Source organism: Agrobacterium tumefaciens (genome assembly GCF_005221325.1).
In the GTDB taxonomy this organism is placed as follows: domain Bacteria; phylum Pseudomonadota; class Alphaproteobacteria; order Rhizobiales; family Rhizobiaceae; genus Agrobacterium.
In genome coordinates this window covers 57,672-114,868 of the sequence record NZ_CP039893.1, presented here as the reverse complement: position 1 = coordinate 114,868, position 57,197 = coordinate 57,672, and the positions used below count along the sequence as shown (strand labels likewise).

At 56.1% G+C, this 57,197-nt stretch carries 52 protein-coding genes and 6 pseudogenes (2 of these 58 cut by a window edge); 11 read left to right on the top strand and 47 right to left on the bottom strand.

Annotated features, from left to right (window positions below; translation table 11 throughout):
- From CFBP5499_RS29340 to CFBP5499_RS29320, 5 genes and pseudogenes are all read right to left on the bottom strand, one after another.
- Window positions 1-262 carry the 5' portion of a ProQ/FINO family protein gene (locus tag CFBP5499_RS29340; RefSeq protein ID WP_233284305.1) on the bottom strand. The gene continues 134 nt to the left of window position 1, outside the view, so the window shows 262 of its 396 coding nt (coding positions 1-262); it begins with the start codon at window positions 260-262; the stop codon falls past the left edge of the window.
- A 165-nt stretch (window positions 263-427) separates the two neighbouring features.
- Complete coding sequence (locus tag CFBP5499_RS29335; protein WP_080830696.1) at window positions 428-1,027, bottom strand: hypothetical protein; 600 nt, start codon at window positions 1,025-1,027, stop codon at window positions 428-430.
- A 385-nt stretch (window positions 1,028-1,412) separates the two neighbouring features.
- Entirely contained in the window at window positions 1,413-1,724 is a 312-nt protein-coding gene (locus tag CFBP5499_RS29330) for a hypothetical protein (protein WP_080830697.1), read from the bottom strand.
- A 20-nt stretch (window positions 1,725-1,744) separates the two neighbouring features.
- Window positions 1,745-2,050: pseudogene (locus tag CFBP5499_RS29325) on the bottom strand (hypothetical protein); the annotation flags it as partial.
- A gap of 96 nt (window positions 2,051-2,146) precedes the next feature.
- The gene (locus tag CFBP5499_RS29320; RefSeq protein ID WP_080830698.1) at window positions 2,147-3,910 is read right to left on the bottom strand and encodes a ParB/RepB/Spo0J family partition protein; all 1,764 of its coding nucleotides are present in this window, start codon (window positions 3,908-3,910) and stop codon (window positions 2,147-2,149) included.
- A gap of 187 nt (window positions 3,911-4,097) precedes the next feature.
- Here CFBP5499_RS29320 and CFBP5499_RS30300 point away from each other — a divergent pair, with 187 nt between their 5' ends.
- Both CFBP5499_RS30300 and CFBP5499_RS29315 read left to right on the top strand, forming a co-directional pair.
- Window positions 4,098-4,286: a hypothetical protein gene (locus CFBP5499_RS30300; protein WP_130932614.1), complete on the top strand. Its 189-nt coding sequence runs from the start codon at window positions 4,098-4,100 to the stop codon at window positions 4,284-4,286.
- Window positions 4,287-4,308: 22 nt separating this feature from the next.
- The gene (locus CFBP5499_RS29315) at window positions 4,309-4,812 is read left to right on the top strand and encodes a LysR substrate-binding domain-containing protein (protein WP_233284297.1); all 504 of its coding nucleotides are present in this window, start codon (window positions 4,309-4,311) and stop codon (window positions 4,810-4,812) included.
- On the opposite strand, the gene CFBP5499_RS29310 is transcribed toward CFBP5499_RS29315, so the two are convergent.
- From CFBP5499_RS29310 to CFBP5499_RS29290, 5 genes are all read right to left on the bottom strand, one after another.
- Entirely contained in the window at window positions 4,747-5,490 is a 744-nt protein-coding gene (locus CFBP5499_RS29310; protein ID WP_233284296.1) for a transglutaminase-like domain-containing protein, read from the bottom strand. The genes CFBP5499_RS29315 and CFBP5499_RS29310 overlap by 66 nt on opposite strands.
- Before the next feature lie 268 nt (window positions 5,491-5,758).
- A complete protein-coding gene (locus tag CFBP5499_RS29305) occupies window positions 5,759-6,373 on the bottom strand; it encodes an exonuclease (RefSeq protein WP_080830700.1) in 615 nt (204 codons plus the stop codon).
- 45 nt (window positions 6,374-6,418) lie between these two features.
- Window positions 6,419-7,459, bottom strand: a complete 1,041-nt coding sequence (locus CFBP5499_RS29300; RefSeq protein ID WP_158523320.1) for an NAD-dependent epimerase/dehydratase family protein — start codon at window positions 7,457-7,459, stop codon at window positions 6,419-6,421.
- A gap of 267 nt (window positions 7,460-7,726) precedes the next feature.
- Complete coding sequence (locus tag CFBP5499_RS29295; RefSeq protein ID WP_080830790.1) at window positions 7,727-8,602, bottom strand: DMT family transporter; 876 nt, start codon at window positions 8,600-8,602, stop codon at window positions 7,727-7,729.
- A 227-nt stretch (window positions 8,603-8,829) separates the two neighbouring features.
- Window positions 8,830-9,117, bottom strand: coding sequence for a hypothetical protein (locus CFBP5499_RS29290; protein WP_371507045.1), 288 nt, complete (start codon window positions 9,115-9,117; stop codon window positions 8,830-8,832).
- Between the two features lie 202 nt (window positions 9,118-9,319).
- On the opposite strand from CFBP5499_RS29290, the gene CFBP5499_RS29285 reads away from it, so the two are divergent.
- Window positions 9,320-9,754, top strand: a complete 435-nt coding sequence (locus CFBP5499_RS29285) for a hypothetical protein (protein ID WP_130932615.1) — start codon at window positions 9,320-9,322, stop codon at window positions 9,752-9,754.
- Between the two features lie 348 nt (window positions 9,755-10,102).
- Here CFBP5499_RS29285 and CFBP5499_RS29280 read toward each other — a convergent pair whose 3' ends face one another.
- From CFBP5499_RS29280 to CFBP5499_RS30295, 9 genes and pseudogenes are all read right to left on the bottom strand, one after another.
- On the bottom strand, window positions 10,103-10,669 hold the full coding sequence (locus CFBP5499_RS29280; RefSeq protein ID WP_233284295.1) for a GNAT family N-acetyltransferase: 567 nt from the start codon (window positions 10,667-10,669) through the stop codon (window positions 10,103-10,105).
- 125 nt (window positions 10,670-10,794) lie between these two features.
- A complete protein-coding gene (locus CFBP5499_RS29275) occupies window positions 10,795-11,097 on the bottom strand; it encodes a cold-shock protein (RefSeq protein WP_080830704.1) in 303 nt (100 codons plus the stop codon).
- 13 nt (window positions 11,098-11,110) lie between these two features.
- Window positions 11,111-11,542 carry a hypothetical protein gene (locus CFBP5499_RS29270; protein ID WP_080830705.1) on the bottom strand — a complete coding sequence of 144 codons (432 nt, stop codon included), beginning with the start codon at window positions 11,540-11,542 and terminating at the stop codon, window positions 11,111-11,113.
- 3 nt (window positions 11,543-11,545) lie between these two features.
- Window positions 11,546-11,848: an integration host factor subunit beta gene (locus CFBP5499_RS29265; RefSeq protein WP_080830706.1), complete on the bottom strand. Its 303-nt coding sequence runs from the start codon at window positions 11,846-11,848 to the stop codon at window positions 11,546-11,548.
- 132 nt (window positions 11,849-11,980) lie between these two features.
- A pseudogene (locus CFBP5499_RS29260) lies at window positions 11,981-17,070 on the bottom strand (lactate dehydrogenase).
- A 101-nt stretch (window positions 17,071-17,171) separates the two neighbouring features.
- Window positions 17,172-17,572 (bottom strand): annotated as a pseudogene (locus tag CFBP5499_RS29255) (DUF3085 domain-containing protein).
- Window positions 17,573-17,585: 13 nt separating this feature from the next.
- A complete protein-coding gene (locus tag CFBP5499_RS29250) occupies window positions 17,586-18,194 on the bottom strand; it encodes a DUF1419 domain-containing protein (RefSeq protein WP_080830707.1) in 609 nt (202 codons plus the stop codon).
- Window positions 18,195-18,336: 142 nt separating this feature from the next.
- A complete protein-coding gene (locus CFBP5499_RS29245) occupies window positions 18,337-19,302 on the bottom strand; it encodes a DUF3991 and toprim domain-containing protein (RefSeq protein ID WP_080830708.1) in 966 nt (321 codons plus the stop codon).
- Between the two features lie 218 nt (window positions 19,303-19,520).
- The gene (locus CFBP5499_RS30295; RefSeq protein ID WP_172690353.1) at window positions 19,521-19,697 is read right to left on the bottom strand and encodes a hypothetical protein; all 177 of its coding nucleotides are present in this window, start codon (window positions 19,695-19,697) and stop codon (window positions 19,521-19,523) included.
- Window positions 19,698-19,972: 275 nt separating this feature from the next.
- On the opposite strand from CFBP5499_RS30295, the pseudogene CFBP5499_RS30960 reads away from it, so the two are divergent.
- A pseudogene (locus CFBP5499_RS30960) lies at window positions 19,973-20,071 on the top strand (helix-turn-helix domain-containing protein); the annotation flags it as partial.
- Window positions 20,072-20,288: 217 nt separating this feature from the next.
- Here CFBP5499_RS30960 and CFBP5499_RS29230 read toward each other — a convergent pair.
- The 5 genes from CFBP5499_RS29230 to CFBP5499_RS29210 all read right to left on the bottom strand — a co-directional run bounded on the left by CFBP5499_RS29230 (window position 20,289) and on the right by CFBP5499_RS29210 (window position 25,990).
- Window positions 20,289-21,386 carry an MFS transporter gene (locus tag CFBP5499_RS29230; RefSeq protein WP_158523321.1) on the bottom strand — a complete coding sequence of 366 codons (1,098 nt, stop codon included), beginning with the start codon at window positions 21,384-21,386 and terminating at the stop codon, window positions 20,289-20,291.
- A 62-nt stretch (window positions 21,387-21,448) separates the two neighbouring features.
- Window positions 21,449-22,963, bottom strand: a complete 1,515-nt coding sequence (locus tag CFBP5499_RS29225) for a hypothetical protein (RefSeq protein WP_080830711.1) — start codon at window positions 22,961-22,963, stop codon at window positions 21,449-21,451.
- A 210-nt stretch (window positions 22,964-23,173) separates the two neighbouring features.
- On the bottom strand, window positions 23,174-24,163 hold the full coding sequence (locus tag CFBP5499_RS29220; RefSeq protein ID WP_080830712.1) for a phosphatidylglycerol lysyltransferase domain-containing protein: 990 nt from the start codon (window positions 24,161-24,163) through the stop codon (window positions 23,174-23,176).
- A 438-nt stretch (window positions 24,164-24,601) separates the two neighbouring features.
- Window positions 24,602-25,198, bottom strand: a complete 597-nt coding sequence (locus CFBP5499_RS29215; protein WP_080830713.1) for a phosphoribosyltransferase family protein — start codon at window positions 25,196-25,198, stop codon at window positions 24,602-24,604.
- Window positions 25,199-25,990 carry a hypothetical protein gene (locus CFBP5499_RS29210; protein WP_080830714.1) on the bottom strand — a complete coding sequence of 264 codons (792 nt, stop codon included), beginning with the start codon at window positions 25,988-25,990 and terminating at the stop codon, window positions 25,199-25,201.
- A gap of 345 nt (window positions 25,991-26,335) precedes the next feature.
- Here CFBP5499_RS29210 and purE point away from each other — a divergent pair, with 345 nt between their 5' ends.
- From purE to CFBP5499_RS29190, 3 genes and pseudogenes are all read left to right on the top strand, one after another.
- Complete coding sequence (gene purE, locus CFBP5499_RS29205) at window positions 26,336-26,830, top strand: 5-(carboxyamino)imidazole ribonucleotide mutase (RefSeq protein ID WP_137066583.1); 495 nt, start codon at window positions 26,336-26,338, stop codon at window positions 26,828-26,830.
- A 659-nt stretch (window positions 26,831-27,489) separates the two neighbouring features.
- Window positions 27,490-28,238 (top strand): annotated as a pseudogene (gene xth, locus CFBP5499_RS30730) (exodeoxyribonuclease III).
- 44 nt (window positions 28,239-28,282) lie between these two features.
- Window positions 28,283-28,528 (top strand): hypothetical protein, encoded by a 246-nt coding sequence (locus tag CFBP5499_RS29190; RefSeq protein ID WP_080830716.1) that lies wholly within the window; start codon window positions 28,283-28,285, stop codon window positions 28,526-28,528.
- 721 nt (window positions 28,529-29,249) lie between these two features.
- On the opposite strand, the gene CFBP5499_RS29180 is transcribed toward CFBP5499_RS29190, so the two are convergent.
- The 6 genes and pseudogenes from CFBP5499_RS29180 to CFBP5499_RS29155 form a co-directional block, all read right to left on the bottom strand.
- On the bottom strand, window positions 29,250-30,203 hold the full coding sequence (locus CFBP5499_RS29180) for an HD-GYP domain-containing protein (RefSeq protein WP_080830717.1): 954 nt from the start codon (window positions 30,201-30,203) through the stop codon (window positions 29,250-29,252).
- 71 nt (window positions 30,204-30,274) lie between these two features.
- A complete protein-coding gene (locus CFBP5499_RS29175) occupies window positions 30,275-31,252 on the bottom strand; it encodes an aldo/keto reductase (RefSeq protein ID WP_080830718.1) in 978 nt (325 codons plus the stop codon).
- Window positions 31,253-31,282: 30 nt separating this feature from the next.
- On the bottom strand, window positions 31,283-32,134 hold the full coding sequence (locus CFBP5499_RS29170) for an alpha/beta fold hydrolase (RefSeq protein WP_080830719.1): 852 nt from the start codon (window positions 32,132-32,134) through the stop codon (window positions 31,283-31,285).
- A 28-nt stretch (window positions 32,135-32,162) separates the two neighbouring features.
- Entirely contained in the window at window positions 32,163-33,164 is a 1,002-nt protein-coding gene (locus CFBP5499_RS29165; protein WP_080830720.1) for an NADP-dependent oxidoreductase, read from the bottom strand.
- A gap of 17 nt (window positions 33,165-33,181) precedes the next feature.
- A complete protein-coding gene (locus CFBP5499_RS29160) occupies window positions 33,182-34,276 on the bottom strand; it encodes an alkene reductase (RefSeq protein WP_080830721.1) in 1,095 nt (364 codons plus the stop codon).
- A gap of 54 nt (window positions 34,277-34,330) precedes the next feature.
- A pseudogene (locus tag CFBP5499_RS29155) lies at window positions 34,331-34,956 on the bottom strand (SDR family NAD(P)-dependent oxidoreductase).
- A gap of 109 nt (window positions 34,957-35,065) precedes the next feature.
- Here CFBP5499_RS29155 and CFBP5499_RS29150 point away from each other — a divergent pair.
- A complete protein-coding gene (locus CFBP5499_RS29150) occupies window positions 35,066-35,659 on the top strand; it encodes a TetR/AcrR family transcriptional regulator (RefSeq protein WP_080830791.1) in 594 nt (197 codons plus the stop codon).
- The gene (locus CFBP5499_RS29145; protein WP_012478094.1) at window positions 35,646-36,107 is read left to right on the top strand and encodes a PaaI family thioesterase; all 462 of its coding nucleotides are present in this window, start codon (window positions 35,646-35,648) and stop codon (window positions 36,105-36,107) included. The genes CFBP5499_RS29150 and CFBP5499_RS29145 overlap by 14 nt, the downstream gene beginning before the upstream one ends.
- Before the next feature lie 488 nt (window positions 36,108-36,595).
- On the opposite strand, the gene CFBP5499_RS29140 is transcribed toward CFBP5499_RS29145, so the two are convergent.
- The 8 genes from CFBP5499_RS29140 to virD1 form a co-directional block, all read right to left on the bottom strand.
- The gene (locus CFBP5499_RS29140) at window positions 36,596-36,931 is read right to left on the bottom strand and encodes a TIM barrel protein (protein WP_244557737.1); all 336 of its coding nucleotides are present in this window, start codon (window positions 36,929-36,931) and stop codon (window positions 36,596-36,598) included.
- A complete protein-coding gene (locus CFBP5499_RS29135; protein ID WP_080830722.1) occupies window positions 36,865-38,883 on the bottom strand; it encodes a virA/G regulated protein in 2,019 nt (672 codons plus the stop codon). Before CFBP5499_RS29135 ends, CFBP5499_RS29140 begins: the two co-directional genes overlap by 67 nt.
- Window positions 38,884-38,949: 66 nt before the next feature.
- On the bottom strand, window positions 38,950-40,599 hold the full coding sequence (locus CFBP5499_RS29130; RefSeq protein ID WP_080830723.1) for a type IV secretion system single-stranded DNA binding effector VirE2: 1,650 nt from the start codon (window positions 40,597-40,599) through the stop codon (window positions 38,950-38,952).
- Window positions 40,600-40,603: 4 nt separating this feature from the next.
- On the bottom strand, window positions 40,604-40,801 hold the full coding sequence (gene virE1, locus CFBP5499_RS29125) for a type IV secretion system effector chaperone VirE1 (protein WP_080830724.1): 198 nt from the start codon (window positions 40,799-40,801) through the stop codon (window positions 40,604-40,606).
- A 449-nt stretch (window positions 40,802-41,250) separates the two neighbouring features.
- Window positions 41,251-43,758, bottom strand: a complete 2,508-nt coding sequence (locus tag CFBP5499_RS29120; RefSeq protein ID WP_137066581.1) for a virA/G regulated protein — start codon at window positions 43,756-43,758, stop codon at window positions 41,251-41,253.
- A 100-nt stretch (window positions 43,759-43,858) separates the two neighbouring features.
- Window positions 43,859-45,817 carry a type IV secretion system ATPase VirD4 gene (virD4, locus tag CFBP5499_RS29115; protein ID WP_080830792.1) on the bottom strand — a complete coding sequence of 653 codons (1,959 nt, stop codon included), beginning with the start codon at window positions 45,815-45,817 and terminating at the stop codon, window positions 43,859-43,861.
- A 654-nt stretch (window positions 45,818-46,471) separates the two neighbouring features.
- A complete protein-coding gene (locus CFBP5499_RS29110; RefSeq protein WP_336470692.1) occupies window positions 46,472-47,776 on the bottom strand; it encodes a T-DNA border endonuclease VirD2 in 1,305 nt (434 codons plus the stop codon).
- A 3-nt stretch (window positions 47,777-47,779) separates the two neighbouring features.
- The gene (gene virD1 / locus CFBP5499_RS29105; RefSeq protein ID WP_080830726.1) at window positions 47,780-48,223 is read right to left on the bottom strand and encodes a T-DNA border endonuclease subunit VirD1; all 444 of its coding nucleotides are present in this window, start codon (window positions 48,221-48,223) and stop codon (window positions 47,780-47,782) included.
- 268 nt (window positions 48,224-48,491) lie between these two features.
- Here virD1 and CFBP5499_RS29100 point away from each other — a divergent pair, with 268 nt between their 5' ends.
- Window positions 48,492-49,187: a conjugal transfer ATPase VirC1 gene (locus tag CFBP5499_RS29100; RefSeq protein WP_012478084.1), complete on the top strand. Its 696-nt coding sequence runs from the start codon at window positions 48,492-48,494 to the stop codon at window positions 49,185-49,187.
- 2 nt (window positions 49,188-49,189) lie between these two features.
- Entirely contained in the window at window positions 49,190-49,798 is a 609-nt protein-coding gene (locus CFBP5499_RS29095) for a conjugal transfer protein VirC2 (RefSeq protein WP_080830727.1), read from the top strand.
- Window positions 49,799-49,908: 110 nt separating this feature from the next.
- Here the strand turns inward: CFBP5499_RS29095 and CFBP5499_RS29090 are convergent, their stop codons facing one another.
- The 9 genes from CFBP5499_RS29090 to CFBP5499_RS29050 all read right to left on the bottom strand — a co-directional run.
- Window positions 49,909-50,712, bottom strand: coding sequence for a response regulator (locus tag CFBP5499_RS29090; RefSeq protein WP_012478082.1), 804 nt, complete (start codon window positions 50,710-50,712; stop codon window positions 49,909-49,911).
- A gap of 131 nt (window positions 50,713-50,843) precedes the next feature.
- Window positions 50,844-51,875: a P-type DNA transfer ATPase VirB11 gene (gene virB11, locus CFBP5499_RS29085; protein WP_012478081.1), complete on the bottom strand. Its 1,032-nt coding sequence runs from the start codon at window positions 51,873-51,875 to the stop codon at window positions 50,844-50,846.
- Between the two features lie 39 nt (window positions 51,876-51,914).
- The gene (gene virB10, locus CFBP5499_RS29080) at window positions 51,915-53,048 is read right to left on the bottom strand and encodes a type IV secretion system protein VirB10 (protein ID WP_080830728.1); all 1,134 of its coding nucleotides are present in this window, start codon (window positions 53,046-53,048) and stop codon (window positions 51,915-51,917) included.
- The gene (gene virB9 / locus CFBP5499_RS29075) at window positions 53,045-53,926 is read right to left on the bottom strand and encodes a P-type conjugative transfer protein VirB9 (RefSeq protein WP_012478079.1); all 882 of its coding nucleotides are present in this window, start codon (window positions 53,924-53,926) and stop codon (window positions 53,045-53,047) included. Before virB9 ends, virB10 begins: the two co-directional genes overlap by 4 nt.
- The gene (locus CFBP5499_RS29070) at window positions 53,923-54,636 is read right to left on the bottom strand and encodes a type IV secretion system protein VirB8 (protein ID WP_012478078.1); all 714 of its coding nucleotides are present in this window, start codon (window positions 54,634-54,636) and stop codon (window positions 53,923-53,925) included. The genes virB9 and CFBP5499_RS29070 overlap by 4 nt, the downstream gene beginning before the upstream one ends.
- Entirely contained in the window at window positions 54,623-54,790 is a 168-nt protein-coding gene (locus tag CFBP5499_RS29065; protein ID WP_012478077.1) for a type IV secretion system lipoprotein VirB7, read from the bottom strand. Before CFBP5499_RS29065 ends, CFBP5499_RS29070 begins: the two co-directional genes overlap by 14 nt.
- Window positions 54,791-54,823: 33 nt before the next feature.
- On the bottom strand, window positions 54,824-55,711 hold the full coding sequence (locus tag CFBP5499_RS29060) for a type IV secretion system protein (RefSeq protein ID WP_080830729.1): 888 nt from the start codon (window positions 55,709-55,711) through the stop codon (window positions 54,824-54,826).
- A 96-nt stretch (window positions 55,712-55,807) separates the two neighbouring features.
- On the bottom strand, window positions 55,808-56,470 hold the full coding sequence (gene virB5 / locus CFBP5499_RS29055; protein ID WP_012478075.1) for a pilin minor subunit VirB5: 663 nt from the start codon (window positions 56,468-56,470) through the stop codon (window positions 55,808-55,810).
- A gap of 14 nt (window positions 56,471-56,484) precedes the next feature.
- Window positions 56,485-57,197, bottom strand: partial view of a VirB4 family type IV secretion/conjugal transfer ATPase gene (locus CFBP5499_RS29050; protein WP_080830730.1) — the 3' end only. Its footprint extends 1,657 nt past the window's final position; 713 of the gene's 2,370 nt are visible here — the last part of the coding sequence; the start codon falls outside the window, past its right edge; the stop codon is at window positions 56,485-56,487.

The following is a 57,197-nucleotide window of genomic DNA, read 5'->3' as shown; positions in this document are numbered from 1 at the left end:
GTGTACCGGTTGCATCATGACGCATGGCGTCCGGCTGCGCGCTCGCCAGCAGATAGTTCTTCGAGCGCGCATAGGCGGCAATCGCCCTGCGCAGGCGCACTGCCGGCACATCGGGTTGCAACGAGGAGCGGAACGTATCGAATATGCCGATCACAAACGGTAGGATCGGATCACCGTCTTTTACGGGAAGAACCGGCGCCGGGGTCGAAAGAAGCGCGTTGATGGCCGCGGCCTTTCGCAAATCGGAGGCATTGGCCAACACGGGTCCCTGTGACTTCGGCCAAGGTTTGGTCCTGGGGGCTGAAACGGTTTCCATGGATATCCTTTCGAAATCGATCTCCTCGCATATAAGCATGCAGTTCTGACGAAAACAGGACAACCGTCTATGTGAAGGTCTGGCGGGGCTGGAGCCCCGCCGCGATGGGTGTTACTCGAAGGCGGATAGCTGCGCTGCGGCTGCCTTGCGGTCGAGCGTCTGGCCGGGGTTCTCGACCGGGCGGTCGAACGGCTTCCAGGTTTCGCCGACCACTTGCTCATAGGCAGCAACAGCGCCGACTGCCGCCATTCTGAGCGCGTGCGCCTGGATACCCATGTCGGCTGCGAATTCCCGCTTGCGCTGGGCGGCGCTGTCGTAGCCAACCGGACCGTCGAGATCCTCGTCACGGGCATCCGCAGCACTCTTGGCGGTGGCGTCCCGCGCCTCAGTGACGGCGCGGGAGTAGAACTGGCCGGCGCCATGGGCCGACCCGACATAGGCGCCGACGATGCGCTGCAGATGGATCTGCATCGCCCGTTCGCCAAGGCCATCGGAAAGGGCGGTGGCGGTCTCGACGATCAGGCGCTCGTGCATGTCGCGGATGCCGTCGCTATCGAGAATGGCGGTGCCAAAACTTTCGGCGATCCGGAGCGCCTGTGTTTCATCGGGGCATGTAAGGCGGACCATTTCTAGGGTGGCGCCTTTGCGCAGCGGCACGACGCGCGCGGTGGGGCGGGTTGATTGGCGGGACTGGGTGGTGGACTTTGCCATGATTGGTTTCCTTCTTGCTTCGCCGAAGCGTCGGCCCCCTGGCCGTTCCGTCCTTCGGTGCGGCGACAAGGAACAGGCGCAATCCGGGCGGATCAGGGTCCGGGCAGGCCAGATCGAGCGAAGAAGGCATGCGGTCAAGCGGGGCTGCCCAAGCCCTTGCGAAGCCCGCGTGCCTGCTTTGTCGAGAGCGGCATGACCGGCCGCCCCGCGGCGCGACAGCGGCCTTGAACCGAACGGGCGCTGGTTCAGACCGCCACGAAACCGAAGGACGGAACGGCCAGAGGCAAACCTCGGATGCCGAAGTGGAGAGGAAACCATGCAAGACCAACGCCAGCCCCGACGATCCGCCCTCCGTAGCTTGCCGAGCTGCCAAGGTCGCCGGACGTTACCGCTGGGATCGCTGCCCCATTTGGCCAGCGTTGCTGGGGAGAGCTGCACGGACACGTAACGATGCGATTGCCGCCTCCTGCCGCGCGAGCTTCCGCGACAGTGCATCGATTTCCGGCTGGCGCTCGGCGGTGATGGCGGCAAGATTGGTGCGATAGCGGTTGAGGAACGCGTCCGGCTCATGCGGTCTGCCACGTCGATACCTGGGCTTGCGCGCGCCAAGCGATGGTATCAGCGCGGTCATCTTGCGGATGATCTGACGCTCGATCATGCCGATCTGGTGCCGCGTCTGCCGGCAGGCGTCCTCCATGCGCCGCAATTCCACGTGGGGCAACTGCCTGTGGCAGGACGCTCGACAACGCGGAACGTCAATTGGGTTTCAAGCGAGAACGTACGGTGGATGCGGATGGTAATAACACCGCCGCCGCCAAAATCGCCTTCGTGCAGCGTGACGTTTGCCGGCAGGATGATGCTGCCGGCGGCGCGCTCGTCCTGCTTGCGGATCAGCCGGCCGGAGCTGTTGTTGGTCCTCCAGGCGGACAGCTTTTTGCGATGCCGTTCGGGTGGCCGCGGCGTGCTGTCGGACCATTGAAGGATGGCGCCGATCGGTGCCAGAAATGCGAGATGTGCAGACATGCGACTTCTCCCTGAATTGAGGGGTGCTGGAAACAAAACCGCCGCCGATGGAGACCAACGGCGGCGGGGCTGCATTGGGAGAGGAATTGGAAGCGGCTATTCCGCGGCGATCCCGTAAGCGTCCTGTTCCTCGTCTGGCTCATCTGTCTCGGGACCATCGCCAAACGTAACGGGAAGATCGCCCTCACCCTCGGAGGGATCACCCTCTTCCTCGATCTGCTCCTCCTCGACGTCCGCCGTCTCAGTTTCGGCCTCTTCCTCATCGTCCACAGCCTCGCCGTGTTTGATCAGATCGGTGACGTCCTGGCGGTCGGGTGCAAAGAGCGCGGAAGCGTGGACAAAGCGTTCCTGACCGAAATGACCGACAAGAGCCGCCCGCGTCTCCCGCACCTTCTGGCGCGGAAGCACGTTTGCCTCCTTCGCCGCCGCCTCCAGCGCTTGCCGCGACAGGCACAACAGAAAATCTTCCGAACCCATGTTGGGCAGGAAGCTGTCGGCGCCGATGGCGTCGCCGGCGATACGCGACACCACGCCACTGTTGGACATGCCGCGCCGGCATGACAGCACGTCGATCAGCACCGAGCGGGCAGCGATACGCACCGTCTCCATGTCGAAGGCGAGCTTGCCGTCCTCGGAGAGCAGCCGGGCGGCATGGCGCCCGAAGCGCTTCGGCCCGTACACGCTGTCGCTGACGCCGGAATCGACGCGGACGTTCCGACCGGCGAAGGCAAGAACAAGCAGCGCCATCAGCATGTCGTCCTCGATTGGAGCGCGACCGAGTGCCTCGTGCAGGGCATCGGTGCGGAAGTCGCCGATCATGTCCTGACCCTTCTGGGTGACATCCGGGCGCGGCTTCGGTGCGTCGATGATCGGATCATCGACTGATCCTGCCGCATCGTTACCAGCGGAAGCATCACCCTTACTCTTCTTCTTGTCTTCGGGCATGCGGAAAGCAACCGACTGCACCTTGCCGTCACGGTCAAGATACATGGCGATATGGTCGGACTTCGACGGCTTGCCGTAAATGCGCTCGGCCTTCTTCGGCAGTTCCGGCTGACCCCAGTTATTGACCTCGACGATCGCGCCCTTCCTGGGAATGTTGCTGGTCATCCATTCCTGCTGGGCGCCGAGGAAGGCCTCGACATTGGTCGTGTAGCGGCTGTCCTGATCGGCCGGCGCGAACAGGTCCTCGACCCATTCGATACCGTAGGCGGCAGCGAGATCGTCGCCAAAGCTCGCATCCTTCGCGAACATGCGGGTCTTCGAAAGCGCCCGTGAGATGTTGTACCAGTCGGCGCGTTCGGCCTTCTTCGGCTTGTTGGCCTTCCAGACTTGCTTCTGTTCCTCGATCGACGCGGCGGCGATGGTGCGCAGTTGCTGCTCGTTCGGCATGTCGCCGAGCGCCATATGGTCGAGCATGGCCGGCAGAACATTAGCGAGAAGCCGCAGTTTGCGGATCTGGCGGACCGGTAGGGCGAGCGCCACGCCGATCGCTTCCTCGGTCCAGCCGAGGGCGACCAGCCGTTCGATGCCGCGCCACTGGTCGATAGGATTGAGCGGCTCACGGGCGATGTTTTCGACCATAGAGCGCATGGCGCCGTTGTCATTGGTCGCCTCGCGGACGATCACGTCGATTTCCTCGAGGCCCGCGGCAATTGCCTGGGCGACACGCCGGTGCCCCGCCTGGATGATGTAGCCGTTTCCGCCATCGGTTTCCGGCGCGACGATAGGTGGCTGGATGATACCGACGGCCTTGACCGTCGCCAGCAGCAGCGCATCGGCCTGCGGTGAAGATTTCGAGCGGCGCGCATCGTCGGGATTGTTCTTCAGCGCACGGGGATCGAGCTTGAGGATCTGCATGGAATTTGCTCCTTCCGGGTTTCGGGGCGGCGGATCGCCACCCCTTCCTGTCTTCACTTCTTTGCGAAGACAATTCCCGGACCGCAGAGCGGACGGACCGGCGCAACTGCGCCCGAGCGGCCCTGCCCGTCAGTTCGAGCGGGGCGAAGCCTTGCGAGAACTACGGACAGGGTTGAGGAGGGAGCGGTTGAGCGACAGCGGCGGCGAGACGGCCGGTGTGCGAATAAGGTTTTCTCTCCTTGCTTCTTCTTGTTCTTTCAGTTCGCTCCTGACGTTTGCGTTAAAACAGCCGCCATTGAATCATCAGGGGAATTTCGGCCCGCAGAACTCGGAGTTTCGCGACCTTATCCTGCAACATCTACTGGGAATTGCTTAAACGCGATTCGAGCCGTCCTGTCGTGTCTCCAAACTTGCTCGCAAAAAGCTCCGATGGTCGGGGAAAGGCCGTTCAGTATTTGCCAGCTCTCCAATGTGCTGCCGGGAATTGGGACTGGAAGCTTTGGTGTGAGGCGCTTGATATTTCCCTGGCAGAGCTTTCTTTCGCCCATGAATTTGACACGGACGATGCAGCGCTTCATGCCTGCGTGGCCGGTCTCGGGATGGTGCTAGCGCCGCCGATCCTCACCGCCAGGGAAATACGATCCGGCGCGTTGGTGGCCCTGCCAGGGTATGAACCGGTTGAGATCGGTGCTTATCGTTACCAGCGCCGGTCGGAAGCCAGAGTAGTCCGGCAATTTTGCAGCTGGCTGGACGCTAAAACCCAGCGCCTTAACCAAGATTGTCGCGCAACTGCGGATGGTGCTCGATCTTTAGGTGGGCTTTGCGGCGCTGCAAAATCAGGAGTTCCGCAACACGACAGGCATGGGTTCGCCTCGAGGAAAGCTGATAACCTTCTTTGGTAAGGCCCAGTCCGCTATAGCTCCAGGCTCGCTGTCCGCGTCGACATCGGCGCTCCGCAGCCGTGAAGCGAGTTGATCGAGCGTTGTCCGCGTCTCCTGCGACCACTCGGTTGAAACGCGGGACAGGTCTTCTGATAAATCCCAATAATCCCATGGTTTCAGTTCAAGCTTACGAAGGGCTGCGATCTCGCGAAACAGGCTTCCCGCGACGAACCGCTGGCCGCCAAGGTTGAGGCTCGAAACGCCAAATCGCCAAGCGATCTCCGGCTCGTCTTTGATCCGAAACCATGCCTCGCTCGCTGTCAGGAACCGCTGGCGCGGCACGTCCAGGGGATCGAAAGAAACGCAGTCGACAGCTGCAAACTCCACGTCGAGTCTGTTCCAGCGCCCGCCGTCATGCCATTCGCAAAGCCAGTGATCTTCCCAACGTTCAGGCACCAGATAGTCGGAAAAACCGACGCGGAGGCGAGCGGGGGTACCGCGCTCGCGAAAGATACTGGCCGCCAGGATGGCAAAATCCCGGCAGACGCCGCCGACTTTTTGCAGCGCATCGTCGCCATCAAGTAAGTTGCGCTCTACGACGACGGACAAAATCTCGGCCACGCAACGAAGCTCCAGATCGTCGGTCTGTTCAGGTGTAAAGCCTCGCTCTTTGGACTCAGGCCCGCGAGGATGCTGCATGAATGAGCAGATCCACCCGGCATTGATTTGGGCTCGGCGCCACAGCGCATCAATGTTTCACGATATGGCCCAGGTTCAGAGTAGAAGCTTTGGGAGGCATAGAAGGATTTGCGCATTGCTGTCTCTTTCCAGTTGAGGTTGAGACACGACAATGAGGGCAAATTTTCAAAAATTGTCAACGGTGCGCCTGTCGCAGACATTCCGGTCCTCGCTCGATTGAAAACCTGGCTTCTGCAAGCGCTGCCAAAAACACCATTTACGCGACTGCCTACCCAGCCACGAATATATCAGGCCGCAACTTTCCGGCCTTCAAGAGATATTGCAAGGTGTACGAAACCGAAAGCGCATCATCGAGTGCATCATGGCCCTGCAAGGGTGGATGCTCTACATTGTAGTAGTCGGCCAACTTGTTGCTCGGCGTCCTTGCCAAATCCTCGATCGGCATTCCTGCCGCGAGCAGGAGCTTGACGGCATTGTCAAAACGATGGGCGGGAATTAGCGCTTGAATGCCAGCGACATAGCAGCTGATCGCCACCATGTTCAGTTCGTCCTTCCCCCATGACCAAAGCTGCGCCCCATCTGAAAATCTTTCGATACCTGATAGCGCATCTTTCAGGGTAACACCCTCGCATTCGAGGTTCTGTTCCGTTATGCGGGTCAGGTTCGTGAAATAAGCATCGAGAGGGTATCGTTTGCCATATCGGTCAATGGGAAGCACGTATGCTTTGTAGGTTTCCAGAATAGGGTAATCCCCTTCGAGACCGAGCTTGACCGCTCCGACTTGAGCTATGATGGGATCAGGATCGATCGCAGCGCACCAAAACCGGCGTTGTGATCCTTCAATGCAAAGAAACTCACAGTCGAATATAATCGCCTTCTTCATATAATACCTCCTGCAATACAGTCAGCCTGTACCGTTGGTTTTTCGTCAAATGGGAACCCGGTAGGTCCGGAGGAAAGCATCTTCCGCGTCGTAATCAAACAGCGGGACGGTGTAGCGAGCCAGTATGGGAAATCGCTCCCGCCAGTCCTTGTCGGCTGAGCTTCGAAGCCAGTGGCACGTGGCTGCAACTGAACGCGAGTAGTCGGTGGCAGCCGTGTATCCGATCTGCCGTGCAGCGTCGGTGTTCAAGGTGAATGGAGCGGGAACGGACCATGGTGTCCAGCCGACGGGCGAGCCAAGGCGTGGATCGCCCATGTCGATCGGCAGTAAGGTCCCCGTCCATCCCATGGCCTCGGCGATGTGGGAGCCGATCTCATGCACGGTCGGGGCTACAGGATCTGCTATGTTGAGGATGAGTTTCCGATTGGCGGCAAGGGCGCGCCAGGTAACCTCCGCTATGTTGCGTGCGGCGGTCGTATGGAAACGGCTTCGTCCGTTAAAGCAGAGGGGTATGATTTCGCGTCCGTCCATCATGCGTTTCACAAACCACCATTCGCGGGGATGGGTGGAATGCGTTCCGTGGATCGCGGCAGGCCGCAGGATGGTGACAGGGCGCTTCGCGCCGTCAAGCAGCAGTCTTTCCACCGCCACCTTCTTTGTCGAGTAGTTCTGCGGACCGGGCTCGACGGTTGGCTGGTCCTCCGTCATCCCGTCCGGAAGATCGGGAAAGCCGTTCTCCCGCGCTTCATCGAGGGTCCTGCCGGTCTTGTCGCGGTAGACGCTGGATGACGAGATTACCACGAACTGCCCAACGGACGCCTGGATGTCGAGCAGTTGATTTGCGTGCGTTTCGTCATATGCCACGGTGTCGATCACAGCATCCGCGCCGGTACCGATGGCGCGTCCCAACGCGCCAGGCTGGTCACGGTCCAGAGAGATTGCCTTGGCTTCGAAGCCGAGGGCCTCATCGGGAATGTTACCAATGCGACTTGCAAAGGTGACGCCCCAACCCTCTTTCAACAGTTTCAGACCAATCGCACGGCCGATCTGCCCGGTTCCACCGATAATGAATGCCTGCTTTGTCACGTCGGTCTCCTGCTGCTTGATTGTATCCGGCGAGCGTAACAACGGCGGCCTCTTACCGAAAGGCCTACGGATGTAGACGATCAGCTAGAAAATCAGACCTGTCATAGGATTTCCGCGACAAGCAGATTGGTATCGCCAGCACGGCTTGCGCTTTCCCGCATGCCCGCGCTTCTACTGATCCCGGATTATCAAGCTGATCGTCGTCGATTTTGTGGAGCGCACGGCGCTGGAGATGCCGGGGGCAACCTGAAAAACCATGACATTCGCTCAACCTCCTGACAGGAGGATGACACCGACGATCAGTACCCCGCAGCCCGCTAGCCGCCACGGCCCGACCCTCTCGCGCAGGATCACCATGCCCATGAGTGCGCCGACCATCATCGACATTTCGCGCATTGGGGCGACGAGGCTGAGCGGCGCCCCCGAGGTCAGCGCGGCCAGCACGAGGATGTAAGACAGCGGCGATAGCAATCCGACACCAACCGCAATCCACCAGTAGCCCCGCATCATCCCGATAGCCCGGCGCGGATTTGCGATGACGAGCGGGGCCAGAAGGACGAACCGGAGCAGGTTCGAAAACCAGTCCAGCACCACCGGCGCGATACCAAGGGTTTTGACGGCATAGGCATCGACCACCGTATAAGATGCGATCAGACCACCTGTCGCAGCACCCCAACGAACGCCTGTTTGCCCACCCGGACGCAGAAAAGCGGACAGATCACCCTGCGTGGCAATAAGGCCGATCCCGGCGACAACGAAGAACAGGCCGATGATACCTTGCCCAGACGGTATTTCCCCGAGGATCAAGAATGCGCCCAGCGTCGAAAGCATCGGGCCAGTGCCTCGGGCAACTGGATAGACCACTGACAGGTCAGCAACCTGATATCCACGTTGAAGGCACAAACTATAAGCTAAATGGATCAGGCCGCTTGTCAGGACGAAGCCGACGCCGATCCACGTCCAAACTACGCCGTCGCCAGTCATGAGCAAATACAGCACCCATGGCGCATAGGAGATGCAGGCAATTAGATTGTAGGCAAAGACAAATATCGGGCCCACCGATGCGGCCCGTTTCGCGAGAAGATTCCAGCTTGCATGGATGAAGGATGCAAGGACAACAAGTAGCAGCGAGGCAAACGCCATCGAGACCTCCTTATGCGCCAACGGCGCTGGTTGATCTCGACTTCTCCTCCTCTGGGATTTTGCCCCTCGGGTGCAGCCGTGGAACACCCACGGTTTCTGCAACGCTCGGTCCAGCGACGGCGCTGCCGTCCGGAACCCTAGTTGCCACTCGGTCGATCCGGAAATCCTAGCGTATTAGCATCAGCACTATCAAGCGCTGATGCAAAAACACCGAACTCTGCGACTGTTCAGGCTGACTTCCTGGTGATGAACATGCCGCTTTCATTCTTGATTTCTAACACGCCGTTGCCCTTCTTGAACGCGTCGGTGATCGCCTCCCGGATCGCCGTGAGTTGCGCCTCGTCAGCTTGATCGCCAGGCGGATAAGACGTTCGCCCCGGCTTACTGGCCTGAGACGTATGCAAAAGGCAACGGCTGGCAACTACCCGGGCCGCAACCCAAATCGAGAACGCGATGTCCAGCGTTGAGGGGGCAGTGCCTAGCGAACACGAAAAACTGAGGGTTCCGGCTATCATTTATTCACTATTGAGGCAGGCCCGCGCCGCGATTTTCTGACTGTCGCCATACTGCTTGGCGTTGCCTGACGATAGGGACGACATGCCCTGTGTCCAGAGCCCCAGATTTGTAGAATTCCCACATCTTGCTCATATATGTTCTTGATATGTTCTATCCGATTCCATAAACCCCCGTCTTCATCATAACGTTTAGGGGCGCAGAATGGATAACGACCGGGACATGAAGCAACAGACATCTGAACAGCGAGAGTCCATACGATGGCAGCCATTCGTCCAAACGCTTCTTGCAACATGCGCGTTGGTCGGCGCCGGGATTGGCGGCATGCTTCACTTCCTGAACGTCGGCGAAGGACACCCTGCCTATCAGATATTTGTGCTGCGCCTTTCGGCTTTCGTGTTGATCATTATCTTCTTTTTTCTGGTACTCGCAAATATAATAGTTTTCATCATGGAATTTGGCCGACTGGACAGAAAGCACGCGGATATAAAATACGTAAGATACGTTATTCGCAGCTTCACAATCGTGTTTACATTGATGCTGGCGGCATCCGCTTACGGTATATTTTTTGCAGGAACCGAGTTTTTCGCAAGGGGTTTGCAGGAGTATATCCAAGTCCTCAGACCTGCTAAGTCCTAGACACGTTGGTCCGCCTTTTATTCAGGACCTAGAAATTCATTTGCCCTACTCAACCTTCCCTATCTCGTCATAAAATGAGGCTCCACCCCCCTTTTCTTCTGCGTAAGTTCAAAATGGCAGGGCCGATTGCGTTAGCGCAATCCCGGAGGTTTCGACCAAAACACCGCCGCAGGCTGTCGGCACGGTGAACTATTTTCGAGATGATTGAGCGTTGGCTCCTTCTGGAAAAAGAGAGATAGCGAGGGCGCTATAATGAGGGTGAACAGACGCATGCCCCTGACTTTGTCCTTGCTGTAAAATGCACGAACATGCCCGAAGTTTATGATCGACTTTTGAATCGCCCGGACTTTAGGAATCCCACACCGGATTGAAGTTTGTGGCGGTCAGTTCGTGAGCGCTCCGCCACTGGTATCGGACGAAAATCAAGTCCGGGTAGCTGGCCATCACGCTTCGCTTTTCCTCAACGATCTGGCCATTTAATTTCTCGTAGAACCGGCGCGCTGGATGATTGTCGGCCAGAGTCAGCAGGTGTACAGGCCGGTTTCTTTGTTGCGGTGAAAACCGCTGAATACCCGCCGACAACAGGCTGCGGGCGACACCCTTCCCCTGATAAGCGGGGTCGACATACAGATTATGGAGGTATGTCCCGAACTGCGTTTCGTGATCAAACAGGAAGCAAGAAAAGCCCGCCAGTTCGTTGTCAAAATGCGCCAGGGTCACACGCAATCTCTCAGGGTCTGAGCCCTGCGAAAGGCGCTTCTCCCAGAGGCGAGTTTTTTCATCGGGCATTATCTCTGCCAGATAATCTGCCGGGAGCATACCCGCATATGCCCGTTTGCTGACCCGGACATGAAGTGAGGTTATTGCCTCCCGGTCATCCGGCGTCGCGTCTCTGATTGCTATTTCGATGCCCACGCGCTCTACCTCTATGCCCTGCAGAATTCCCGACGGAACTCGTTTATGCCAGTCACTGGCGCAGCGTTGCAAATCAGGACTTTTGAGCATCGCTCGTGACTGGCGGGGTGCGCTTAAGGACCGGGTTATCCGCGGCGTAGGCCCCATTCCCGCTCAAACGCGTCGCTGAACGCCTCCTCGCCTTGAGGCGGAGTGACAGGAGCGTGGTGCACAGCCTTTTCAACCGGCGCGGGGCGCACGTCTTTCGCCGTGACCTTGCCGCCCTTTTGCTCGACACCATAGTGAAGCCGCAAACCAGGCTGAAGCGTGGGACAGGCCGGGTCGGCTATGCTGCTCAGGTGCAGAAAAACATCCGGACCACCATCGTCCGGCGTAATGAAGCCAAACCGTTTGGTGGCATTGAACCACTTGACCTTGCCTGTCGGCATATCTTTCTCCCTGCTAGCTGGGCTTTATCTGCGATTGTTTGGCGGACCACATTTCATAATCGCGGAGCAGATCTTCGGCGATCGACCATTGCGGATATTCACGCCGCAAGATCTCGTTCTGCTGCTCCACGTCCGGCGATTGTTGAATGGCGCTTTGCCGAAAACGGTCAAGTACACTGTGACGCACCAGGGCCAGGCACTCCGGCGAGGCCAGATCACGTGGCAAATGTTCGAGCAAGCCGCTGACGATGACCACCCAGTTGTTGACCACATACGGCCGGTGGACCTCTTCGACCTTGCTTGTGATGTCCTCCAGCATCGAGAGAAGCGCGACAAACCGGACGGGCCAGGTTTCGGGCAGAAATTCCAACGCCATCATCTCGACCGTCGCACGAACGTCCTCGGGAAGGGCCTCGCATAACACGTGTTTCGAATATTCGATCAACGATTACTCCTTGCCACGCGGTTCTTCCGCTATATTCAGACGATCTTTGATCTCCTTGCCGGCGCGGAAAAACGGCACCCATTTTTCCTCAACGAACACCGCGTTGCCGTTGAGGGGATTGCGCCCCGAGCGTGCCGGACGATGCCGCACAACAAAGGTCCCGAATCCCCTGATCTCGACGCGATCACCGCGTTCAAGAGCGCCCGTTATTTCATCGAGGACGGCATCGACGGCATTCTCCGCATCGCGACGATGGAGGTATGGATTTCTCGCGGCAAGGAGATCAACAAGCTCGGATTTAATCATGACAGACTTTTTAGCGAAAACGAGGCATTTGGGAAGCCTGTAGGGCCTTCTCAACGACAAACCGTGCGCGGTTCGGCTAGGCCTCGTTACCGTGGTGTTCGCCGCAGCGGGCCGCGCCTCATGGAGGTGATCTCATGCGGCGAGTTCGTTCGTCTCCACATCACCGCGCGCCGATTTTCCCAGCGCCTCCTCAACCTCTCGCAACGCCTGGCGCTTCTCCGCCAGTTCATGCGCGAATGCAAAGGCGCCACCCTGCCGTGACTGGTAGGAGATCAGCCGGCGTTTGTATTCCTCCAGCCGCTGGCGATAGCGCTCCCGCTCCTCCCCGAACCCGTCGAGCGCATGTTCGAGGCGCGCGATGGCGCCGAGCGGCGTGACGGTGACCGGCAATTCGATCTCGTAATCGGCGCGGGTGCGCTGAAGCAGGGTCTGATAGTGGTAATTGTCACCACGCCCCAACGTTTGGGCATCGTAGACGAGATCGAAGCCACCGATGGAAGCAATGTGAATCTCCCCTTCATGCCGCAACTGGACGAGGGTGAGGATTTCCTTCATCAGCGCCCTCCCCGCCTCCTTACGCTCTCTATAGGTCTCGCCCTTGACGTTGATCGCAAAAGCATCACCTGAGGTCGGCACAAGCCGCTCGATATCAACTGCGATCTCGCCAAGGCGACGGCTGGCGGTTTCGATCTCGCGCTCGGCGTCGCGGATCTGCCGACGCACGGCGAAGAGATCGTCATCATGGGCCGCCCGCAGCCTTTCCAGACGAGCGATGTCAGCCTCCAGTCCGGCCTTCTGCATCAGGCGCTCGTCGCCTGAGGCGATGGCCTTGGCCATGGCGAACTGGTTGGCCTGCCCCTCGTTCAGGTCCTCCAGCCTCCGGATCGACGTATCGCCGGACAAAGCGGCTGCAATGAAGCGCGCCTTGCGTTCGTTGTTCTGCCACATGGTGGCGTCGAGTGAGCCTTGCGTGGCATAGGCGTAGATCTCGACCTCGTCGTGCTGGTTACCCTGGCGGACGATCCGGCCCTCGCGCTGCTCGATCTGCGACGGCAGCCACGGCACATCGAGATGGTGGAGCGCCTTCAGGCGAAGTTGTGCATTAACGCCGGTGCCCATGGTCTCCGATGATCCAATCAGGAAGCGAACCTTTCCGGCCCTGACATCGCCGAACAACCGCTGCTTGGCCTCGGTCTTTTTGAAGTCCTGCATGAAGGCGATCTCTGACGCCGGCACGCCCATGCGGATCAACTCGTCGCGGATCCACCGATAAGCAGAGAAGCCCCTGCTCTTCTCGACATTGATGGTGCCGAGATCGGAGAAGATCATCTGTGCAGCACCGGGCAGGTCATAGGGCTTGCCATCGGGGCGAACATATTCGTTCTGCGATGTTTCCTTCCAGATGCGGTGGGCGTTGCGCACCAGCAGATTGAGCTTGTTATCCGGCTCGTCGTCCATTGCCGGCATGACCAGGCGCAGGTCGATCGCCGCATGGCGGCCATCGGTGATGACCGACAGCAGAATATCGTCTCCAGGCTGCGCCGGTCCTCGCGCTGCTCAATCGCTTTAATGCGGGTTTCGAGAATCCTCTGGTAGGCTTTGAATGCTGGGGTGGGTGCAGCGGTGAGGATCTGCCGCTTGCCCGTCGCAACGTCGGGCACCCTGACATATGCCTTGAGGTCCTCCGGCATCACCACATCGGCAAAGGCGCGGAACATGGCGATCAGTTCCGGCACATTGACGAAGGACGAGAAGCGGCTGACCGGCTTGTATTTGCCCGACGGCTGAAGTTCGAGTTCCGTCTTCTCGTCACCGAAGTTCGACGCCCAGGCGTCGAACTCGTGTAGCCCGCGTTCGCGCAAGGCATCGTGACCCAGCAGCCGCTGGATCGAGAACATCTCGCCAAGCGTGTTGGTGATCGGCGTACCGGAGGCGAGCACAAGCGCGCGACCGGGGTTTTTCGTCTCGATATAGCGGGACTTCACATACAGGTCCCAGGCCTTCTGCGAACCGTTCGGATCGATGCCTTTCAAGGTGCTCATGTTGGTGGCGAAGGAGAGCTTGCGAAACTCCTGCGCCTCATCGACGACGATCTGATCGACACCGATTTCCGAGATGGTCAGCAGATCGTCCTTGCGCGTGGCAAGCGCTTCCAGCCGCTCCTGTAATCCCTCCTTCAGCCGTTCCAGCCGCTTGCGCGACACCCGGTCGTCGCTTTCGACCTTCGTCAGCAGATCCTCGTAGAGCTGCAACTCATCCTGGATCATTTGTTGCTCGAAGGCCGAAGGCACGCCGATGAACCTGAACGCGGAGTGCGTGATGATGATGGCATCCCAGACGGCGGTTGCGGCGCGGCTGAGGAAGCGGGCGCGCTTGTCTTTGGTGAAGTTCGTTTCGTCTGCGACGAGAATGTTGGCAGCGGGATAGAGCGCCAGAAATTCTCTCGCGGCCTGAGCCAGGCAATGGCCAGGAACGACCAGCATCGCCTTGGCGATCAGGCCGAGCCGGCGCTGCTCCATGATCGCGGCGGCCATCGTCATCGTCTTGCCGGCGCCAACGGCATGGGCGAGATAGGTCGAACCCGCCGAGATGATCCGCCAGATGCCGCGTTTCTGGTGACCATACAAAGTAAAGGCGCCAGAGGCGCCCGGGAGTTGCAGATGATCGCCGTCGAATTTTCGCGGCGCGATGTTGTTGAAACGGTCATTGTAATCGCGCGCCAGCCGGTCGGCCCGATCCGGGTCGGTCCAGACCCATTGCTGGAATGACTGCTTGATCTTCTGCAGCTTGTCGCGGGCAGCTTCCGTGTCGACGACATTCAGCACCCGGCGCTCACCATCGGCGTCCCTGAACGTATCGAAGATCTGTGGAACGCGGCTATTCAGGGCGTCGGCGAGCAGCTCGCCGGCATGACGGCGGCTGGTGCCCCATTCGGACGTACCGGCGGCGCTATAGCCCAGCTGACGCGCCTCCACCGTCCAGGAGCCGAGCTCCGGCATATGGTGAATGCGGATGTCGGCTTCCATCGTCTCCTCGACGAAGGCGACGACATCGGCGGCCGGGATCCAGGGGGCGCCCAGACGGGCGGTGATGTCGGAGGGTAGCAGATCGGCCGGCTGAACATCCTGAAGCGCTCGCACGTTGCGCTCATAGGCAGGATCCAGCTCGGCCGCGGCTTGTGCTGCCACGAGCTTGGTGCGCACCGCGCCGGAAAGATAGGCGTCGGCCGTCTGCCAGGATCCATCGGACGGGTCGCGGAACACTTCGTCGCCCAAATCGGCGATAATCGTGGACACGTCGAGATGCAGCAGTTCGGCGATATGATCGAGGTCGACATGACCACGCTCATTCAGCACGACGGCGAGCGCATCTGCAGGCGATGTGATCGTCGGCGCCGCGGGCGGAGCAATCACGCGTTCGGAAAAAATCGGACCGGGACGGGCTGTGTCGGTTTCGAGGTCGTAGTCCTCGATCGAGGCGACCAGCCAGCAATCAGGATCGTCCAGAAACGGTGCAAGGTTCGGGCGTCGATGGATCTCCTTCACCTCACCAGTCTCGGCATCCTCCTGGATCGAGACGGTGGTGTGATTGATCGGCCCGAAGTCGCGGACGAAGCTAGACCAGGCAATCCGCAGCCGGACCTGAAGATCGCGCCATGGGCGGTTCTCTTCCTGAGCCTTCAACACCCCACGAACCGCGTCTCGGATCGGGATCAACTTCGAAATGATCCGAATATGTTTCTCAGAGATCCCGTCACCCGAGCGACCCTTGCGCATGGTGACCGGCACGGTCGAGCCATCGACCATCTGCATCAGCCCCTTTGATCGGTCGAGGAAGAAGCTTCCCTCGCGGATGGCGCTCGGCTGGAGATCAACGATCCCCCCGAGTTCGTCCTCCAGATCGATATCGATCGGCGTCGGTTCACCGTCATAGAGATCGGCCGGCAGAAGTTCGACAGCAGCGGAGAGAGCAGCCTCAAGAGCCTCTCCAACGCGCGGCAAGCAGGTGTAAGTCTCGCCGAACGGCGCCGAGGTCACTGCGTGGATGCCGAGAACAAAGTCGGGGTGTCGGGCGAACCACCTGTTAACACGGATGGCGCCTTCGTCGTCGGTTGCTGGCCTGATCTCGTCGACATCGAGCCACGACTGATCGCCGTCCGGCTCACCCGGCTTTCGCTTGCGGAAGAACAGGATATCGACGACGACATCTGTGCCAGCATCCCGGCGAAAGCTGCCTTCGGGCAGACGAATGGCCGCGATCAGGTCGGCGGACTTGGCGATATGCTCTCGCGCCGTCGTATCGGCCTTGTCCATCGTGCCATGCGAGGTGACGAAGGCGGCGAGCGCGCCGGGCTTCAAGAGGTCGATCGACCGGGCGATGAAGTAGTCGTGCAGGCGAAAACCGAGCGACCGGTAGGCACGGTCCGAGCGGACGCTGCGATCGGAAAAGGGTGGGTTGCCAATGGCGAGATCGTAGATCGGTGCCAGGTCAGTGCGGGCAAAGTCACCATTGATGATCCGGGCTTTTGGCTGAAGCAGGCTGGCGATGCGGGCAGTGACCGGATCAAGCTCGATCCCGGTGACATAGGTCGCTTCGCGATAAGCCTCCGGCATCAGGGCCGGAAACAGGCCCGTGCCGATGCCGGGTTCCAACACGCGGCCGCCGCGCCAGCCAAGCCTCTGGATGGCGACCCAAATCGCCCGGACAATGAACTCCGGCGTGAAATGGGCATACTGCGTGCATCGGGCCAGCGACGCATAGTCTACTTCAGAGACGGCAGTCTCAAGCGACGATCCGAGATCGTCCCAGCCTCGCCGGAAATCGACCTCGCCCGGTCGACGGAACATGCCGTTGGCGAGTTCGCCGGCGCCAAAGCCGGTAAAGCGGATCAACTGCGCCTGCTCCTTGGGCGTCGCCGGCCGGTCTTGCTTGGAGATGTGATTGGCGATGAGGATGGCCGCAACATTGGCACGGGCACGATCCTTCCAGGACGAAGGTAACCCGCGGTCGCCCTCAAGGTAGAAATTTGCACGAAGGCGGGCGGGCCGGGCAGCTGCAGCTGCAATTGCCAGAGCAGGCGCAGGCGCCGGTGGCGTGGGATCCGGATCGTCGTCATTGGCGGCGACGGGCGAGAAGCTGCCAAACGCGGTGACGCCGAGTCCAAGGCCGGACGACAGCGCGGTGTTACCAAACATGTCGAGCGTGAAGGGATTGTTGCTCATGATAAATTCTCCTTGTGAAGGCGCGCGTCATCGTTCCGCCAAGACGATTGGCGGCGAAGGGACGCTGGTTGATGTTGAAGATCTCGCGGCGAGCCGGGACGTTACGACCACTCGATGATGAAGAGCTCCATAGCGTCCGGCTGGAAGCAGACGCCAAGATGCCAGGCGTTTGGGCAGGCAGAGATCATGGCCTCCAGCTGAGCGGCATCGATGAATTCGACGCCGTCATCTCCCCGAAAGTCCTGCGCTTGACCTCGAACCAGTCGTCGTTGGTGCAGGGATCGCATTCGAGCGCACAAGCAGCGAGAGGCCTCTCGTCGTCGGGCAGTCTGCCGTTCGAGCACAGGTAGACACCCTGATCGCCGATCAGCCAGACGCCCGGCCGTTCGTCGCGACCGGGATCAAGGCCGTAGTGGGGATTGCGATAACCGCCGTTTACTTCTGCATCGGCGCAACCGCGGGCGATCACCGCCCGTACGGATTCAATCGGAAAGGACAGCATGGCACCCATCTCCTCACGCTGCGGCTGCCGCATCGGGCAGATGGCGCAGTTGGACGGGCAGTTTGCTGGCGATCTCGTCGTCGGTCAGGTCGTCGAGCAGCTTCAACCTGGCAGATCGAGCTTTGGTGTAGAGACTGATGACGCGCTGATCCGGCAGATATTGCGGGGAGGTTTGATCGGAGTAGCCGCGATAGGCGTCCGCTGTGGTGCTCCAGATGTGCTCGAGACGCTCGTCCCGCGTCATCGCTCTCACCGGGCGCGTTTCCCGCACGATAATCGCCAGCCGCATCTCTTCCACCGACCGCTCGTATGACAGATCACAATATCCGTGGAAGTGACGAATGACCCCGTCGATCCGCAGCGCGAAGAACACCGATGTGACGGATCCGGTCAGGAATTCGCGCATTGCGAACATCGAGCCCCGGATCCACAGCGGTGGCAGGACCTCGAACATATAGTCGTGTTCTCGCTCGGTGATTTCGAACCACTCGCCTGCATAGAGCATGCTCGAGTCACCCTCGAATCGGTTTGGGCGCTGTGCATGCCGATCGAACAACCGAAACATCTGATGGCGGTCGGCGGTGCCCTGGTAGACTTTACGGATTTGGGAAGAGGTGTTCACTGACGGCTCCTTTGGCCCTGTCCGGACCGAAGTGCGGTGCTGCCCTGCCGGCTCACCATCCTCTTCAGTCCTTCATGACCCCTCCCCTCATGCCGCCTCTCCGTCCGGACGGGTCAAGGGCCGCGACCGAGCGGGCGAAGCTTCACCCTTGATGCGGCCGGCGGGCATGCGGCAGGCCACCTCTTCCTGCCCTCGCTTTCCTTTCCTTCTTTTCTTCTTCCTGCGCTTTCAGTGCGTCATTCCAGTCCTCGGCAGGCGGCGTCAGTCGCAACCAGTCACAGCCAACCTCCTCGGCAATGTCGCGAAGCCGGCCGGCGAAGGTCTCGCCCTGGCTATTGGCATCGGTAGCCGCGACCAGAACAGCACCGGGACGCGCGGCCAGCCTGCGAACCGCAGCGTGCGTCGCCGGCGACCACCCACCGCCAGTGCTGAGGTAGAGGCTGCACTCGCGAAGCCCCTCGAATGCCGCAAGGCTCATGGCGTCAATCGCCGCTTCGGTGACGCAAAGACGCATGGCGTCGGAAGAACCAAGGCGAAACAATACCTTCGAACCGGCTGCGGAAAATCCCTGCCAACTGGGACCACGCTCCTCCCACCCAGTAACTGCACCATCGTCATTGACATGCGCGGCCCACATGCTGCCGTAAGGGCCTTCCCGAAGGACGTCACTTTGGATGGCCTCCCGGATGATCGTTACCGGCACGTAGCGCTCAGCGCGCAGATAGCGCCAGGTCATCGATCCCTGCCAAGGGCGACGTCGGTTTGCCCAACGTTCCGGGATTGAAATGCTATGCGCGGGCTTCCCGGCCGGGCGAGACCAAACAAGATCCCTGGCGATGACGCCGACCAGGTCGGCCACCCGGTCCAGCGCTTCGACGAAGGAGACGCCGTCCAGATGCTTCGCGAGGCCGAAGATATCGCCTTTCGCGTCGGACAGCGGATCGAACCATCCCCGCCCCCCATGGATGACGATGACGATTTCCGCACCGCGCCGGTATTTTAATGCCTTGCGGGTGCTTTCCTTGACGTCGATGGCAAAGCCAGCCTGTTCCAGCAAGGCTGCGCACGGGACACGGTCCCGAAGTTCTTCCAGTTTCTGTTTCTCCATTATTTTCCCGGCGCTCTTGGCGCCGCCCTTCTCTCCAGATTCATTTCCCCGCAATTTGCGGGACCGTTTCCCGCGTCCGCGAAGAGCAAAGGGGGCAAGGGCGCGCCATGGCAATCTGCTGATCTGCAGCTTGGCACCTACCGTCGGTGCCAAGGCGTGGCGAAGCTTCCCTTGCCCCTTGCCGCTCGCAAGCGGCACTCGGATAGAAAAATGCCGGCTCAATGGGCCGGCCAGGGATGGAATTCATGCACGATCTCGATATCGTCTTCGTCATCGAGTTCGTCGCTCGGCAGAACGCCGAACTCGTCGCCGGACCTGAACAGGGTGACTGGAACCATCAGGGTGCGGGCGAGCTGGAAGGCGTGGTTCTGCGCAAGCGAAAGATCGGTGTTCATCTGAGGCTCCATCTTTGGAGCGGGCCATTTCCGCTCGATGGCTCCCGTCAGTGTCCGGAACCGGTCGCGATCACCGCGACGCGAAGCGGATGCGGCCGCAACTTGCTAGCGGACCCTTTATGAGCGCATCGCGTTGGTTCCCCGCTGAACAACGGTTGGGTGTGAACAGGAATAGAACACTCAGGCTGCCCGCGCTCTGTCAGAGACGACAAGTGTTTTCCGCGAACGGCTTTTAGCGGCCTGCTCCCAGAGGAAATCGCCGGAGAATGCGATATGCTCCCATTTCTCCTGCAGAAGCGGCGAAACAACTCGGTCTTGGGCGGTCCACGGTTTATCGGGAAATGCGGCGTATGGGTATCAGCCGTCCCGCTTAGTTGTTTGTCTTGGTCGCGAAACGGCTGGGTTCCGGGGCATTCAGACATGCGACGAAGATTATCTATAACGCGGAAACCCTGCACACGACGACGCTTTGAAAAACCTCGTTGCAAGCGCCACCTTGGCATAAAGTCACTGCTTCAGGGGCGCGGCTGACACACTGCTCCCAGCACCACATCGGACGGCGGCCTCGGGGTAAGTTGTATTCATTTTGAACTAACCGCGGCGCAGGTGAGCAAAATGTGAAAAAAAGACAGATCCGAAGGCGGCAACAGCCAGCAGCATACATAGGCTCGTTAAGGACGTTAGCCCAGCCAGACTCACTGTCGAATAGATGGTTCCAGCCGCGGCCAAGCCGCCTAGAAAATACAGTAAAGATAGGGATTTAGAAGAATCTTCTCCTCCGTCTCTTTGTAGTATTTGCGCGGTGAAAGGCGGCGCGTAAGCTCCTTTTGTGAGGCCGAGCAAAGAGAAACCCAGCAAGACAATACTGGTAGAGAGAGAAGTGCTAAGCCATAAGCCGAATGAGACAAGGGCCATACCCGCCCCGTTGATTAGGGTGAATATCTCAAAGGATATTCGTAAATCAAGGTTTCGTGTTACCAATGACAGATAGTATCCCATCAAAGACGAGATCAATATGACCGCAAACAATACGCTGACGACGGCGGCACTAACGCCTAAATGTATGAGTGTCATCTGGAATAATATCGGCAGAATGGCATCAAAAGTATATACTATGCAAAACCGCGACAATATGCTTAGGGGTACAAGTTGAAAATGTCTTAGATAATTATTTCCGGATTTGGCCTTCTTGTGTCGGCTCGGAGTAACCCAGTCGAATTTCATTATAACAAAAGGCACTAGCGAGCCGAAAAACATGGCGCAAGCGCTTGCGATGAAAACTGCTCTAAAACCGAACACGGTCGAAATTGCTGCTCCGCCCAGCAAACCCAGGAGCAGGCCGAGATGTCTGCCAGTCCAAGCCTTGGATTCGTATTCACTATAGCGCTTTTCCATTCCCTGATGCTTCAGAACAGCGAAAATCATCGTTGAATCTGATCCGGCAATCATGCTTTGTCCGACTCCCTGCATTATGGCCGAAAGGATAAACCAAACCATATGCATGGAAGATGCCTCAATGAGATAGGCTGTCGAAACGACCAATCCACCGGCAATCAGCGAGATTTTTGGACCATAGTGATCTGCAAAGCCACCCGAAGGAAGCTGAAGAAGCGAAAAGGTCGCCCAGTATGTCGAGCTCAGGAGTGCGATTTCTTGCGGGGAGAAACCCAAGCTCTGATAATATGCCACGGCGAGCGCGCCGTGAAAAAGCGCGCTTCTCAGGCATTTATGGGCCGCGTAAAGGAGGGACGTCAATTTTTAAACGTGCCCACTACCTCAGCGTAGACGCCATTGGCGCCACCTGCGGCGTCTCTTATCAAGACTGTGATAAGATGCGAATACTCACTTTGTTCTGGGTATCTGATGTCTAGATGGACCTGCCAACGCCCGGCGACATCCGTTATTTGAATCGAACCTGAAAGATCGTAGCTGTCGTTTCTGTTGCGTGATGTGGTGTGCCTAGGATCTATATAACTCCTGAAGTAGTTTTTATCGAGGTTTACCCATACATCCGGCTGAGCGATATGCTTCTTCGCGAAATGAAGTGTTATCTTCAAATTATCGGCATGGGCAAAACTAGACATCCGAACAGGAAATTTTTCGCCTTTCCAGCTTGTCTTGAAAGATCGTTCGCTATCAGGGCCAAGCGCAAGGACTTGCGGAATGTTAAGAGAAATGATGCTCAAACTGCTGCGATCTACGGCCTCTACCAACGAAAAGGGCCTTGTCACTATATCGGCTGTCGCCACGGTAAGTCGACGCCTCAGACCGAGTGCAACAAAGAAATCTTCAGACCACTCCCCGGCCTCCTCCAGAATCGGATCTTTTTCTGTCAGAAGGAAGGTATTGGTTCGAGCTGCGTCGGCAAACGTAGATCGGTGCAAGTTGACGATACGAGTATAATAATCGAGGCAGTCGAAGCGAGTAAGGAGCTTTTGAAACTGCCGACGGTCAAAAGATGGCAAGGAAAACAGCTTTTCTAGCTCAATTAGCTCAAACGCTCTAACCCGGGGCCGGAAACGTAATATGGGCGGATAAAGCCGTATGTAGTCAATAAAGATGTGCTGGAGGGTAATGAAAGCGGCATATGTGGCTGTAAGTTGCAGAGTGGACGTGGACACACTCGGTTTCCAAGAAACGGTTTCCGATGCAAGCAATTGGTATGGCAAAGCCTGTTCGCCAATCTCGGACCAGGCATCTTCTCTGCTGCCACTGGAGAAACGACCGGGATGTTCTGCACGGAAAATGGGGAAGTGTCGGTGTATGTCGATGTCTTGCTCGCGAAAACGAATGTTTATCTCCTCGTGGGTGGCCGGAAGATAAGTCTCTTCACTCCCGAACCTTATGAGCTCAGCGCCAAGGCTCCCCGGAACGTCTGCGATAAGATCAACGTCCCATGAAAAGCGTTCGAGATACTTATCACCGCTCAGGCGGGAAACAGTGTTTCCCTTTAAAACGATAAAGCCTTGGCTGGCCACATTAGACAACTCGGCCAGCAACTCGTTTCGGGAGCGAACCTGTATTTGAATCGCCTCGAACTCCTCGCGCAGTATGCTTTTTAAACGCGAGGCATCGTATCCGTTGGGTGCATGCTCGATTGCACGTAGCCCAAGCCCGACAATACGATGTTGCCTGAGATATTCCGCAACAGCCGCAGCTTCGATCCCTGCAATAGCATCAAAAGTTAGGGATCCACTCGCCCATCTAAGAATGTTGAGGAGCGGCTCAGACTCCAGATCTCTAAGGATGACATCTGTTTCCGACATCCAATTTGTCACCGCTGGCCCTCCGATACACTGTCTGCGTTTCGCCCCCCAACTGGGGCGGGTTCCTTATGTTTGTCACAACCTGCGACAAAGGAGATCTCGACCAGACGAAGTGAGGCGGTCACTGACGGACGCCCCTGCCAGGGCAACGAAATCGCGAAAGCGGCTTCAAAATTTCGGGCAAGGTGACGACAAACGTCCGACAACCGCTCAAATAACATAGTCGGACCCATCGGTAATAGCGGAGATGGCGACCTCTGGCTTTAACTTTCGGCGCTGCGATATTCGCGCGGAATAAAGATCTATTGTGGCGATTGGATCATATTTACTCTTGAATTCGTCAAGAGACGGCAGCTCAGACCCTCCCATATTTAGTGCTTCGATACCTTGCTCGTGAAGCCTTTGGCACGTAGTTACCAACTGGAAGTCGGATAGGCCCGTGATGGTCGTATCGCAGAGGTTTACATACAGGTTTGCAACACCCGCCCCGATATTTTCCCATATTGTGAAACCAACTGGTCGAGCACTCTTGAAGAAGACAAGCCCACCTACTTCTGGAATCGGGGTCGACAAAATTCTGAACAGGTGCTCGTAAAATTGTGTCATCTCGGGCGTGTCCTTGCGATCAAGGATCATCGTACCTTCCCAGAAGCGAAGTGTTGCTCGGAAGGGAGCTAGATCGCTCATTACATCAATGCTGGTCGCCTCAATGTCCGTTCCGGCCCTACGGCATTTGTTTCTTATCTTAGCGAACTGCCGCCCGTCCAACGTTGCGACTTTTTGGGTTCCGAGAACCCGAACAGGGTATTTCCAGTCGAGTTCTTCCTCGTTGATAATCGAGACCGATATATCACTTCCTGAGGATTCCAGTTTGTTTTCAAGCTTTTCCAAATCGCCCGCGGTATAGCGAGCAAGGCGAATATCATTCTGTTTCCCAACCAAATCTGGGAGAATACTTGCTGTAAGGGCATAATCCGCCTGCAATCCGATTTCTGGGAAAATCAGGATGCAGTCTTCGCTATGGGGATGCTTGCTTTGAACAAAGCAACTTTTATCCGACGCATAGACAATGGCTCCTCTCCGCCCCGTAAGCTTATAATATAGTGGAGCAATTGAATATGAATCTGGATGAAAAGCGCCAATGTTGACGAAAAGTTTCCGTAAACTGGGATAGTCCAGAGGTCTGCCAGGGCTGTCCATTCGCGTAATCCCGTGAAATCTACAACGGTTTCCCGTACATTGTCAGCAGACGGGTCGTGTCTTTGAATAGTTCGACACAATGAAAGTGGTCGTTCTCATCGCGAAACATGTGAAGCGATCCGACGCTACCAGAGAGCGTCGCATCTCCCTCACTTACCAGTTTCACCAAGCCGGTCAGGGAAAAATGCGGAGAGAATTCTAGCGGATTGGATTTGGAGTGAGTAAACGCGTAGCGATTTCCATCTGGCAAATATACCAGCCACCATCGGTCATTAGGCGGTGGGCTGTTTGACGTAAGCGTATAACTCACCCAACTGAGCGAGTGTCCTAGAACATTTTCCAGGCGATAACTATCTAGCCCTACGAAAACAGATTCAGGAGCAAACTCAGCTTCAAAGTGGTCTCCAATAAAATGCCGAGCGCCTGAAACCTCCACCATTAAAATACGTCTCGGCTGAGAATCGCGAAGAGAGGTGTGGGAGACAGAGCTGTGCGACCATTCTTGGAGATCGTTTCGAAAAGGGTCGCGACTTCCACGACCGTCGCCCCAGCATTTCTGAGAAGGCTCAGTGCACCCAGCGACGTACCGCCCGTTGCGACTGTGTCATCGATGAGAACAACCTTCGAACCTGGCTCAACGACGTCATTTGCCAATGTCAGTTTACGCTCAGCGTAAACCATTCCGACAGAGGCCTCCGATGCATCGTAGACTGTATCGCTAGCCTTGCGGATTGGATGAAACGGAACGTTTAACACATAGGCAAGCGTTGCGCCGAGACCGAAGCCACCAGCACCGATCCCTGCGACCGCATCGATCTTATTTCCTTCATATCGTCCCTGAAGGCATTCGATCACTGCATTCCTCACGTTTGGATTTTTGTCAAAGGTTCGATAAAAATCAAGGTATCTAATGCCTTGGTGCGGGAAGTCATCGAACAGAACCTTGTGTTTATCGAGCAAATCCGCGGCAATCTGCTTCTTTTCCTCAAGGCTCGCCTCAGCTTCTTCAGAAATAATGGCTATTTTTTCAGACATCTAAGCCTCCTTTTCGATCAATATTTCGCGTTTGTATTGCGTGATCACAGCGTCGATCGCTGAGAAAATTTGCGAATTTGCTGTGTCTTGCCCCAATGTGGAATCGATTGTTATGAAGTCGTTATCCGCACTCGTTCTCGCAAACGATTGAATCGCGCGACGATAGAAACGAGGATCAAGGATTTTCCCTTTGTCCTTTGGGCGAGCTCGTATCCTATCGAGAACGACATTCTCTGGCGCTGTGGTATGGAACCCGATAGTTGGCCTCGGTAAACGCGAGGCAACATTAACCATCGTAGCCAAATCTTCAGCATTTGCGCCGAGTGCTGCCGCCTCGGCTATCGGCGTTATGGCGTAGCGGTCGCAGATTAACCAAACGCCGTCCCGAAGCAGTCGGAAATAATGTGATCGGAATCTTTGCAGACGATCGGCAAGACACACCAGTCCTAAGGCAGGCTGATCAACGGTTCCATCAAAGGCGACGGAAGTATCGTCCGCATATGACCTGAAATAAGGTAACTGCCGGCAAAACGGAGAAAGAAGGTCAAGCTTTTCGACCGCGATACCGCTGTTTTCGAGATAGTCATGAGCAGACTGCAAGCTCGTTGACTTGCCACTACCATCGATCCCCTCAAATACGATCAGCTTGCCGCGAAATTGCAATTCGCTGAATGGTATCTTGAGATTTCGAAGTGGCGCATAATCGTCGTCAAGGGTGCTGACGGAGAGCTGCCATGGATACCGCCGCTGTTGATCGTACCGCTGCTTGAGAAGAAAACCGTCTGAAGCCATGTAACCACCTATTTCTATAAATTTAGTAGACTATCGCAATGCGGGAAAGTCAATGTGACAATTTCATGAAGCCACCCTGAAGATTATATTTTGTCAAAAAATCGTTCAAATATCGAATATTGTTCTATAATTTCGTCTAAGCGATATCCGTATAGATGGCGATATCTAATAAGTTAACGAGGTAATCCCAAAAAAACACGCCCGTAAACTCTACCGGAGGTGGTTTATTATATCTTTTGTCAAGACTTGATTTTTCTACGGCAACGAAAGGTCAGCCTATGCTGGGGCTTGATAGCGGGAAATCCGGCTCGTAGTGAAAACAGGTGGAAACAGGAGCCGGTTTATATGACAGACGTGCCTACACCGATTGTATCCGTTATTATGGGCAGCCGCTCGGATTGGCCCACAATGAAGCATGCTACGGACGTGCTTGATAGCTTTAGCATTCCCTACGAGACAAGGATCGTATCCGCCCATCGTACGCCGCAGAGGTTATTTTCATTTGCTGCTGATGCACAAAAGCGGGGGATAAAAGTCATCATCGCCGGCACCGCCTATGCAGCGCATCTGCCTGGAATGACAGCCTCCTTAACCGATCTTCCTGTAATCGGGGTACCGATAGAATCCCGATCACTGAAAGGGTTGGACTCATTGCTATCCATTGTTCAGATGCCCAAGGGAATACCGGTCGGGACTTGCGCCATTGGTGATGCAGGAGCCACGAATGCCGGGATTTTTGCAGCTAAAATCTTGGCATTGGCGGATGTCGATCTGGCCCGGAGATTAAATTTGGCGCGTCTTGCTTTGGCAGACGCTGTACCCGAGGCGGTCGAAGATTAGACAATATGCCAGATCGGAACGCCTTGCATGTGCGCTCGTTTTGACGATCCCATCACTTGCTTGATAAAGACATAAGGTGCCGAAGGAGGAGACGCTGCATTCATCGCCGATGCGCGCCCGAATTTACGTTTGATCGGCAAGAGGGTGGACGACGCTGTGATGGAACGTACGTCACCGGTCGAGTGCAGGGCTAACCGTTGGTCAGCGGGAAATCAACGCGATGTCCTCTTTATGGGTCGATCATGAAAGATCCGGAACCCGGCCAGGACGCCATCACAGAGAGCGGGATTGGGACGCCTTCGTAGACCGCCTCCGACAAACAATGATGATGCTGATGTGGATCTTGTCGTGGTCCCGATACCTTGGCCGTTTGTTCAGCCTTCCATTAGGTCCGAGGATGTCCCCGCCCGTTGCGGCGGCGTCCCACGTGATTTGACGAGCCCTACTTCTCTTGTGACCATGGGCGAGAACTAATGGAGCTATCCTGTTACTCGGTGATTAATCGAAAGGTCTCGTACGCGCCTCGGTGATTGGCATCGCATGAATTCCGGTATCGACAGGAAGAAGCCGCCATCAAAGCAGCAGCGGCGCCTCGGGCGCAGCTTTCTTTTTCGCCCATAGCTCGCTTGTCCGCTCCATCGTCACCAACTCGGGCGGAAATGTCCGCTTCCGGAATGCGAGCGCAGCTGCGGTGGCTGGCCGAAGCGCAGCCTGATGTCGTCTGTCTGCAGGAACTCAAGGCGCCGGACGAGAAGTTTCCCCGCCGGGAAATCGAGCGTGCCGGCTACGGCGCCATCTGGCATGGTCAGAAGAGCTGGAAGGGCGTTGCGGTCCTTGTCCGGGATAGGAGCCGCGCGAGACAAGCCGCGGCCTCCCGGGCGACCCCGACGACAGTCACAGCCGTTAAATCGAGGCTACCATCAATGGCATGATCGTCGGCTGCCTTTATCTTCCGAACGGCAATCCAGCACCAGGGCCAAAGTTTGACTACAAACTCCGCTGGTTCGAGCGGCTACATTCCTATGCCGCGGGGCTGTTGGAGCTTGATGTGCCCGTCGCCCTTGTCGGCGCTTTTAATGTGATGCCGACCGATCTCGACGTCTACAAACCCGAGCGCTGGCGAGACGATGCCCTGTTTCGGCCGTAAGTACGGGCCGCCTATGCCGAGTTTATTGCCATAGGCTGGACGGACGCCGTCAGGCTGCTGCATCCCGAACAACGAATCTATACGTTCTGGAAGTATTTCCGGAAAGCCTTCGCGCGTGATGCCGGTCTGCGCATCGACCATTTTCTTCTCAGTCCGTCACTGCGGGAGCGACTGCAGACCTGCGGTGTCGACAAACATGTGCGTGCCTGGGAGCACACCAGCGACCATGCCCCGGCCTGGATTGAACTGGATGATGATTAGTCCGTTGTCGCCAAACCCATCGATGACAGAGGAGCAGACAGACAATGGCAGAGGGACAAGACTTTGATGCTGCGGAGTTTGCAGACCAACTTTCCGCGATGACCGACGAAGAACTGTTTGCGCTGATGCAAAAGCTCGAAGACGAAAGCGAAAATACCCCCTCCAAAGACCGTGACAGCAGCGAGGTCTTTGTCAGGATCGCCATGGTTGAGATCACGATCGAAGAGCGATTTCCCGGACAGCTATTGGTGCCATATAAGGACTGGCAGCAGCGGCGGATCGATATCTGAGGAGCGAAGATCGTGACAAATGGACCCGACAATGCCGAACTACTGTTCAAGCGTCTGGATGATCTTGTCGCCGAGATTATCGACCGGTTTGCGAATGAGGGCCATCGAACGGTCACGGTGATCGAAACGCTCCAAGACGTCATTGCAAAACATCGCTTGGCTTACGACCGTGACCCGATCCGGCTGAAGACGTCGAGGAGCCAGCGAACGATTGGCCCGCCGCGGCGACCCCATCAACAGAGGGGAAAAAGTAACGCTTATGCTGCCCTCGCCCGAGCACCCCGGTCCAGCCGAGACGGCGAAGAGCCTCAACTATCGTGACAAGCTGGTGGTCGAAGGCGAGTTAATACTTGACCGCCCTGCCATGCCGTTCGTTCCGGTTTCGGAGAGGTTGCGGATTTGGCAAGCTTTGTACGAAGTGGCTGGACGAACAACGCCTCGCCCGTCGCGGCGGACGACGTGCGAAAAGTCCGTGACAGCGTCCTCTCTGCGGAACGCCACTAACAAGTCTGGCCTGGGTGGCGCTATTCGCTTGTACGAGTAGCGCCAGCGCCTCAGCTTAGGGCATTAGCTAATGTCGAAGCCGGTCAGGACACAAGGCCGGTGCGGGAACTGCCAAAGATGATTGGGGCGCCCACCCGCAACCGAAGCCCTCGTTCCTAAACTAGGCAGGGCTCAATCGCGGGCGAAATCCCGCATCTGCCGAGCGTGGCGCACATTCTCAGTGGATCGTGCCATTGATCACCATCTTCGAGACGAAGGCTTTCATAAGATCCGGATCGAAATGGCCGGTGGAACTCATCATCGTTTCGATGGCCTCCGCTTGCGACCAAGCCCGCTTGTACGGTCGGACCGAGGTCAGTGCGTCGTAGACGTCACAGATTGCAGCAATGCGTGCAACGTATGGAATTGCTGGCCCGGCCAGCCGGTGCGGATAGCCACTGCCATCGAATTTCTCATGGTGGTAAAGGCAAATATCGAGAACACGCCGGGGCATGCCAGCGATACGTTTCGCCATCTCGTAGCCTCGTTCCGGATGAGTTCGAATGAGATCCATCTCTTCGACTGTCACCTTTCCGGGTTTACGCAACAATGCGGTTGGCAGCACCATTTTGCCGAGATCGTGAATCAGGCCGCCCAAACCGAGAATCCGCACCGCATCCTCGCTCAGCCCGAGGTTTCGTCCGAAAGTGACCATGAGGGCACTGACTGCCAGTGAATGCAGGAATGTTCCCTCGTTCTTCTTCTTGAGTTTGGCCACAGCAATCATCGCACCTGCGTTCGTCATTGCCTCCAGCATGATCCTCTCGACGGCTTTGTCAGCCGCGTCCAGATGAAGCGCACCCCGAACCCTAGCCTCCACGAAAACATTGCCCACACTGCGTCGGGCATCCTGAATGGCGTCTTGTGCATGTCGGATTTGCCGCGCGCTGAACTTTGAAGCGAGAGCAGACTCATAACCAATCAGGTCAAGCTGGACCTCGTTGTGAACGGAATCAACATCCACCCCTTTCTGTGTATTTATAACGACACTGATCGCGTGACTGTTCATTATAAGGTCGACGTCGATGGGAGACGCAACAGGCCCAAGATGAGGCAGCGGAAGAACCCCTCCCTCAAGCTCTTCAATATACATGCCGACGCGAACCTGATGCAGCCGTATCCTCTTCTTCATCCTTGCCCCCAAGGTTCCCTACCGAGATAGGAACACCGTTATTCCCGCGCGTCCGGCCTTAAACTCCAGCGTCAGGCACGGGCGCGTGTCGTCGCGCGCGACGTTCCCGCGGGTGCGCTGGCCGCATCGAGGCGCGCGATCTGCTCTGCCGAAAGGGTCAGCGCCGCCGCGCCGATATTGCTCTCCAGTTGGGCAAGCGATCGCGGTCCGATGATTGGCACTGCGCCATGTGTCATGGCCCAAGCGATGGCGACCCGATCGGGACTGGCGCCAGTCTCTTCCGCCACCTGCAGAACAGCATCGACGGTGGCCGTGCGAAGCGGCGTGTTCTCCGCCTGGAAAACGCGGCCCCCAAAGCCTTCGGCGCGCCCGGTCTCACCCTTACGATACTTGCCGGTCAGCACGCCGCCGCCCAGGGGCGACCACGTCACCGTGGCGATCTCCAAAGCGTCACAGGCGGGGAACAAGTCGGCTTCGGGCTCACGATGCACAAGGCTATGCTCGAATTGTGCAGCGGCGATTGGCACGGCGCGCGTCAGCTCAGTCAGCGTCGCCGCGCGGGCCAGCCGCCAGGCGGGAAAGTTGGAGAGGCCGGCATAGAGGATCTTGCCGGCGCGGGCGAGATCGTCCAAGCCGCGCACGATCTCCTCGATCGGCGTCAGGCCATCGGGATGATGCACCCAGTAGAGGTCAATCCGGTCGGTCTTCAGACGCCGCAGGCTCGCCTCAACGGAGGCGACCATGGCCTTGCGGCTGTTGCCCGTCACCAGCCGGTTGGCATTTGGCGCTGAGCCGCTGCTGAACTTGGTCGCGAGCACAAAATCCTCCCGCCGTCCTTCCAGCGCCTTTCCCAATATCTCTTCCGACTGGCCGAACTGATAGACATCGGCCGAGTCGATGAAATTGCCGCCTGCCTCAGCGTATGCGTCCAGAATGGCGACCGCTGTCTCGGGATCGGCGCCATATCCCCAGCCGGTACCAAAATTGCCTGTGCCCAACGCCAGTCTGGAAAGCTGAAGGCCGGTCCGGCCGAACGTCGAATAGTCCATTCTATATATCCTTGTCTGGGGTGCTGGCGTTCAGCCAGCCAGAAACGCCTTCGCCTTCGTCAGGAAGGTGTCGTGATACTGGAAGATGCCGCCATGCCCCGCATCGGGATAAAGGACGAGTTCGGCGCCGGGAATGCGGCGTGCAAGATCGGACGAATTCTCGCTCGGCACCATGATGTCGTGATCGCCGTTCGCCACGAGGACAGGCGTGCGGATGGTGTCCAGCGAGTGCGGTGCCTGGAGGCCCCAGGCCTTGATCGCCTTCAACTGACGGAGGAAGGCTTTCAGTGAGACCGCCTTATCGCGATCTCTCGTGCGCTCCTTAAGCCGTGCGAGGAATGCTTTCGCCGCTTGCCTGCTCTTGCTGCTCGACGTGAAGAACAGATAGAATTTTGGATCGCGGCGGGCCAGCAAGCCCTTAACGATGAGCGGCCACGAAACCCGCCCAACCCGCTCGATCCCGGTCCCGCCCACAGGCCCCGTGCCGGCAGGGGAGGCTCGACGGACGAGATCGGGTGCGTCGAAGAGGATTTGCTGCGCGACAAAGCCGCCAAGCAAGAAGCCGATTAGGTCGGCAGACGCCAGTCCCAGCGCCTGGATCGTGGCGATCGTGTCGGCGGCCATTTCGGCCACGCTGAGCGGTGCCGTGTCGCCGGAATTACCGACACCGGGGTAGCCGAGCGCATAGACCGGCCGAAGCGACGCCAGACCCTCGACGATCTTGGGATCGAAATTGCCGAGGTTGGCGCCCCATTGATTGAGCAGCACAATCGGCACTCCAACATCAGGCCCGAGCCGGCGATAAGCGAAACGCGTGCCAGCAGCCTCAACGTGTTCAGTTGGTGTTGCCTTCCAGTCTGCATTGTGCGGGTTGCGATTCATATTGCGATCCTTGTTTCGAGATATCGCGTCACTTGAGCGTGACGACGACCTTTCCTTTGGCGCGACCGGTGTCGATGTAGGCGAAGGCTTCGTTCAGCTTCTCGAACGCGAACGTGCGATCCACCACCGGACGAATCGTGCCGTCTTCGATGAATTGCGTGATCTGCGCGAGCTGTCTTCCGTCGGCGCGCATGAACAGAAATGAATAGTCGACGCCCGCGCGCTTCGCCTTGCGGCGGATGCCCGAACTTAAGAGGCGCAGCACTAGCCGAAGCACCGCATTGAGGCCCTGGGCGCGTGCGAAGGCAGGATCGGGCGGACCGGAGATCGAGATCAGCTTGCCGCCGGGCTTCAGAACCTTCAGAGATTTTTCCAGGGTCGTGGCGTCGAGACTGTTGAGGACGACGTCGTAGCCTGACAGCTTTTCCTCGAACTTCTCGCTGCGATAGTCGATGACGACATCCGCTCCCAGTTCCTTTAGCATCGCGGCGTTGGCGGCGCTCGCCGTCGTCGCGACGATCGCCCCAAGATGTTTGGCGAGCTGGATCGCGAACGTGCCGACCCCACCCGACCCGGCATGGATCAGCACTTTCTGTCCCGGCTTGATCTGCGCGCGCTCCACCAACGCTTGCCAGGCCGTGAGGCCAACCAGCGGGATGGACGCGGCTTCGGCCATCGACAGGCTCGCTGGTTTTGGCGCCAAATCGCTCTCCTTGATCGCTATGCGCTCGGCAAAAGCGCCGATCTGCCCGTCACGGGGGCGAGCGTAGACCGCGTCACCGACTTTGAAGCGCCGTACGTTTGCACCGATCTTGATGACGGAGCCGGCCAGGTCATGGCCGAGCACAAGCGGCGGCTTGTAGGGGAGGATCGGCTTGAACGCGCCGTCGCGAATCTTGGAGTCGAGCTGGTTGAGACCGGCTGCCTCAACCTCGACCACCACGTCGTCGGGTCCGGGCACAGGATCGGGCATGTCGCCGTAACGCAGCGCCTGTTTTTTTCCGTAGCGGTCGAGGATGAAGGCCTTCATGATGCTGTTCCTCCCGATCAGGCGTGAGTGGATACGCGAGCGGTGGGATAGTCTGTATAGCCTTCCGCACCGCCACCATAGATTGTCGCTGGATTCATCTGGGCAAGCGGATCGCCGCCTTGCAGGCGCTCGACCAGATCGGGATTGGCGATGAAGTGATGGCCGAAGGCGATCAGATCGGCCTTGCCCTCGCTGACGCGAAACTTCGCCAGCTCAAGGTCATAACCGTTGTTGGCGATGTAGGTTTTGCTGAAGCGCTGCCGCAGCGCGTCGAAATCAAACGGCGTCGCATCGCGAGGGCCGCCGGTAGCGCCCTCCACAACGTGGATATAGGCGATGCCCAGTCCGTCCAGCGCTTCGACGACGTGGTTGAATTGCGGCTGCTCGTCGCCTGCCGGCACGATGCCGCTGGCCGGCGACACCGGCGAGAGGCGAACGCCCGTGCGCTGTGTGCCGATCTCGCCTGCAACCGCAGCCGTCACTTCGAGCAGCAGCCGGGCACGGTTTTCGATCGAACCACCGTAGGCATCGGTCCTGACGTTTGCGGTTTCCCGCAGGAACTGGTCAAGCAGATAGCCATTCGCGCCATGCACCTCGACACCATCGAACCCGGCTTCGATCGCGTTGGCAGCGGCCTTGCGGAAATCCTCGACGATCGTCGGGATTTCGTCGAGCGCCAGCGCACGCGGCTCGGATACATCGGCAAAGCCATTGTTCACAAAGGTCTTGGTCTCGGCGCGGACTGCTGACGGCGCAACCGGAGCTTCACCACCGTGAAGGTCGACATGGCTGACGCGACCGACATGCCAAAGCTGGACGAATATACGGCCGCCCTTGGCATGGACCGCGTCTGTTACCTTGCGCCAGCCCGCGATCTGCTCCGGCGTGTAGAGGCCGGGCGTATTCTGGTAGCCCTGGGCCTGCCGGGAGACCTGCGTTGCCTCGGTGATGATGAGCCCGGCGCTCGCGCGCTGGGCATAATAGTCCGCCGCAAACTGGCTGGGCACGAGCCCCGCGTCGGCGCGGTTGCGCGTCAGCGGCGCCATGACGACGCGGTTGGCCAGGGTGAGGCCGCCAAGGTCGTAGGCGCTGAAGAGGTCTGTATCTGTCATTGTCGGTGTCTCTCGTTTTATGATCTAGATTCTTATCGAAGGTTGGAAGCGGGCTCAGGCGTCCGCGAGATAGCGACCGGCCGGCCGGGATTGTCCAAAGCCCGGGATCATGGCCTGACGCGCCGTCTCGAATGCGTCCCATTGGCCGACATCGTGCAGCGGCGGTATGGTAACCGCCTCGCGCCGATCGAAACCTGAGAGCGCGGCATCCACCAGATCGTTCACTTCCATCACTGCCTGTAAGGTATCGACATCGACGCCGCCGTGGCCCCAGATTTCGGTTCGGGTGGCGGCAGGTAGCACCGCCTGGACATAGACGCCCTGCGGTCCGAGCTGCAGGTTGAGGGCCTGCGACAGGTGAAGCGCGAAGGCCTTTGTTGCGCCATAAACGGCCATACCGAACTCCGGCGCCAGGCCAACTACCGAGCCGATATTGATGATCGAACCTTCCCCAGCTTGCGCAAGACGCGGAGCAATGGCGTGCGCAAGGCGCACCAGAGCGGTCGTGTTGAGCGTCACCAGCCGCTCTCGGCCCGCAGTCGTTCGGCCAGGGTCTCCATACGCGACGTGTTGCGCGCGACAAGGACCAGGTCGTGGCCGCGCTGCGCGAAGCGCTCGGCGTAGCCTGCGCCGATACCGGTAGAGGCGCCGGTAATGAGGACGGATGGTTTGGCGGTCATGCTATTGCCCTTTCGCGGCATCGAAACTATATTCATGATGATCGTCATCAATGATGCTAAATATGATAGGCATCATCAAAATGTCAAGACCGGTTGGAGAACCATGCAGATGAAAGTGAGTCCGGAACAAAAGGCTCAAAACCGCGGCCGCATCCTGACCGAAGCGGGACGCCTGTTCCGCGAGAAGGGTTTCGATGCGGTAAGCGTCGCCGAAGTGATGAACGCCGCCGGCATGACCCACGGCGGCTTTTACGGGCATTTCCGATCGAAGGACGATCTGGTCGCCCAAACCATCGCGCATGCCGCAGGCAGTCAATCAGGGATCGGCGATCTCAGCGCCTGGATCGACACCTATCTCTCGAAACCCCATCGTGAGCATGCGGATATGGGTTGCCCCATGGCCGCTCTCGCGGGTTTCATGCGGCAACAGGCTCCAGAGGCACGCGCTTCGATGGCGCAGGTTCTAGCCGCGCAGATTGACACTCTGACCGAGATGATACCGGGTGTTGATCCTGTCAAACGCCGTAGAGCTGCCATCGGCAGCTGGTCTGCGATGGTTGGTGCGCTCATCCTCGCCCGGTCGATTGATGATTCCACACTGTCGGACGAGGTCCTGTCCGAGACGCGGGTGTGGATCTACGAAAAAAAGACGCCCAACGCGCCGACCCCGCGCAGAAAAGGCGTGCGGCATGAACATCCTTGAAAGCAACCACGGCCTCGACGGTCACGACCAATTGGCGGCCCTCATGCAGGCCGGTATTCAGCCGCCGATCGGTGAGACGCTGGAGTTTGCTCTTGTCGAACTCGAGCGCGGACGGGTGGTGTTCGAAGGATCGCCGTCACGCAAGGTCTTCAATCCGATCGGCTCGGTGCATGGCGGCTATGCCGCGACACTACTCGACAGCGCCTGTGGCTGCGCCGTGCATTCGGTCCTTCCGGCAGGCCAGGGCTATACGACGCTTGAATTGAAAGTGGCGTATCATCGCGCCTTGAGTGAGAGCAGCGGGAAGGTCCGGGCTGAAGGAAAGATTGTGTCACTTGGTCGACGGGTTGCCTTCTCCGAAGCGCGGCTAGTCGACTCGGATGGCCGGCTCTGTGCGTCCGCAACCTCGACACTGCTTGTGTTTCCGATCGAGCCGCGATCATCCTGATGCAGGCCCATTGTGCTTCCGGGGGATTTCAGTTTGATCCCCGCATCGCAATCTGCATACAGAGACAAATCATCTCATCACGAATACGTACAGAGAAGTCTTTGCGACGACCCCGCGAGCCCCGTCTGCGGGAGCCAACGTTCAAAGCCGATATCTGCGTCGGCCCGCTGACCTGCACCTCAGCGGTCCGCGAGCAGACTTGATGGTCGCGTCGGTTCTGGTGCGATGCAGTTCCCTGCGGGCGGCCCATCTTCTGCGAACAGTTCGACAAAAAGTTGGTCTGGCTCGCTATGGCCGCCGCACTCAACCGCTCGAGACGATCGACCACCGTCTTGATTTGCCGCATAGCAGCATACCAGCTGCAGCTTTTGCCAATCTCGTCTGATGATGTCGGCGACAATCTGATAGGGGGTAGCGGGGCCAACCTCAATTGCCGGCCCTTTGCTGCGGGCGATTGCGGCCTTGCCCTGCGACGCGCTTAACGAAAATCATGTCTTTTCGTCAACCGATGGGAGATCCTTTGACTGGACCTCAGCGCGGATTGCCTTGCGAACGTCCTTCAGATGAATATGAACGATGCGGTCACCGAACCGCTCGATGAGCTTCGCGTAGTCGAATCCGGCTGCCGCGGCGTGTCCGGTGTCAAGAAGAAGCCCAGTTTCCGGCCCAGCTTCTCCAATGATGTCGGATATCTCTTCGAAGGTCTCCGCGACCATCATGAAGTGGTGATGATAGGCAAGCCTAGACGCGTTCCACCTTAGAACCCTCTGGAGGTGGAACGCTCTCTTGAACGTGAACCTTCGAAAATCATAGACCTCGCGCATTCGGGCTTCGGTGAAGGAACCGGCAGTGGCACACTAAGCAATTGATTCAGCAAATTTTCCTGTTCCGAAGCTGACAAATGGTAATCTTCCGATGGAATTTCTGGCCCCGATTTTGGACCTCTCGATAAGTCCGGTTCACCGAGCAACGATTGCGGGTCAATAAACCCGTTAGTTGTATTGATCGAATAATCCCGTACCAAATGCCCTTGTACATCTTCGTCGAAGATACTCTCCGACATTGAACTCGTTCGCCCTGAGCTACCTCTGAAAGAGCCGCCGGGCGCCTCCCCCGCAAGTCGCTCTTGTTCATCATGTATTGCCACAGAAACTGGGGCTGGCGCATTATGAAGGAAACTCAAAAGTTCTTGCTGTCCTGGAGCTGGCTGATGATTGTCCAAGGATGAAGACATCACCGGTGCTTCGCAAGCCGTTTCTCCAACCGCCGTGTGCAGATTTCCACTCGGGTGTAACGGCTCTCCCCGCGAGCCAAACACCTTAGTTAATTCCGGCGACCCGGGATGCGGTAACACCAACGGCTCTGGCTGGGAGAAATGTCGCAGCCGCTGATCATTCTCCTTGTGCCCGTCAGATTCATTATCGCGCCGGAGGGTGAGATGAGCTAACCCTTCGTATGGGCGAGGTCCGTTCGCTTGAAGGTCTGGATCTGACAACAGCATGTTTGCTGGCTTGTATCGTGATTGAGAATCTAACCGTCCTTCCAAGTTCCGTTGGGGAGACGATGATGTTTGTCCAGCAACATCAATATGTTGATCTGTCACACGCGTGACGTCATCTTCGACGTGGTCAGGGTTGGCTTTGGCTAGGTGCGACTGCTGTGCGAAATGAATGTCATCAGTCTCCGGGCGGGGCGAACCGGGAATCGCTGCCCGCTCCTGCCAGATCTGGCGATGCGCACCGGATTCAAAACTACGCAGTCTCTCAGCCTCGGATTCTCGCTCGCTGAGCGTCGCAAATTTCCGGTAGACCGTCACCCCGAGTATCTTTTTTGAAACCTTCTTGAGGCCCGCGCTGAGATATTCGGTTTCGCTCCTGTAGATCTTGCCGAAGGTATGCTTGGCACTCTTCAATTGTCCGGTAGCTTCATCGTAGACAGCAGACCGCTTGTTATAGAGCCGTCGATGGCTCAAAATATCGCGGCCCATTTCATTGCCCTCCTTGTCCAGGAGGGACCTAAAGGATTTGTTGAAAGCGCCACCAAGTTTTTGTATCTTCGTCTGGGAGGTTTGACGATTGTCTGCCTTCACTGAAATCTTGGAAAAGCCGACATGGTTGCTGCCGATACGCTCGAGGTTTCCGTGATCGTCCCGTTCGAATGTCTCCCTTCTGAAACCGTTTCGACGGGTTAGATCGCGATAGAGCCGGTCGTCAGGGCCGCTCCGATACGGCGCGCCCATTTTCTCGGATACAGGTTGAAAGAGCCTGCCACGGTTGGCGTACCGTGTGCGGATCAGGTCGCCATTTTCGTCGCGCTCCCATTTTTCCTCAAAACGTCCGTCTTTGTATTTCACGTGCTTCATGCGGAGTGTGCCGTCCGCAGCATACAAATGGCTGCTGACACTTAACCAGGACTTCCTTTCATATAAACCCAAATAGACTTCCTGCGTCACCGGGTTACGCTTCAGAACCGTTTTGGTTTTGCGAAGTCTACCGTGCTCACGCGTTAATTCTTTTTGGTTGTCTACTCGAAGCCGGTTATTTCCAAGAATTTTATAGCCTATTTCGCCTCGAAACCCTACGTCGAGTTTGTCGACTATCGCCATATCAGCAGCATACTTTCGCTTCCTATCGGGACTCTCCAGTCTGGCTTGCCGCTTGAGCGCCTCTTCTTCGGTAGTCAATGCTTTTCGCATTTGCTCGACAACGCGCTGAGCAGAACGGCGCATATCTGCCGTAAACGACTTCGCAAAACTTTTCTTTGTAGTGCTCACCATGATTGAGCCCTTTCATTGGCAAACCCGGGTCAAACGAGCGTCCTCATTGACGCGGCAGCAGGAACGTCAAAAGCTGTTGACGCTTTGGCTACGCGGTCGACTTTCGTATATCCTGCGGCTGTCACTGATTGGACGCGACGCCGGCTCTGGCCGAACGAAATCACGTGAATATTTGTCAGTTGCTTCACCAAGCACCCCCGCTGCATCGGCTGGCAGCCTTAACTGCAAGCGCTCATATTCCGAGACGCTGGTGTACGTGCCAGTTCTCTGACCATTCTCATTGCGATCGGCGACGATGACATCTTTGGTGGATAAATTTTGCAGTTTTTCAGGAGACAAGTCATGAATGTCACGTAACTCTGGGCCATTTAAGACAATAACCGCTGCCTGCGCGTCAAACTTTTCGAATTTGATACTAGCCGCATGGCTTTGCCGACCCATCGATGCGGGTAAACCAACCCGGTTCATCAACTCGGTGAAATGTGCAGGGTCAGAATATTCCAATCTGGGCGGCGACAGATAGCGGTTGCCGTCGCGAGCAAGCAACTGAACGCGATCCCACAGTTCTCCCTTTTTCAAAGCTTGCGCCCAAGGCGAACTGGGTGCGCTTTGCATTAGGAAGTCAACGCTCACATGACGGTCGCGGGTCAAACCGCCCTGCCCGTCTGGCTGCTGTCCCATATTTACTGTCGCAGTTGGAAACTGCCGATTGTGAGCTCTATTTTCCCCAACGAATTCCGCGAAGCGAATATCCGCACTGCCCCGTTCCCAGGATTCCAGATATTTCGAGTCATGCATAATGCCTGACTTTGACTTCAATTTGATCTCAGTCTCGTCCCCATACCTGCGCTTGACGGTGTTTTCAAACTCGCTGAACTGTTTGTTGGCGTAATTGTCGCCGGCAAACCTGTACACGAAGTGGATGTCATTTTGGGGAGTTTTGATCATAATATCGGGCAGCAGCGAACCAGCCTGGAGTTCGTGTTGATATCGCTTTTGAATTTCCCGGCGCCCGTATTTTTCTGTTTGTACGTATCGGTCTTCAGGTCTTAGTTTATAATTCCGGTCGAGCTTTATGTTCTTATCTGTTTGATAAAAGATCTCTGTGCCCGTGATCCCCATATCAGCGTGCGCATGATTCCATACGTCCAACTTGTACTGAAACCGCAGTTTGTTACGTTCCTTCGCCTCCATCATCCCCCATTTTTCCTCCAGTTGCTCTGGAACGCTAATCTTGTCGAATGCGAGAGGTGGCGGGTAGTAATTACCGGCGCCGTCCCTGTAGAGACGGCAGCACGCGTTAAATTCCGCCTTGGTGGGCATTTGGTCGAGGTTGCCTTTGGCAATACCAGTAAAAGCATCTTGTCCCGTTTGACGCACGAGAATGTATTCGTCCGGACGACGATCGTTGCCTGGCAAAGACATGTGCGAGAACAAGACGGACAGCTCTTTTTGAATCTCAGCTTGATTTCCGTGCTCGCTGCCAGAATAAAGGCTGGAGGAGGAATCGACCGATCCATAATCCAGACGTGGGCTTAAAACTTCCGTTCGGGTAGGGCTCCCTGATTGTACGTCTTCGCCATTCGTCATCTGAATATCGGAGATGGTGTTGGAACTGATATTCGGCTTCTTCAGACGCCTGGTGTCAGTGTCATCACGATTTTCGATGTTGTGACCGCGACCCACATAGACATTCCTATTGCTAGACGGATCCATCGTCTCACTCCTTCTGACCAGCAAGATTGTCTTCTGGGAGCGGGCACCGATGGACAAAGTCCTCCAACTCGATCATAGCGAGATCCAGGTTTGTAAAACCACTCGGCGGATGACTGCCGCTCATTTCCTCCATGAGAGACTCCGGTCTCTCTATCGGCGAGGTTGTCCTATTTTTGTTCACATGCGGCTTGATGATGGCCATATGTTCTCTCCTGCAAAATTGCGTTTTTCCAGAAAATCCTCCGCAACCCGAGATAAAGCTGCTTTGCTACTTTGAGCAAAGCCGGGGGCGGAACTGTTTTAATCGGCGCCACCACTAGACGATCCACTTATAAGGCCCGTCGTCCGTAACCTCTTATCGGAATTTTTAAGTCTCCGACCGGAAAGTCTGGCAAGTGCTCATATCTCCAAAGTACCATCCACACCCGGGTCTTGAAACGGATATCGCGTTTCAACTGCAATGAGCAGGCAATAAATGATGCCACAATCGAGCTGAAAGGGAGGAACTGGAAAGACAGGACGCACGCGGCCTGACCGAGGCCATCGTATCCCTGTGAGCTTTTTTGGCGACGAGCAGCCGGTCGACCAGCGGCAGAATATCAACCAGCGATCGATGCAAATACTGCAAATGATCACTATATTGGCGACTTATCAGCGTTTAAACGCTTTGTCTTGAGCTCGATCACGCGGATCATAAACTCGTCGATCATCGAGCTCGTCAATGGCTTTTCCAGTCTCTGCTTCGGATCGAGCTTTCGAAGGCGACGTGCTTATCAAGCGCGCAGTTCGGTCTAACGCAGAAATAACTTCTTTTTTTTTCCGTCTTACGCCGACTGATTTGGCCTCAAGATCCTTTTTGACGTCATATAAGGCCAAAAACTCGCGATACACTTGCTGCTCACGCTCGAGAGTCGGCCATTTTCCAGTCAATGCTGTTTCGCGGGCAAGAACAGCTTCGGTTTGCCCACGGGGACCAAGATGCAGCAATTGAGGGGCTTCGTTTTTATCCGGCGGAACAAGGACAGGATCGCGGCTCACTGTATAGTTGTAGCTCGTTGTTGCCACTTGAATTGGCAAGGCAACACCATCGGGCGATTCACTTTGCAGGCCATCGCTAGCGAGTTGATGCGCGTAACCCAATTGGTTCAATTGATACCCATTTGAGGCCGTGGCGCCTTCCGAGCGCGCAACGGGGTCTGACAGAGTTGCCCTTTGATCCGAGCGATAGCTTGTGTCATCCGGCCATCCGCGCCCGACAAGTTTGGTCCGTCCTCTCCCGGTGCCAACATGTTGGCGATGAAGCCCCTTATCCTCAAGGTAGGCGGGCATGGGCCTTTCGAGACGCCGGCCCTCTTTTGTCGCTCTCGCGGTATCGTGGACAGCCTTGAACCCGAAAATATGCTCCGACTCGTACGCACCGGTTTCGGTCGCGAGCCGCGCTCGTTCATTTTTCCGGCTCCCATAGGTGCCAATATTGTCGCTTCTTAAGCGAACAGTCTTTTCTGGCGAAGGGCGCGGAGCCTTCAATCCAAATTCGTTAAGCAACAATCGCCTTGTACTGGAATTCACGTCATGGATAGAAGCTGTAACGGTTCTGTCGCTTTTGGAGCCTAGCCGCTTAACTCCACCCGTGCCATTGACGGGATCGCTGGCGGTGATATTTTCCGTATTGTTTGCATCTGACCCAGAAGCAGTAAACCATTGCACAGGCCTCGTTTCAGATTCTGAACATGCTGCGAATTGCCTTTGAGACGATTCTGGCACCGGCTCCCTTACTTGGTCGGAACGACGATAGATTGATTGATCGTCTAAAGGGACGTCTGATCTATCCGTCAAGCTTGTGTACGACGGGCGACCAAGCGCGTCGCTATCATCAAGCGGATCGCTCTCATCGGCAATCCAGGCTGAGGGATCGATTTCTGCCAGACGAGCGTTCACTACAAGATTTTGCCATCGCGGTTGGGCTGGCTGCCGCCATTTTTCGTAAGCCTTTCGTTCCCTGTCTCCGAGCGACTTTCCTTCATATAAGAAAACCGGTGAGGACGACTGACCAATCGCTTGGGTCGAAAGAGCGCCACTTTCAGTCCTGGCCTGGCGTGCATCTAAGATGAGATCTTCCCAAGTCGGGCGTTCCCTCTTACTCCAGCGTTCATAAGCAGTTCGCTCAGGTGCTCCGAGCCTTGTGCCATCATACACAAAAGAATCGGAGGAATCTGTCCGTTGACCAATGGGGCGTTGCGAACCGCGTTCCGACGCGGGCAGAGCCTCCCCGCGCTCTTCAAAGCAACCTTTTTGACCTTCAATCCAACCAGCATGGCAAAGTTCTGCCATACGCGCGTTAACAACGAGATCTTCCCAGGTAGGCTGAGCGTCTCCTTGCCATTGTCTGAGAGACTGCCGTTCCGGCTCGCCCAAGGGAACACCGTTGTATTCAAATGATGATGAAGATGTTTGTGAACCAAAAAGCCAAGCAGAGTCATTGATCGAGGAAACGCGTGCCCTTAATACCAAATCTTTCCACGTGGGTGGCTCCGCCTCGGCCCAGTCACCATATGCAGAACGCTCGGCTTCCCCGAGCTTCATCCCGTCATATGAAAACGATCCGGATGAATTCTCATCATCAATTAAGTTGCTCCGCTTTCGCTTCAATGAAATTGAACTTGCATTCTTCGATCCTGCGAGGGATGTATACTCGCCGGTAATCCCGTGTGGACGGCCAAGTTCCGTCATGCGTGCGCTGACAACAAGGTCTTCCCATGTCGGCTGAGCGTCTTCTTGCCAATCTTCGTAGGCCTGTCGTTCCCCGATGCCCAGAGGCATCCCTTCGTATCTGAAGGTTGAGGGGGTGTCCTCTTCTAAATCTCGGAGCCAGGTCACATCGTCAATCGGATCGACACGTGCCTTGATTATAAGGTCTTTCCAAGTGGGCCGGCCCGGTTCACACCAGTTCTCGTAAGCCGCACGCTCGGCAGGACCAAGTTCAACACCATCATAGGTAAACGACACGGAAGTAGACTGGCTGTAGTCGGTTTGGACTTCAAACGAGGCATCAGCCTGATCCCGAGAAGGTTCGGTTAAAAAAGGGGCGGTAGTACCGCCAGGAACGTCAGGAAGCGCGTCAGCCGAACCCCTTATGTGAACTTTCGACTTTCCTGTCATACCGACACCTCGTAAAGGGCCAATTGGGATCTGGCGTACACTTTGTTGAACCGCAACATGCCGCCTGAAACGAATTGCACCATTAAGATCATTTCGCAGGCTATGCCGGTGCGGACCTCGATCTTTGCTGAAGTGCAATAATCTGGTCCAACAATTGCTGTTGAGCGGTCAGAGCCAGCGTCAATTCTGGAGGCACAACCGATTCCGGCGGTATCTCGCCCGCATTGGCTTGTTCCTCGTCACCATTTATTCCCATCACGCGTTCAGGGATATCAGCACCGACTTTAACACTTCCTTGGTCCTCGGCCACAGTTCTGTTTTGCGGTGCAGCATCCTCATTAAAATTTGCTATCGGAGCCAAGTGGTATTGAACTTGATCGTTGCTATAGTCGGAAAGCATCAAGGGTGCGGGCTCAGGCAGAGAGCCCATCTGGCGTTCGAAAAGGCCTTTCAGCGTACGATCGGAATAATACTGCACCTTTCGTAATTTGAGTGGAGGTCGCCCTTTGATGAGAACGATTTCACTCTGATCGTCTAGCAGGCGCACTTGTTCGGGGCGCAGAAGGGCTGCACCTTGATCAGAAATCTGGATGTTGTGGTCGAACATTCTGGCTTGACTGTAAGAGCTCGAACGCGCTTTAAACGTATATTCGCCGATAGCTTTTGAGATGTAGGTTGGAGTTTCGTCATCAGCCGTGGCCATAAATACTTGTACGCCGGTATTGCTCAGAAAGTTTTGTTTTCCTGCGTCATCGTATGTGCCCGACAAGGCCGAAAGACTTTGAATAATAAACATAAAGCGGCCTCTGTAACCGGCGATGGTTGTGATCGCGGTCTCTATGGCCTCAAGCTTGCCCAGGTGTTTGAATTCGTCGAGGAGAAATAAAACTTCATGGCACTCGTCTTTACCTGGCAGCGATCTCTGCAAGATTGACACGAGCTGCTGAAACATCAGGCGCATAAGTGGTGCCAAGACCTCCAGATCGTTGGGACTGACACAAAGATAAATGCAGGTATTCTTCCTCCGGAGATCGTAAACGGAAAAGTCTGACCGGCTTGTCGCTGCTTTGATAAGCGGATCAGCCCACAGGTTCAGTCCACCGTCGCCCAGCACAGAGGTGTACGATGTCAGAATTTTCGTGTCGTTGCCCGCCATATTATCGAAGATACGCTGAGCCTCTTTGTTTAGGCTTTCCTCCGCGAGTTGCGCAAAAAGCTTATACTTTTCGCCAGGCTGCGCAAATAGGTCATATACCGCGCCAATCGTTGGTGTACCACGCTCAATGCAAGTAAGGATTCCCGCGACGAACAGGTCACGTGCGCCGTCAATAAAGCCTTCTGCTCCCTTGCCCTTGGCTGTAATAAGGTTCGCAGCTAGACGGCGTGTTTCAGTGAACTGGCGTTCGGGCGGAAGTGCGGCAATATCCAGGACCGGATTGTAACAATGAGTCTTCCGCTCAGGATCTAGGGGGGAGAACTTGAAAACTGCGTCGCCGCTCGCTTTACGTGCTCTGGACGTCAGTTCAAACAATTCTCCCTTGACGTCAAGGGCGATTACCGAGCCCTTGAAGGTCAACAGCGTTGGAATGACGATGCCGACGCCTTTGCCAGCACGCGTTGGCGCGACGACAAGACTGTGTGGCTGTTCGCCATTGGTCAAATAACTGCCGAACCAAAGGGGACCACATGTCTTTCCAAAGATCGGCCCCTTGATGCGACTGTAACGCTGCAGATAACCAGCATGCCGCATTTCGCCAATTTCTGCCCAACGAGCTGTCCCATGATGCTTCTGATTGCGCAGCGATATGATGAGCTGACTTGAAAGAACGATCAGCGAGGTAAAGATGACAACAGATAAACCACGCCAGAAGACGGTGCTGGCATAACCCAAGTAAAGCGGGGTCTCATACCAAAAAGCGAAAACGTCAAACGTCATCATCGCTTCGCCGTTGAAGCCCCGGCGGAACGTTACATAGCAGCTGGCCGCACAAAAACCGGCTGCCAGCGAACATACGATGCTCAGGGTCATACGCTGGGGCGAAGTCTTGCTGGAGTTCATGACTTCACCGAAATCTTTGCACCCATCGTCAACGCGCTCCGGGTCTGGCAGCAACTGCAAACAATATAGTACGTATGCTTTCGCAATCTTCGAGCAAACGCGGTTCCAATCTTTTCATGTAAGGTTGGCGTCGCACCATGACTGCCACTTCCTTTCTGGGGGTCGCGCGTTTCAGGGTGGTCTTCTGCGTCAGCGGGCAGTCTTCGGTCGGAATTGATCCTTGATATACGTGTACTATGGGGTACGGATGCGAGCGTTTTACCGAGCCCGCCTTGCTTGGGAACAGGGACTGCCCTGCCGACTTTGGCAGTCACATTTCTTGCGTTATTTCGCGTCTCAAAGTCATAAGCGGCCGGAGCCAGGTCATTGCTGTTTATTAGCGATAATGGCGCGATCGCAAACCAATGAAGAGTAGCCGCCATGTACCGCAGACCAGTCGACGCTCTTCCCGAGGAATCACGCAATATGGCTGCATTTGGTAATCTTGATGAGCTAGTTGGAATCGGCCTATCCCTAACATTTCCTTGAACATTGGACAGTGCAGAGCTATAGGCGGATGCGGCTCCACGCCGTTCGCCTGTCAACCCGACGGAGGTCGGGCGAGCAGAGCGTATCGTGAACTGACCATTTGCCATTATTCCGTCCTTCCTGTCTCTAGGTCCCCCCGCGCCCATCGTCGCGACGATTACCTCTTGCACGTTTGCGTCCACCCAATTCTCCATCGTGACGGTCACGCGGACGCGTTGGAGAAGCTTCCGGTTGCTCGGTACCGATGGAAGCAGACACCGGATCAGCCGCCTTGTTGCTGTCATCGCGACCGTCGGGCTCACCGACATTTGCCTCGGAATCAACCTGCGCAGCCTTCAATCTTTTACGGTTTGCTCCGCTCGGACCTGCCTCCTCGTCATGACGTCGTTTTGACCCCTGCTGGCGCTCGACTGTGTGCATGGCAACGTCAGTCACCGGGCGAGAAGTATCGGAATTGCCGCTTCGTTTGGGCACGCTGGCTTCAGCGACATACGAAGTCTCAATCCCGAAATGCCCAATTACAGGGATTTTGGACGCGGATGGTTGGGCACTCCGCTCGCTCTCCAATGGTACGCGGATCCGTGCGTCGGCTTTGATGCTGGAGCCGGCGGGCTCCTGGAAACGGGCGTGCGGTTCAAGCGGTTGTCTGTCGTGTCGGATTGCACGGTCCGGTTCGCCGGTAGATGCGTCCGATCGAAGTGGATCGAACGATTGACTGAGGTCCCGACGATCTTCCTCAGGCGAGGTCTCATCAAAATCTGTATCTTCGAATTGAATCTTTTGAGCCTGCATCCGCTCAAGGCGTCGATACTCAGCATATGTGATTGGTCGCTCTGCTATTCCCCTTTCTGCTCGCGAAGTCGCATCCAGGACTATGCCGTGACGAAGTGAAATCTCTGCCATCTTTTTCCGTAAGCCGTCATAATTTAGCTGGGGATGGCGCCTGGATATTTTCAGCCACCCCTTCCCCAGAAGTTCCCGACGATTGACCACGATATGTAAATGTGGATGATCGCGATCGACGTGGTAGGCTGTCAGATAGTTATAGCGGCCACCCCCGTATCCTGACCCAAACATCTCGGCTGCCCATTCCCGGCTTGCTTCATGAGCTGCGGTTTGGTCGGTACCTGCGGGGAAGCTTACAATAATGTGTGTTGTTAAGTCTTGTTGCCTGTCATCGTCTGACTGACTTTCGTCATAAATCCCGGCCTCCGTAACCCAACTTTGGGCAAGCTCACGGATTTGATCCGGCGGAACAGGAATATCGAGATGCCGGGCTGAACGCTGCAGTTCCAGCTTTCCCTTACGGGACAGGTACTCCAGCTGATTGATTATCTGCTGAAGGGTCTTGGTTCCACCTCCTGGCACAATGCGAATGATTACTTGAGCGCGATCGGGCATCCAATTTTCTCCCGTCAGGTGCGTGGTCAAGTGCTACAAGGCACCTTTCAGTAACGAGCAACCGTCGATCCGTCGCCGGGATACGGACAAAATGGAGCGCAGTAGTCCATCGAGGGCGGCGAAAGCCTCGCCAAAAGCAATACGTTCATCTCGCACAGCCTCCAGATCCGATCGAGGGTCTTCGGCGTAGGCAGATAGAAGCATGGATACATTGCTTGAGAGTATTCCGATGGACTGAAGTATGGCTTCCATCTTTTCTCGTGTGTCTGCATCTATTTCGAGAAAGCCCCCGATGCGGCGCACCGCAACGCGAATTGCCATACTATCCGAAAGTCCCAGCAGGCGCGCTTGATAGGAAAAGGTTTCATACTCGGCCGATCGCAGACGGGCACTCACGACCTTGAACCCTTCAACTTTCAGGGATCGATGCTGGTTGATGGTAGTCTCACTCGACGTGGCTCTGGTGTGTTTTGACATAGCTTCCTCCAAAGAAAGCGGAAGGTCTGGATACTCCAGCACGAAATGTGCCCGGGTAGACGGATGGAAGTCTAGCCCTGCTCAATATGAAATCAACAGTACATTTACAGTAAATACTGAATATACTTGCTACATTTGCAATTGTCTTATAACGAATGTGAAATAAAAATAGTGTAACAACGCTTTTACTCATCGATAATCACAAAAACATTTATACGAACAAAAATACAAATGCACTCCGGTTTCACAGGATAGGCGGGATCAGAATATGCAACTTTTGACGTTTTGTTCTTTCAAAGGGGGTGCTGGCAAAACCACCGCACTCATGGGCCTTTGCGCTGCTTTGGCAAATGACGGTAAACGAGTGGCCCTCTTCGATGCCGACGAAAACCGGCCTCTGACGCGATGGAGAGAAAACGCCTTACAAAGCAGTACCTGGGATCCTCGCTGTGAAGTCTATTCCGCCGACGAAATGCCCCTTCTTGAAGCAGCCTATGAAAATGCCGAGCTCGAAGGATTTGATTATGCGTTGGCCGATACGCGTGGCGGCTCGAGCGAGCTCAACAACACAATCATCGCTAGCTCAAACCTGCTTCTGATCCCAACCATGCTAACGCCGCTCGACATCGATGAGGCACTATCTACCTACCGCTACGTCATCGAGCTGCTGTTGAGTGAAAATTTGGCAATTCCTACAGCTGTTTTGCGCCAACGCGTCCCGGTCGGCCGATTGACAACATCCCAACGCAGGATGTCAGAGACGCTAGAGAGCCTTCCAGTTGTACCGTCTCCCATGCATGAAAGAGATGCATTTGCCGCGATGAAAGAACGCGGCATGTTGCATCTTACATTACTAAACACGGGAACTGATCCGACGATGCGCCTCATAGAGAGGAATCTTCGGATTGCGATGGAGGAAGTCGTGGTCATTTCGAAACTGATCAGCAAAATCTTGGAGGCTTGAAGATGGCAATTCACAAGCCCGCGTTGTCGGTCGGCGAAGCACGGCGGCTTGCTGGTGCTCGACCCGAGATCCACCATCCCAACCCGACACTTGTTCCCCAGAAGCTGGACCTCCAGCACTTGCCTGAAAAAGCCGACGAGAAAGACCAGCAACGTGAGCCTCTCGTCGCCGATCACATTTACAGTCCCGATCGACAACTTAAGCTAACTGTGGATGCCCTTAGTCCACCTCCGTCCCCGAAAAAGCTCCAGGTTTTTCTTTCAGCGCGACCGCCCGCGCCTCAAGTGTCGAAAACATATGACAACCTCGTTCGGCAATACAGTCCCTCGAAGTCGCTACAAATGATTTTAAGGCGCGCGTTGGACGATTTCGAAAGCATGCTGGCAGATGGATCATTTCGCGTGGCCCCGAAAAGCTATCCGATCCCTTCAACTACAGAAAAATCCGTTCTCGTTCAGACCTCACGCATGTTCCCGGTTGCGTTGCTCGAGGTCGCTCGAAGTCATTTTGATCCGTTGGGGTTGGAGACCGCTCGAGCTTTCGGCCACAAGCTGGCTACCGCCGCGCTCGCGTCCTTCTTTGCTGGAGAGAAGCCATCGAGCAATTGGTGAAGAGGGACCTATCGGAACCCCTCACCAAATATTGAGTGTGGATTTGGGGCCGCTGGCCGCGTCCTCAGTCACCCTTTGAGCCAGATAATTAAGAGCCAAATGCAATTGGCTCAGGCTGCCATCGTCCCCCCGTGCGAAACCTGCACGTCCGCGTCAAAGAAATAACCGGCACCTCTTGCTGTTTTTATCAGTTGAGGGCTTGACGGATCCGCCTCAAGTTTGCGGCGCAGCCGCAAAATGAGAACATCTATACTCCTGTCGTAAACCTCCTCGTCGCGTACTCGACTGGCAATGAGAAGTTGCTCGCGCGATAGAACGTCGCGCGGTTTCTCTAAAAACGCGAGGAGAAGATTGAACTCACCTGCCGTAAGTTTCACCTCACCGCCAGCTTCGGACATCAAGCGACGTTGCCTGAGATTAAGTGTCCAGTCAGTAAAACAAAAAGACCGTCGGTCTTTGGAGCGGACAACGTTGGGGCGCACGCGCAAGGCAACCCGAATGCGTGCAAGAAACTCTCTCGTACTAAACGGCTTAGCGATAAAATCACTTGCTCCTAGCTCGAGTGCAACAACTTTATCCGTCTCCTCAAGGCGGTCGCCACTGATAATTATGATTGGAATATCAGACTTTGCCGCCAGATTTCGAACGATCTCAAGCCCATCTTCACGACCTAAATTTAGATCAACAACCACGACATCGACCGTCGCGGAAGAGAGTACTCTAGTGAACTGGGTGCTGTCGGCTACCGCGGTCACTTTGAAAGCGTGGATCGTAAGGTATTCGATAATAAGATGCCGCATAGCAACATCATCATCGATAAGAAGAACGTGTTTCAACGGCTCACCTTTCAATCTAAAATCTGAACCCTTGTTCACAGCGCTTGAGAAATTTTCTCGTGAAGGATGTACAATCATCTCCAGCTAAATGGGCAGTTCGTCAGAATTGCGGCTGACCGCGGATGACGAAAATGCGAACCAAGTATTTCAATTTTATGACAAAAATTCTCAATCGTTGTTACAAGTGAAACGCTTCGAGGTTACAGCTACTATTGATTAAGGAGATCGCCTATGGTCTCGCCCCGGCGTCGTGCGTCCGCCGCGAGCCAGATCTCGCCTACTTCATAAACGTCCTCATAGGCACGGAATGGAATGATGACATCGATCGCCGTAGAGAGCATGTCAATCAGTGTGCGATCTTCCAAGCTAGCACCTTGGGCGCTACTTTTGACAAGGGAAAACAGTTTCTTGAATCCTTGGATTGGATTCGCGCCGTGTATTGTTGAAATCGATCCCGGATGTCCCGAGACGACTTCACTCAGATAAGCCCATGCTGCATCGTCGCGCATCTCGCCAAGCAATATCCGGTCCGGCCGCATACGCAGACTTGCTTGGAGCAAGTGCTCGGCGCTCACAGCACCCAGCCCAGCACCGTTCTTGGAGTAGAGTAGTCTAACATGATTATCGTGTGGAATGACGAGTTCGAGCGTATCTTCTATGGTGATTAGCCTTTCCTGGGGGGGGATGGCGCTGATCAAGGTCTTGCTCATTGTTGTCTTGCCGCTTCCGGTAGGGCCACATAGCAACATCGTCAGTCGGCTGACGACGCATGCGTGCAGAAACGCTTCCAAATCCCCGTTGTCAAAATGCTGAAGGATAGCTTCATCATCCTGATTTTGGCGTTTCCTTCGTGTCTGCCACTGGTTCCACCTCGAAGCATCATAACGGGAGGAGACTTCTTTAAGACCAGAAACACGCGAGCTTGGCCGTCGAATGGTCAAGCTGACGGTGCCCGAGGGAACGGTCGGCGGCAGACAGATTTGTAGTCGTTCACCACCAGGAAGTTCAGTGGCGCAGAGGGGGTTACGTGGTCCGACATCCTGCTTTCTCAGCGCGCCCGCTAAAATTGCGATATCTTCAAGATCATCATAAGAGACGGGCAAAGGCATCTTGGTAAAAATGCCGGCTTGGCGCACAAATGCCTCTCCAGGTCGATTGATCGCAATTTCTTCAGTCTTCGGGTCATCGAGCCATTCCAAAATCGGCTTCAGAAGAAAGCGTAGTTGCGGATCCACTTCCATTTACAATGTATCCTATCTCTAAGCGGAAATTTGAATTCATTAAGAGCGGCGGTTCCTCCCACGCGTGGCGCCGCCAGTCAGGCGGAGCTGGTAAACACCAAAGAAATCGAGGTCCCGTGCTACGAAAATGGAAACAGTGTCACCCTGATTCTTCTTCAGGGTTGGCGGTATGTTGATGGTTGCCTTAAGGGCCGTCTCAGTTGTCTGCTCACCGTTATTTTGAAAGCTGTTGAAGCTCATCCCGCCACCCGAGCTGCCGGCGTAGGTGCTAGCTGCCTGGAAGGCGCCTTGAACAACGCTCAAGAGCATAGCTCCGCTAAAACGCTGCCAGAAGTGGCTGTCGACCGAGCCCGGCAATCCTGAGCGACCGAGTTCGTCCGCGCTTGGCGATATTAACGAGATCATCGCATGGTCAGGTGTCTCGGCGCGATCCCACAACACAAAAACGCGCCCATCTCCCTGTTGCAAGCCACGCTGTATTTCGCCAACAACGGCGGTGCCACGATCAAGAAGCACGATATTGTTCGTTGTTCCACGAATATCCTGAGGCAAGACACACTTTACATAGCCTGCCAAATTTGTGTCGATTGCGGTTTGCAAGATGCACGGGATTATTGTCCCTTGCGTTACCATAAAATCGGGGTGCGGCAAGAGCGTGGCCCTGCTGGGCTGCAGCTCGGTGGGTTTCATACGTATCGACAAATCGTTCTCGCCGGACACTTCGCCATTCGGCAAGGAGCTGTCGTCACGCTTGCCTACTTGTCTTCGGCCCGTGTCGCCCTGAATGGCGCGTTTGCTGACCCCTTGATCGCCGCTGCTATATGCAAAAATCGGTGTTTCTTCCGGCCGTGGCTCATGCCGCTCCGGTTCGCCCCTCGGCGGTAGAGGAGCAGCAGGCTGAACAGCCTCTTGAACCGCTGGAGGATCCGGCGGCACCTCAATCGGAGCTGGATGAAATGGCTTGGTGTTTGTTGCGATCAAAGTTGACGGCGATGCGTTCTCATTCACCTTCTTTTGGCGCCCACCTAGCCAAATGAGGCTTAATGATAACGCGAGAACGACACCTCCGACGATCAATTTCTGAGACCCCGAAAGACGCCGGCCATGTTTGTCGGAGACCAGGGATCCAGATGCATCAACCTCATGTGCCGCTTGCTGACTATCGTTATTCATCCCTTCGCCCCCTTCAGGACGCGTTTCACATCGGGCCTCACCGTGCCCGTTTGCGGCCTTTGGCCAACGGGATCGTAAGCGGTATTCCAGATACATAGGACTGTGTGGCCATCCCTCAGACGCCAACCTCGGGAAACCGAAGAAATCTCGACATCGCTCCCTTTAACTGAATAGTTGGCAACAGCTTCCTTGCCATCAGGATTGATGGTGTAGATGGAGGGTATGCGTACATTGCCCGGAAAGTGGAATACCGTCGTAAATCCATTGTCGAAGACTTCGAGTGGCAACAGCGAACGATCGCCTTGGGCGACGTAGTGCCAATTACTGTCCGCCGCACCAAGGGCTGTGACAGGCTGATCCAATAAATTCTCAGCTTTCCGTTGATATTGTGCTTCCGCGTGTAGTCTGTCCACAACAGCCTTCTGTTGTGCCTCCCTTCGCCGAGCCGCCGCATCGTCGGCGGGGTAGGCGAATTGGACGCTGTAATAGAGATCGGGCTGCTCTTTATCGAGGTGGGACAGAGTCTTGGAACTTATACTGAAAACATAACGGCGCATCCCAGAGTCGCTTGCGGTTAGCACGATTACTGGCTGAGGCGTGAGGACCTGGCTTGCCTTGAAAAATAGATAATTTCCCCGCGGTAGGGCTGCTAGATCTTTGCTATTTGAAACGGCAACCGCTGTCACCGTTTCGTTCGTGGCGAATGTGACGACCAAAGTAGCTCCAACCGCCGTCGAGAGGCGCACCACTTGATCGGGATTGTAAGCCAAGTAACGCATGCGCGGATCTAGCTTGCCCGCCATTGGAGTGTCTTCAGCCTCCGCACCAGTCGCAGCGGCAAATAAACATGCTAAAATGAAAAGTGCTTTTCTGATCATGGTTCGCTGTGGCCTACGTTTGAAACGGTATCTTCCGATGTCTGATAGGAGGTGACAACCAGACCTGCCGGGTTGGTCAGTCTCAATCTGCCGGGCAAGCTGGTCACCTTTTCGTAGCGAACTGTCGCGGTCCACGTACTCACCACCGGCATTTTGCCGTCAACGACGAGGGTCCTTTTATAGCGAATTTGCTGCGTGCTTGGAGTTACATCATTTGAAGCGATGTGCTCGACCTCCACCCTGCCGCGTTTGCCAAGAATGACTTGAGGCGAACTGGGATTGGGATAGTTGAAGAATTGCTGGTAATCCTGGCGCACTGTTGGGGCACTGAAGTTCGATACCAGGTCGTAGGCGTACTGAGCGGTATCGGCATCATAACTCTCGCGCAGGCGAACATACTCCCACAATGAGGCGTTAACGACGGCCTCCTCTTGAGTTGCAGGCAATCGCGAGACAGACACCTCGCTGTCAACGGTGCCGTCCGGCCGTATCCATAGATATACGGGCACAAGCCTGCTCAACGGCACCATTGTGGCTATAGCGAACGCTTGAGCAACATTTCCCAAAATCGCGATAGCTGCGACAGCTGCAATGAGTTTGGAGAGACGTCGCGCCGATTTCGCTCGCGCGGTTTGAAAGGCTTCTACTTCCTTATAGTGCTCGGCAAGGCTTTCGCGCGCCACTAGCATGGCATATTCAGGCCCCGTCATAGCGTCCACCCGAATTGCCGAGCTGAAGATCTGACGGAGTAGGCTGCCATCGCCCCACATTCAGCGGGAAGATCGGGCCTTTGCAGCTCGCTAATGTGTCGTTTGTCTGGCAGCCGCTCAAAGCGACAACTAGGCACAGCAGGCAATACTTCATAGAATTCTCCATTGAGGCGAATTTTTGCGCGACCTAGCCTCGCTCAACCTGAGCGAAGCGACGGTACAAGCTGCTGGCAGATTGGGTTGCGCCGCTCCAGTAACTGCCTCCAATGTTGCCGGCGATCGCCGGCAAAGCGATAATGAGCGCATCCCCTGTCAGAAAAAACATATCGAGTTCGTAAAGACCAATGATCTTGGCCGCGGTCGTACCGGCGAAGGTGATTACACCAAGCATAAGGGTGAGCGCAGTCGCTTCGGTTAGGATGACGATCGTTGCCACGAGGTTTAAGAGGAGAAGCAAGAGACCGTAGGTGATAAGTTGCCCGATCCACTTCGCTGCGATGTCCCGCGTGCGATCAAAAATATATCCGACGAGAATCAGAGGCCCGATCGCGAGAAGCACTTTCGTGAGAATTCCAACGGCGTCGTAAACTCCGAAGGCAGACCAGAGCGTGCCGTAAAGGACCCACTGTGCCCCTTGGAAAGCAAGGATGTCCTGGTCGTTCATCGGACCGATTTCGGATGCGATTTTCTGAAAAACGGCCTGGGTCACGGCGAACATTGTATCCAACTGTGCCGGAACAGTCTGCAGAGGCAAGCCGGTTACACTAAACTGCTGAACAAAGTTTGGGACCGTCTTTTCGAAGATGGAAACCACATAGTCTTGGTAGTTAGCCTGCCCAACAATTAGAGCAACAACGATGGTGACCGTGATCACCCGAGTGATACCGCTACGGGTATCGACTTCGCCGCGTATGACTAAAATACCCTGAACAATAATCCAAAGAGTGACACAGGCGATCAATGGCGCACTCACCGCCTCCTGGATAGTCTCAAGCATCGAGTCCAAGCCTGTCGTGAAGGCTACATCGAAGATCGTATGAATGGCCGTAAACGGCGCCGGAATCGTGAAATTCATCGATTGGACCTGAACTTGACTGGTTTGTCGCATAATGTTGGATAAGATGAGCTCGCATTCGGCGAGGATGCGGGCGGATGAACAAATCGCCCAGCCTTAGGGGAGGGCACCAAAGATGACAGCGGTCTTTTGATGCTCCTTGCGTTGAGCGGCCGCCTCTTCCGCCTCGTGAAGGCCGGCCTGCGCGGTAGTCATCGTTAATAGGCTTGTCGCCTGTACATTTTGAATCATTGCGTCATGGATCTGCTTGAGAAGCAAACCATTGGTCACGGTTGCCTGCATGATATTGCGAGATCGGGAAAGCTGAGCAGACGTATCAGCATTCGCCGTCAAGCGTTTGTCCATCGTTTCCAGATTGTCAGCCGCAATGCCAGCGCTGTTTGCGGAACCGGTGATCTGCGATCGCAACAGATCCGCTTCAGCATCACTACCCACGACTGCACGGTCTGTATCGCTGGTGATCGCACGTGCCGTGGTCGACATTGGCATTCGCGGCGAAAACATTTCATTGTCTAGGTCCTTCGTCGAAGGATACTGATTTTTCTGGTTGAGCGAAGTCAGTAGTCCAGTAACGCCGTAGGCCGACGTCAACATCGTAACCATCGCTATAGTCTGAGTGAGATTCTCCGCAGTCGCGAGCGCAGTCGCGAGCGTCTCAGCCTCCGTTGCCGGGTCGCTAACAACAAACTGCGCCCGCGCGGGCTGAATATATAGAAAGCTGCAGGTCAAAACTGTTGCAATAAGTTGCGTCGTCTTCATCGTTTCCTACCTTATCAATCTTCTGCCTCGTGGTGACGGGCCATGAATTCGCTGAGCCAGCCAGATGAGTTGCCTTCTTGTGCCTCGCGTAGTCGAGTTGCAAAGCGCACCGTGTTGGCACGCCCCGAAAGCACGGCGACATATTCACGCATATCCCGCAGATCAAATTCGCAGATGACGCTTCCACTTTCTCGTTTAAGAAGAAACTTACGGCTGCCGACCGTCATGTCTTCACGGATCGCCTGAAATTCCTTTTCGGTACATTTCAGTCCATCGACATAAGCCGATCGATCTGCGGTTGGTGATGGATAGAAAATCTTCGTCATACATTGCGCAACCAAGCTGGCTCCTAGCGGCGATTCCAGAACATGCTCTGGTTGCTGCGTTGCCAGTATTAGCATCCCGTTGTTTTTTCGAACGGTCAGGAGGAATTTGTCGACGACAGTCGAAAATTTAGGGTTTAACAAATAGGCGCGAAACTCATCGCAGCTCATCACAAAACGGCGGCCGTCGATCATGGCTCCAATCCGATGCAGGAGATATGCTGCAGCGGGAGCGCATACTTCCTCGTATTCGAGAAGATGCGTCATGTCGAAGCCGGTAATCGACGGATCTAGCTTTACTTCGTCAACTTCGCCGTCAAATGCCCAGCCAAGCGCATGGCCCCGGCACCAGCGTTGGAGCCGCGCTCCTGCGCCTTCGGCGGGCCCATGCAACAAAAATTCAC

Coding starts and splice junctions, on each gene's coding strand:
- CFBP5499_RS29335 (WP_080830696.1), bottom strand. CDS start 1,027: ATGGCAAAGTCCACCACCCAGTCCCGCCAATCAACCCGCCCCACCGCG.
- CFBP5499_RS29330 (WP_080830697.1), bottom strand. CDS start 1,724: ATGGAGGACGCCTGCCGGCAGACGCGGCACCAGATCGGCATGATCGAG.
- CFBP5499_RS29320 (WP_080830698.1), bottom strand. CDS start 3,910: ATGCAGATCCTCAAGCTCGATCCCCGTGCGCTGAAGAACAATCCCGAC.
- CFBP5499_RS29310 (WP_233284296.1), bottom strand. CDS start 5,490: ATGCAGCATCCTCGCGGGCCTGAGTCCAAAGAGCGAGGCTTTACACCT.
- CFBP5499_RS29305 (WP_080830700.1), bottom strand. CDS start 6,373: ATGAAGAAGGCGATTATATTCGACTGTGAGTTTCTTTGCATTGAAGGA.
- CFBP5499_RS29295 (WP_080830790.1), bottom strand. CDS start 8,602: ATGGCGTTTGCCTCGCTGCTACTTGTTGTCCTTGCATCCTTCATCCAT.
- CFBP5499_RS29290 (WP_371507045.1), bottom strand. CDS start 9,117: ATGATAGCCGGAACCCTCAGTTTTTCGTGTTCGCTAGGCACTGCCCCC.
- CFBP5499_RS29285 (WP_130932615.1), top strand. CDS start 9,320: ATGGATAACGACCGGGACATGAAGCAACAGACATCTGAACAGCGAGAG.
- CFBP5499_RS29275 (WP_080830704.1), bottom strand. CDS start 11,097: ATGCCGACAGGCAAGGTCAAGTGGTTCAATGCCACCAAACGGTTTGGC.
- CFBP5499_RS29265 (WP_080830706.1), bottom strand. CDS start 11,848: ATGATTAAATCCGAGCTTGTTGATCTCCTTGCCGCGAGAAATCCATAC.
- CFBP5499_RS29245 (WP_080830708.1), bottom strand. CDS start 19,302: ATGGAGAAACAGAAACTGGAAGAACTTCGGGACCGTGTCCCGTGCGCA.
- CFBP5499_RS30295 (WP_172690353.1), bottom strand. CDS start 19,697: ATGAACACCGATCTTTCGCTTGCGCAGAACCACGCCTTCCAGCTCGCC.
- CFBP5499_RS29225 (WP_080830711.1), bottom strand. CDS start 22,963: ATGTCGGAAACAGATGTCATCCTTAGAGATCTGGAGTCTGAGCCGCTC.
- CFBP5499_RS29220 (WP_080830712.1), bottom strand. CDS start 24,163: ATGGACAGCCCTGGCAGACCTCTGGACTATCCCAGTTTACGGAAACTT.
- CFBP5499_RS29215 (WP_080830713.1), bottom strand. CDS start 25,198: ATGTCTGAAAAAATAGCCATTATTTCTGAAGAAGCTGAGGCGAGCCTT.
- CFBP5499_RS29210 (WP_080830714.1), bottom strand. CDS start 25,990: ATGGCTTCAGACGGTTTTCTTCTCAAGCAGCGGTACGATCAACAGCGG.
- purE (WP_137066583.1), top strand. CDS start 26,336: ATGACAGACGTGCCTACACCGATTGTATCCGTTATTATGGGCAGCCGC.
- CFBP5499_RS29190 (WP_080830716.1), top strand. CDS start 28,283: ATGGCAGAGGGACAAGACTTTGATGCTGCGGAGTTTGCAGACCAACTT.
- CFBP5499_RS29180 (WP_080830717.1), bottom strand. CDS start 30,203: ATGAAGAAGAGGATACGGCTGCATCAGGTTCGCGTCGGCATGTATATT.
- CFBP5499_RS29175 (WP_080830718.1), bottom strand. CDS start 31,252: ATGGACTATTCGACGTTCGGCCGGACCGGCCTTCAGCTTTCCAGACTG.
- CFBP5499_RS29170 (WP_080830719.1), bottom strand. CDS start 32,134: ATGAATCGCAACCCGCACAATGCAGACTGGAAGGCAACACCAACTGAA.
- CFBP5499_RS29165 (WP_080830720.1), bottom strand. CDS start 33,164: ATGAAGGCCTTCATCCTCGACCGCTACGGAAAAAAACAGGCGCTGCGT.
- CFBP5499_RS29160 (WP_080830721.1), bottom strand. CDS start 34,276: ATGACAGATACAGACCTCTTCAGCGCCTACGACCTTGGCGGCCTCACC.
- CFBP5499_RS29150 (WP_080830791.1), top strand. CDS start 35,066: ATGAAAGTGAGTCCGGAACAAAAGGCTCAAAACCGCGGCCGCATCCTG.
- CFBP5499_RS29145 (WP_012478094.1), top strand. CDS start 35,646: ATGAACATCCTTGAAAGCAACCACGGCCTCGACGGTCACGACCAATTG.
- CFBP5499_RS29140 (WP_244557737.1), bottom strand. CDS start 36,931: ATGCGCGAGGTCTATGATTTTCGAAGGTTCACGTTCAAGAGAGCGTTC.
- CFBP5499_RS29135 (WP_080830722.1), bottom strand. CDS start 38,883: ATGGTGAGCACTACAAAGAAAAGTTTTGCGAAGTCGTTTACGGCAGAT.
- CFBP5499_RS29130 (WP_080830723.1), bottom strand. CDS start 40,599: ATGGATCCGTCTAGCAATAGGAATGTCTATGTGGGTCGCGGTCACAAC.
- virE1 (WP_080830724.1), bottom strand. CDS start 40,801: ATGGCCATCATCAAGCCGCATGTGAACAAAAATAGGACAACCTCGCCG.
- CFBP5499_RS29120 (WP_137066581.1), bottom strand. CDS start 43,758: ATGACAGGAAAGTCGAAAGTTCACATAAGGGGTTCGGCTGACGCGCTT.
- virD4 (WP_080830792.1), bottom strand. CDS start 45,817: ATGAACTCCAGCAAGACTTCGCCCCAGCGTATGACCCTGAGCATCGTA.
- virD1 (WP_080830726.1), bottom strand. CDS start 48,223: ATGTCAAAACACACCAGAGCCACGTCGAGTGAGACTACCATCAACCAG.
- CFBP5499_RS29100 (WP_012478084.1), top strand. CDS start 48,492: ATGCAACTTTTGACGTTTTGTTCTTTCAAAGGGGGTGCTGGCAAAACC.
- CFBP5499_RS29095 (WP_080830727.1), top strand. CDS start 49,190: ATGGCAATTCACAAGCCCGCGTTGTCGGTCGGCGAAGCACGGCGGCTT.
- CFBP5499_RS29090 (WP_012478082.1), bottom strand. CDS start 50,712: ATGATTGTACATCCTTCACGAGAAAATTTCTCAAGCGCTGTGAACAAG.
- virB11 (WP_012478081.1), bottom strand. CDS start 51,875: ATGGAAGTGGATCCGCAACTACGCTTTCTTCTGAAGCCGATTTTGGAA.
- virB10 (WP_080830728.1), bottom strand. CDS start 53,048: ATGAATAACGATAGTCAGCAAGCGGCACATGAGGTTGATGCATCTGGA.
- virB9 (WP_012478079.1), bottom strand. CDS start 53,926: ATGATCAGAAAAGCACTTTTCATTTTAGCATGTTTATTTGCCGCTGCG.
- CFBP5499_RS29070 (WP_012478078.1), bottom strand. CDS start 54,636: ATGACGGGGCCTGAATATGCCATGCTAGTGGCGCGCGAAAGCCTTGCC.
- CFBP5499_RS29065 (WP_012478077.1), bottom strand. CDS start 54,790: ATGAAGTATTGCCTGCTGTGCCTAGTTGTCGCTTTGAGCGGCTGCCAG.
- CFBP5499_RS29060 (WP_080830729.1), bottom strand. CDS start 55,711: ATGAATTTCACGATTCCGGCGCCGTTTACGGCCATTCATACGATCTTC.
- virB5 (WP_012478075.1), bottom strand. CDS start 56,470: ATGAAGACGACGCAACTTATTGCAACAGTTTTGACCTGCAGCTTTCTA.